This is a genomic window from Bacillus sp. CGMCC 1.60114 (assembly GCF_042676365.1).
GTDB classification, from domain to species: Bacteria; Bacillota; Bacilli; order Bacillales; family Bacillaceae_G; genus Bacillus_A; species Bacillus_A rhizoplanae_A.
In genome coordinates, this window is record NZ_JBHTHG010000117.1 from 112,651 (window position 1) to 170,321 (window position 57,671).

Here is a 57,671-nt window from a genome sequence, read left to right on the forward strand (position 1 = left end):
TAAAACCAGCTAGTGTGTTCACTGGCTGGTTTTATTTATGGATGGAATAGATGATAAAATAGTTTGTAAAAAAGGTTGTTTCCTTTGCAATATAAGAACCTAACTTCATAGTAGATGATATTCCCAAAGTAGTAGAAAAGCTAAGGGCTAAACAATTTATTCCGTTATTCTTGGGCAGTAAGCCCCCCACCTCAAGAGTGAGAGAGAAGCGAAGAAGCTAGGTGGGGGGAACTGCCCGTAAAAGCCCGATTGGTGAGAGCTTTACGGGCAGTGTGGATGAAGAAAATCCCCACTGATGGAAGTTTCACTTTATATTTAGAGAGAAAATTATTAATATAATAGTACATTCAATAATTGCTTCAAAGTATGTAGTAATAGGAGAAAGACAATGAAAATATGGAATGCATTTTGTCTTTTATGCAGTTTTGTTATTGTTTTAAGTGGTTGTGCTCAGCAAGAAAAAGTGAAGCAACCAAAGAAGCAGGCCATCCCAGAAACGAATGAATACGGCGGCATACAATTAACAAAAGTAGGACAAGAGATTAAAGAAAAAAATTGGGGTACTTTAAAATTAGAACAAATCAAATATGTAAATGAAACATTTACAGTTGGAACGATGAAAATCTATGTAGAAAATGTGAGAGTTATTACACTATCAAATATGGAGGCTGAAACAAAAGAGACGCTGAAAATGTATACAAAATTAAGTCCAGAAGAAGTGCAACGTTATTTAGGCAAGACAATGGACCAAGCAGAGGCAGAATGGTATGCATCATTAAGTGGACAAGACATTGGTGATACTGCTAAATATATTGAAATTACATATAAGGTTGAAAATACTGGCGATAAAGAAATGCAGTTCTTTTCTATGAATGATGTAACTGTAAATGAAACACAACAATTTCATGTGCCAACGAAAAACTTCTTATATGCAGAAGATACGCTTGTTGGTACAAAAAGTGTATCGAGAGAGGATTATAGTTCTGGAGAAACAAGAGAAGGATTAATTGGACTTTTACTAAGTGATAATCATGAAAAAGTAAAAACAGTTTCTTTTACAACAGATATACTTGCAACAGGAGATACACATGAGAAAATAGCAGAACCACAAACATTTACCATTTCATTATAATAGTGAAATGGTTTTTCTTCATTGCTAGTAGGACAGGAAATATGTCGTTTTGTAGAGAATTTATACACATATAGCGTTTAGGAGGGAAATGAAAATGAAGAAGGGATGCTACATATGTGGTAATAAAGAAATAGAAAAAGGCACAATGTCACCTTATATAGAAAGTGATGTTGGAAGTTATATTGTGCCGTTTGCAGAAATGACAGCAGAAGTGGAAGTATGTAAGAATTGCGGGGCTGTTATAACGATGAAAAAAGAACATAAAGAGTATAATCAAAGGGGAGAGAAGTAAACGTCATGTATATTGTCAAAGCAAATCTACATGACGCAAAAGAAATTGCACGTGTTCATGTTGATAGTTGGAGAGAAACATATGAAGGCATTATGCCAAAAGAAGTGTTAGATAAAAAATCGTATGAGAAACGAGGAGCGTTGTGGAAACAAATATTACAGAAGTAGCAGTCGCATGTTTATGTTGCAAAAACATGCGACGGGAAAATAGTTGGTTTTGCAGATGGAGGGAAAGAGCGAACGGGTATATATGAGTATGACGGTGAGTTATATGCGATATATATTTTACGGGCATATCAGCGTAACAAACTTGGAAAAAGATTGATAAAAGCAGTGGCAACAGATTTATATAAGAACGGATGTCGTTCTATGCTTGTTTGGGTAGTAGCAAACAATCCGTCTAAATATTTTTATGAAGCATTACAAGCTTCTTTTTTAGATGAGAAAGATATTGAAGAATTAAGCGTAAAAGAAATTGCATACGGTTGGAGAGATATACAAACTCTTTTCATATAATACGAATTTCCGGCAACGGCCTGCTCGTTTTATCACTTCGTGAATATAATGAAGTGAATAGAGTGAAAGGAGAGACAATCCGTGAGAGTGTTCACGGTTTTGGTCGGGTTTATTATAGCCGTTTGCCTGCAAATAGGATTATTATATATGTTACAACGAATTGAGCAACTATCACTTATTCGTCTTCTATATGAAACTGTATATGTAGGGATACTATTTGGAGTAGGAATGGGTATTGCACATTACTTCTATAAACATAAAATCTATATACTTATAGTCGTATTCATCTTTTTATATGGATGTGTATACTATAACTATAATGACAATGTTCAAACCATTTTACAGCTGCATATTGTATCAATTCAACAGGCATTACTGTTATTATTTTGTATTGTGTTTGGAATCATTGTTTATAGAATGTTGTTTTATAAAGAAAATCCAGAGGAAAAGGTCAGATGAAATGTTTCATTTGACCTTTTTAAGATTGTTTTTTATCTTTTGTAAAGTAGGTTTTTACATTCTGTAATTGAACTTGTTTAGGGATACGAAACTCTTGTTTTTGTTCTTCAAATTGTTTTTTTGTATAGGGACCAAATCGGCGGTTATTTTTTAAATCGATAATCCAATAATTTTCTGTTGTTTGATTAGTAACAGAAGCATCAGGATTATTAGGGTCATCTATTTTTTCTGTCTGCTTTGCTAAAATATAGGTGTCGTTCCAGGCGATTTCTACAATTTCTGGTGGAATATATTGAGAGGCATACAAGGCGTCTGTTTTAGGGAAAAGTTCTAGTGCATTACCGGAAACATTAATGAGCTCATATTCATCCCCAACGCTGTAATGGGAGGGATTAAAATTTGTTGTACAACTAGTTAAAAATATGAGAGAGCAAACGATGATAAATCGTTTCAATATGAGCTCCTCCTTTTGAAATGTGATTGATACATATTTTACAGGAAAAGAGAATAAAACACCAATTTATGAGTTGTTTACAACTGTTTTTAGACATGATACGATGGAACAGTTAAAAGGATAGAAAAAAAGGAGTCGACACAACATGAAGCTGAAAATACATCAACCAGCGATTGTTATGAACCGCTTAGGGGCTGCAATTATCGATATGTTTTTCATTTCTGTTTTGTATGGTGCCATTGTTGCAATTACAACAGGAAACTATAAAGCGATTTTAAATCGTTTTAATGTGAGTTCAGGAGACATCCGTTATGACCTTGGGCTTGTATTTTTATTAATGGCGCTTTATTTTGTTGTTCTACCATTTATTTGGAATGGATATACACCAGGGAAAAAAATTACACGTACAAAACTTGTATCGCTTACAAGTGAAAAGTTAACGTTAGGGATATTAATAACGAGGTTTATTGTATTGTTAGTACCGAATATTTTATTGCTCGGAATCCCAGAGATATTTAATGTATATATGATGTTGTTTAGAAGTGATAATAGTGGTTTTCATGATCTTATAGTAAAAACTAAGGTTATGAGTGTTGTGTAGAGAAAGGGAGCAGCTGCTTCTCTTTTTTTTTATTTGAAAAAATTGTTTGTATAATCTGATACAGGGGAAATGTTTCAATATTACAGAGATATTATTAATATCTCATATAAAAAACTAGTCATACTAGCATTAGAGATTTTGTCAGCATAATGGAGGATACGATGGAATTCGATTAAATAGGAACTGAATGAATAAAAATTAACAGGATTTATAAAAATATTTTCATTAAGTATAAATTTTTACAAAATTCGATATTTTTAATTGGTATAATAGAATTTATATAGGACAGGCATCTCCTATATAGTACCCTCCATATTGATGGCGCGTCATGGAAAGACGCGCTCTTTTTATGATTAATAGATTGAAAATTAAGATAATAGTATTACTTACAATAAAGAGTTTATCCCGCTATTTTTGGGCAGTAAGACCCCACCTCAAGATTGAGGGAAAAGTGAAGAGGGTATGTGGGAATAACTGCTGGCATGTGCCCAATTGGACAGGCTTTCCATCTTTGGTGGGCCACTGATGGAAGTTTCACTTTATTTTTTATATAGGGAGGAAGCGAAATGATAGGAGATAGTTTATTGTTTTGGGGAATTCTTATTTTTGTTGGTTTAGTTTTTGACCAGTATAATAGTAAGAAAAAAAAGAAGGCTCGAAAGTAAACGATTACATTATATATCTATCTTTTCCTGCTTGCGGATGCTTCAAAAAAAGGAGTATACTGTATGACGTTGAGACTAACCAGAAGGGGAAATGACGATGAAGCTAGCAGGAAAGGTTGCCGTTGTAACAGGCGGAGGCATCGGCATTGGTCGTAACACAGCTCTTTTGTTGGCAGGGCAAGGTGCAAAGGTAATTGTGACAGATATTGATGAGGAAAATGGACAAGCAACAGTGGAGGAAATTGTGGATTTAGGTGGCGAGGCACTTTTTGTTACTCACGATATGAGTAAGCAAAGTGATTGGCAACATGTTTTAGAAGTTGCAGTTGAAGCCTATAACAGAATTGATATGTTGTTTAATAATGCAGGATTATATAAAATAGATCCGATTTTTTCTCATGAAAAAGAGAACGATTCCAATGCACTTTGCATAAATGACGTCTGGATAGAAATAAAACAGCTGAGGTCATCTTTTATGAAACAGCAAGAAGAAGTGAGATTGAGTGATCTTCCTATTTTTGGTGTTATCAGTACAAAGGAACAGTCACTTCATACAGTAGAATCTTTAGTATAATAAGTTGAAAACCGTCCCCAATTTATATGTGGACGGTTTTTTTTTATCATATTTGGCGAGAAGACCCCCACCTCAAGCTCGAAGCAGATAGGTGGGGGTAGTTCAATTAGCGAATACGTTTTTCTGTTTTTACATCAAAGAAGTGCGCTTTGTTCATATCAAAAGCAAGGTTAATCTGATCACCATGTGTAAAAGTATGTCTTGCATCAACTCGAGCTGCAAAATCTTGATTTCCAAGTTTCATATATAAAATAGATTCTGCACCTAATAGTTCAGCAACATCGATTTGGGTTGTAAATGTTGTACCTTCGGAAGCTTCTAAAAATAAAAGTTCATCATGAATATCTTCTGGGCGAATGCCTAAAATAATTTCTTGGTTAATGTAACCATGTTCATCCAGTAGTTTCATTTTTCCTTCTGGCACTTTAATTTTTACTTTATTGTCTATTACAAAATGATTTTCTATTAACTGGCCACGGAAAAAGTTCATCGCAGGAGAGCCAATAAATCCGCCAACGAAAACATTTTCTGGTGTTTCATATACTTCTTTTGGTGTTCCGATTTGTTGTATTTTTCCATCTTTCATAACGACAAGGCGCGATGCCATCGTCATAGCTTCTGTTTGATCATGTGTTACATAAATGGTTGTTGTTCCAAGTTTTTGATGAAGCTTAGAAATCTCAGAGCGCATCGATACACGTAATTTTGCATCGAGGTTAGATAAAGGTTCGTCCATTAAGAAGACTTTTGCATCACGGACAATGGCACGTCCTAAAGCGACACGTTGTCGTTGTCCACCAGATAATGCTTTTGGTTTTCGATTTAAATATTCTTCGAGCCCTAAAATACGGGCTGCGTCTTTCACTCGGAGATCAATTTCGTCTTTTGGTATTTTGCGAAGTTTTAAGCCGAATGCCATATTATCGTAAACGCTCATATGTGGATAAAGAGCATAGTTTTGAAAGACCATTGCAATGTCACGATCTTTTGGAGGAACATCATTCATTACCTTGCCATCAATTGAGAATTCTCCTTTGGAAATATCCTCCAAACCAGCGACCATTCGTAATGTTGTTGATTTTCCACATCCAGATGGACCAACAAATACAATAAATTCTTTATCTTGTATGTGTAAATTGAAGTCTGTGACTGCTGTTACATTGTTATCATATATTTTATAAATGTTTTCTAATTTTAGTTCTGCCATGACTTTTCCCCCTAGCAAAAAAGTGTGCAAACGTTTTCTTTGGTTTTATTATAAATGAATGCATAAAAAAAAGAAATAAAAAATTAAAACGTTTTCATAAATTTAAGGAAGTGTATACATAAATGATGTGTTTGTAATATTAAAAGAGCTCTAACTTTATTTTTTAAATAACACAAAAAAATGTAAGCATTGTTTTCATTTTATTTAAAATCTGTTATCATTCACTAATGAAAACGTTTGCGCCTGTTTTGCGATTAAATAATGAAATGGGGTAGCATGATGGAGAAACAGTGGTGGAAAGAAAGTGTTGTATATCAAATTTATCCGCGTAGCTTTATGGATAGTAATGGTGATGGAGTTGGTGATCTTCGCGGAATTATTTCAAAGCTTGATTATTTACAAGAACTAGGGATAGATGTAATTTGGTTATCACCAGTTTATGAATCTCCAAACGATGATAATGGTTATGATATTAGTAATTACCGTAAGATTATGCATGAGTTTGGGACGATGAACGATTGGGATGAATTGTTAGATGAAATGCATAAACGTAATATGAAATTAATGATGGACTTAGTTGTTAATCATACTTCAGATGAACATAATTGGTTTGTTGAATCTCGGAAGTCAAAGGATAATCCATATCGAGATTACTATATTTGGCGTAAAGGAAAAAACGGAAAAGAGCCAAATAACTGGGGAGCTGCTTTTAGTGGGTCTGCTTGGCAGTATGATGAAACAACAGATGAATATTACTTACATTTATTTTCAAAAAAGCAACCAGATTTAAATTGGGATAATGGACATGTACGAAAAGAGATTTATGAGATGATGAAATTTTGGCTGGAAAAAGGGATTGACGGCTTTCGTATGGATGTCATTAACTTTATTTCAAAAGTAGAGGGATTACCAGCTGTGAATACAGAAGCAGAGGGATATGTATCGGGTCATCAATATTTTATGAATGGACCTAATATTCATACGTATTTACATGAAATGAATCAAGAAGTGTTATCTCAATATGATATTATGACAGTTGGTGAAATGCCCGGTGTAACAACGGAAGAGGCGAAACTTTACACTGCTGAAGATCGTCAGGAATTACAAATGGTATTTCAGTTTGAACATATGGATTTAGATTCTGGAGAAAATGGTAAATGGGATGTAAAGCCATGTCCGCTTGTTACATTAAAGGAGAATTTAACAAAGTGGCAAAAAGCATTAGAACATACAGGATGGAATAGTTTGTATTGGAACAATCATGATCAGCCGCGTGTTGTCTCTCGCTTTGGTAATGATAAAACGTATCGTATTCCGTCAGCGAAAATGTTAGCGACGGTACTTCATATGATGAAGGGAACTCCTTATATTTATCAAGGTGAAGAAATTGGAATGACAAATGTCCAATTTGCTTCAATTGATGAGTACCGTGATATTGAAACGCTGAATATGTATCGTGAAAAAGTAATTGAACGTGGTGAAAATCATGAAATAGTGATGCAATCTATTTATACTAAAGGACGCGATAATGCTCGGACACCGATGCAATGGGAAGACAGTGAACATGCTGGATTTACAGCAGGGAAGCCGTGGATTCAAGTAAATCCTAATTATAAAGAAATTAATGCGAAGCAGGCATTACATGATCCAAATTCTATTTTTCATTATTATAAGAAATTGATTGAACTTCGTAAAAAGTACGAAATAATTGTGTATGGTACATATGATTTAATTCTAGAAGACCATCCATCTATTTTTGCTTATGTAAGAACATGGAAAGGTGAGAAATTACTTGTCATTGCAAACTTTACTGAGGATTCATGTGTATTTGAATTACCGGAAGAGATAGCATACAGGAATGTAGAGTTATTGATACACAATTATGATGTGCAGAATGAATCAATTGAAAATATTATTTTACAGCCTTATGAAACGCGGGTGTATAAATTGAAATGAGAAATATGTAAGTAGACAATAGAGAGGCCTTGAGACGGGTCTCTCTATTGTCTTGTTTAAAATGGAGAGGAATATGCTGGTACATACAAATGATACATTGGATTATAAATTACGTTCTACAAGATTTTTTATTTTCCAATACAGTAAAACTCCCATCAGTGGGGTTTTTCCTCATCCGCCATTGATGGAAAGCCTCGCCAATCGGGTGCATGCCAGAAGTTATCCTCCACCTATCTTCTTCGCCTTTCTCTCAATTTTGAGGTGGTGGGTGTCTGCTGCCCAAGAATAGCGGGATAAAAAGTTGTAGAACGTGATAGAATCGTTAGAATGATTGCTGCGTCTTAAATAAAGTAAAAACCTTGTTTTCTATACAAGGCTTTTATGCTTTACCATGTTAAAATGGAAAATCCATATGGCGGAAGTGTAACCAGTAATGAATTTGTTTCAGCGGAAAACTCTTCTTTTGTGTACAGATTTACAATTTTTTTACCACCAATATTAAAAGGTATCGGAGCTGTAATTTCATTATTGGTTGGATTTAAAACAAATAATATTGTTTCTTTTCCGTACGTTTTTATATAAGAAATATAATTGTGTTTGTTATTGGCTTCAATCCACTGAAATGAACCGTGTCCACCAAAGGCCTTATATTGTTTTCGAAGTGAAATTAATGTTTGTATATGCTGAAATAATTCTTTATCTTGTTTATCTTCATCCCAGATCATACATTTTCGGCAACCTGGGTCTATCCCCCCATCCATTCCAATTTCATCACCGTAATAAATACATGGCGAACCGATGAAAGAGAGTTGGAATACATAGAGTAATTTTACTTTTTCTTTACTGCCTTTACAGGTTGCTAAAATTCGTGGTGTATCGTGGCTGTCTAATAGATGAAAAGCAGCTTCGTTTACATTCATAGAATATGAATGGAGAGATTCGGTAATTTGGTACATAAATTCATTTGCCCGAATGGTCTCATTTGCAAAATAAGACAGAAGAGCATTTGTAACAGGATAACTCATAACGGCATCAAATTGATCGCCTTGTAGCCATGGAAGGGCGTCATGCCAAATTTCGCCTAAAATGTAGACATCAGGATTGATCGCCTTTACTTCACTGCGGAATTCACGCCAAAAGCTATGATCGACTTCATTAGCAACATCAAGTCGCCACCCGTCAATGTGAAACTCTCGCACCCAATAACGTCCTACTTCTAGTAAGTATTCTTTTACAGCTGGATGAGAGGTATTTAGTTTTGGCATATACGGTGTAAAAGCAAATGTATCATAATTAGCCAAAGGTTCTGTTACAATTGGAAATTCATGAATGTGAAACCAGTCTTTGTAGGAAGAGTTTTCTCCTTTTTCAAGAACATCTTGGAATTTATCAAAAAAGTATCCACTATGATTAAAAACGGCATCTAGCATAATTTTTATACCGCGTTGATGACATGCTTCCACAAGCTTCAGAAATGTTTCTTTCGTTCCAAATTGAGGATCGATTTCCATATAGTCAATCGTGTCATATTTATGATTAGAATGTGCCGTAAAGATTGGAGTGAAGTAAATGCCGGAAATACCAAGTTCTACAAGGTAATCAAGGTGATTCATAATGCCGGCGAAATCCCCGCCAAAAAAGTTTGTTGCAGTTGGATCTGTACTGCCCCAAGGAAGAGTGTTTTCTGGACTACATGTACAATCTCCATTAGCGAATCGTTCTGGAAAAATTTGGTACCATACTGTATCTTTCACCCATGGGGGAGCCGTAAAAACATCCTTTTCATGTATAAATGGAAAGCAAAAGTAATAGCCGACGTCGTCAGTTGGTGCTTCAGAGAAAAAGCCTCTTTCTGTATAAACGATAGCTTCAGTACTGCTTTTCAGTTCGAATCCGTATCGTAAGCGCTTAAATTTTGGTTCAATTGATACAAACCAATAATCAAATAAATCCGTCGAGCCACTCTTTTTCATTGGCATTTTTTTTGATACCCATTTTCCCTCTTGCCATTCATATGGATCACCATGAATGAAGGATGCTACATCTACGTCATTTTTTTTCGTACGTAGCCGAATATGAATTGTTTTTTCATTGTAAGCGTATGCGTAATTATCTTTTGGTCTATGGTATATTGCTTCTTTCAACATATAAAAATCCCCCTTTACTAGTTCTTTAAATAAGGATATATTGCAAACGATTGCTTTTTATATAATTTTAATATTGCTTATAAGGGTAGTACGCATTCCATATAAAGTCAATGAATATAAAGAATAACTGCATAAATTTTTTGAAAAATAATTATTTGCAAAACATATAAAAGTATGTATAATAATAGACAAATAGCGCAAACGTTTTCATAGATTGGGAAGTTGTTTGTGCTTCTATTAAACTATTAGTTGCAAACGTTTTCATTAGTTAGAGTACTATATACATAATTTGGGGAGGTATTAAGGGATGAAGAAAAAAGCGTTATCTTTATTAACAGTTTCAGCTTTGGCAATCGGTATGTTATCGGCATGCGGACCGAAAGATTCAGGGAAAAAGGAAGCGAGCAAGGAGAAAAAAGATTATGATCTTCTTGTTTGGGAAGATCAGAAAAAAGGTGTTGGCTTAGACCCAGCCGTAAAAAGTTTTGAAAAGAAATATAATGTAAAAGTAAAAGTTGTCGAGATTCAGATGACAGAACAAGTAAAAAAACTTCGTCTTGATGGTCCAGCTGGTACAGGGCCAGACGTTGTAACATTACCGCATGATCAAATTGGGGATGCAGCAACAGAGGGATTACTTTCTGAGATAAAAGTGGATGATTCTGTTAAAAATAGATTTACTGATTTGTCACTAAAAGCGCAAACATATGATGGGAAATTATATGGTTTACCGAAAGCGATTGAAACACCTGTATTCATTTACAATAAAAAATTAATGCCAAAAGCACCAGAAACGATGGATGAACTATTTAATTTCTCAAAAGGATTTACGAAGGACGGGAAATATGGATTTTTAGCATTAGGAGATAACTTCTATTTTGCGAATGCATTTATGGCTGGTATGGGCGGTTATGTATTTGGTGAGAAAGACGGACAACCAAATGTAACTGATATTGGATTAAATAATAGCGGTGCAGTACAAGGTGCAGAATATATTCAAAAATGGTATAAAGAAAAACTATTTCCAGAAGGAATTATCGGTGAGTCTGGCGGACCAGCTGCAGACGGATTATTTAATGAAGGAAAAGCTGCTTCTATTATGAATGGTCCATGGGCATTCCAGGCGATGGAAAAAGCAGGAATTGATTATGGTGTAGCTCCAATGCCAAAATTACCAAATGGTCAGCCGATGAAAACATTTGTTGGTGTAAAAGGATGGCATGTAACAAGCTTCTCAAAAAATAAAGATCTAGCAACAAAATTCACTGATTGGGTGACAAATGAAGAAAATGCAAAGATTCGTTTTGAAAAAACAAAAGAAATTCCACCAGTGAAATCAGTTATGGAAGACCCAATTATTAAAAATAACGAAGCTGCAAAAGCAGTAGTGGCACAAGCAGAAAATGGTATTCCAATGCCGAATATTCCAGAAATGCAAGAAGTTTGGAAACCAGCTGGTGATGCGCTGCAATTAATTGTAACAGGTAAACAAGAACCAAAAGCGGCACTTGATGAGGCTGTGAAACAAATTAAAGGAAACATTGAAGCAAATCATAGTAAGAAAAAATAATATAGAATTCGTGCCTTTTGTAGACAAGAGGCACGAATTCTCCTCCTTCCAAGGGGAAGAAAAAAGGGGGAAGAACTATGCAAACATCCTTTGAAACAACACATGCGGTAAACGGTTCAAAACATCGAAAAACAGCTGCAGCATTGTCCATCATTCCAGGTATTGGTCAACTGTACAATAAACAATATGTAAAAGGTATTATTTTTCTTGTATTAACTTGCTCATTTTTTGTAGCATTTTCTGATTTATTAAATATAGGATTGTGGGGAATTGTAACGCTTGGTACAGAAGTTCCTCGGGATCACTCTATCTTTCTACTAGTAAAAGGTATTTTAGCACTTATCGTTATTGTATTTGGATTAGGTGTATATGCCTTTAATTTATATGATGCGTATCAAAATGGGAAAAAGCGTGATGTAGGAATACCGCTAAACTCCGTGAAAGAGCAATATCATCATTTATTGGATCAAGGTTTTCCATATTTGATGGTTTCACCAGGTTTTCTCCTATTAGTTTTTGTTGTTGTACTTCCGATTGTTTTCGTTATATTAATTGGATTTACAAACTATGATTTATATCATTCTCCTCCTGCAAAACTTGTAGATTGGGTTGGGTTTAAAAATTTTGTTGATATTTTTACAATGCCAATGTGGCGAGATACGTTTGTAAGTGTATTTTCTTGGACTGTGATTTGGACCTTTATTGCAACGACATTACAAGTTGCACTTGGTATTTTCTTGGCAATTTTAGTAAATCAACCAAGTATTAAAGGAAAAGCAGTAATTCGTACAATTTTCATTTTACCTTGGGCTGTTCCAGCATTTGTATCTATTCTTGTATTTGCTGGCATGTTTAATGAATCATTTGGAGCAATTAATAATCAAGTGTTAGCTCTATTTGGAATCAAAAACATTGCTTGGATGACAGATCCATTTTGGTCGAAAATCGCTTTAATTTTTATTCAAACATGGCTCGGATTTCCCTTTATTTTTGCGATGACGACAGGTATACTGCAATCGATTCCAGGTGAATTGTATGAAGCTGCTACGGTAGATGGTGCGACAGCTTGGCAACAATTTCGTAAAATTACATTGCCGCTCGTTTTATATGCGACAGCTCCTATTCTAATTACGCAATATACATTCAACTTTAATAATTTCAGTATTATTTATCTGTTTAATGGTGGTGGTCCAGCTGTAGCGGGACAAAATGCAGGTGGAACGGATATTTTAATTTCCTGGATTTATAAGTTAACGATGACATCAGCTCAATATGGAAAAGCAGCAGCACTAACGATGATTTTATCGGTAATCGTTATTTCGGTTGCTTTATGGCAATTTAAAAGAACAAAATCATTCCAAGAAGAGGATATGATGTAAATGAATATCAAACGACAGAAGATGTTACGGCTTTCATTAAGCTATTTCGTAATTTTCATAATGTGTGTTATTATTTTTTATCCATTATTATGGATTATAGGTTCTTCGTTTAATCCAGGGGATAGTTTATCGGGATCAAGTATCATTCCTAAAAATGCAACGTTGGATCATTATAGAAAACTATTGGATCTTTCGCAAAGTAACTATGTACTTTGGTATAAAAATACGTTGAAGGTTAGTGTTTTGACAATGATTTTCTCTGTATTGTCAATTAGTTTTACAGCATATGCGTTTTCGAGATATCGTTTTGTCGGAAGAAAGAATGGGTTACTAACGTTTTTAGTTCTTCAAATGATTCCAAACTTTTCAGCATTAATTGCATTGTATATATTAGCACAGTTAACAGGGTTAATTGATACACATTTGGCATTGATTTTAATTTATGTTGGCGGTGCAATTCCGATGAATACTTGGCTTATGAAAGGGTACTTTGATACAATTCCAAAAGAATTAGACGAGTCAGCCCGTATGGACGGAGCAGGACATTTTCGGATTTTTTGGCAAATTATTATGCCTTTAGCAAAGCCGATTATTGCGGTTGTAGCGTTGTTTACCTTTATTGGTCCATTTACTGATTTTATTTTAGCAAGTGTTATTTTGCGTACACCTGAAAATTATACGTTAGCCGTTGGATTATACGAAATGGTAGCGAAAAAATTCGGTAATGAGTTTACAACATTTGCAGCAGGATCGGTATTAATTGCAATACCAATTTCAATTTTATTTTTATCATTGCAAAAATACTTTATTTCTGGTTTAACGGCTGGGGGAACGAAGGGATAAATGGGGCATTATGTTCCATTTATCTTTTTTAATAGGAATATTGGTTTAGATGACATAAGAACAGGGTAATTTTAAAAAAAATAGTATATAGTATAGGAAAATAAGGCTCTATCCCTTACAATACATGAAGAGGGAAAATATAGATATAGCTTTACATTAATAGAAGTTTTTATGAATGGAATAAGGTGTAACGTCCATCAGTGGGGGTTACTGTCCGCCAATAGCAGGATAAAAATAGAGATAACTTGTATAAATTATGTAGATAAAAAAGAAAGGAGGAACAAATTTATGACAGTTACAATTAAAGATGTGGCAAAAAAAGCAAATGTTGCTCCTTCTACGGTTTCACGTGTTATTGCTGATAATCCGAGCATTAGTGAGAAAACAAAACGACGCGTTCGTAAAGTAATGGCTGAATTAGGATATCACCCGAATTTAAATGCGAGAAGTCTTGCAAATCAAACAACAAAAACGATTGGACTTGTTATGCCAAGCTCTGCGAGTAAAGCGTTTCAAAATCCATTTTTTCCAGAAGTTATTCGAGGGATTAGCTCATTTGCACATGGAGAAGAATATTCATTATATATGTCAACTGGAGAAACGGAAGAAGAGATTTTTAATGGTGTTGTGAAAATGGTGCAGGGAAGGCAAATCGGTGGCATTATTCTTTTATATTCCCGTATGAACGACCGTATTTTAGAATATTTACATGGACAAAATTTTCCGTTTGTTCTCATTGGTAAACCGTATGAACGAAAAGAAGAGATTACATATATCGATAATGATAACTATGCAGCTGCACGGGAAGTAACGGAATATTTAATTTCACTTGGACATAAACGAATTGCTTTTATTGGTGGTGATTCAGATTTACTTGTTACGAAAGACCGCCTCGCTGGAATGGCAGATGCATTAAAATTAGCTGATATTTCTTTGCCAGCTGAGTATGTTTTAAATCTTGGTTTTTTACGAGAAAGTGGTCAAAAAGCGGTAGAAGAACTTATGACACTTGATGCACAGCCAACAGCTATTATTGCAACGGATGATTTGATCGGATTAGGTGTATTAAGTGCTTTATCAGAAAAGGGAATTTCTGTGCCGAAAGATATTTCTATTGTTAGCTTTAATAACGTATTATTATCTGAAATAGCAACTCCACCATTAACAACAGTTGATGTAAATATTTATCAATTAGGTTACGAAGCAGCAAGATATTTAGTTGATAAAGTCGAACATTGTGAGACTTCGCCGAAGTGTATTATTATTCCACATAAATTGGTGAAACGCCAAACGTGTAATGAAATATTGAAATAGAATCTAAGATAGTATTGTATAGATAAGATTAATGTAAACAAATTATAAAATGAAATATTTTTAAAGGTAGTCTTCTCTCCTAGAGCTAAGTTGTATGGTAAACATACAATAGTATATAGGAGGTGAAGAAGATGGATAAATCAATGAAGTATTTCTTTGCGGTTATTGTTGGTTGGTTATGGACAGTACTTGCTGGAGTAATGGACCAATCATTAACAACAGGTTTTCATTATTTCTCTATTTATGCATTAGATGGACTAATCAATTTCATTCAATATATAGTGACACTAGTTGGCTGGATAACTGTTGGATTATTTGGTTTCTTTATCATAAGAGATGGTTGGAAAGAGAAAAAAAGATAGTATAAATGCAAAAAAACTAAGGGGAAAGGGTATTCCTCTTAGTTTTTTTGTTGTATAAACATTTCTAAACGGTCACAGCCTTCTTTCAACATTTCCATACTATAAGCATAAGAAATACGAATGTATCCTTCACCGTACTCAGAGAATGCTGAACCTGGAACAACTGCGAGTTTAGCTTCTTTCACAAGTTCTATTGCGAAATCAAAAGAAGAGGAAGTTAAATTACCGACATAAGGGAATAGGTAAAATGCTCCTGTTGGCTTTTCAACAGTTAATCCCATTTGTACAAGACGGTTGTATACATAATCACGACGCTTTTTGTATTGATGACGCATCATACGGGGAGCATCCTTTGCTGCTGTTAATGCTTCAATTGCTGCATATTGAGCAATTGAGGTTGCACATGTAACGTTGTATTGATGGACTTTTAAAATTTGATTTGCTAAGAAGTTTGGTGCAAATAAAAAACCAATGCGCCATCCTGTCATAGAATGAGATTTTGATAAACCGTTAATGACAATCGTTTTATTTCGCATTTCTGGAAAATTTGCAATGGATATGTGTTTATCCTCGTATACAAGTTCACTGTAAATTTCATCGGAAAGAACAAAGATATTTTTATCTTTTAATACTGTAACAATCTCTTCTAATTCTTCTTTTGATAACGTTACACCAGTTGGATTTGATGGATATGGTAATACAATACAACGGGTTTTGTTTGTGATTGCTTTTTCGAGCGCTTTTGCTGTTAAGCGGAATCCTGTGTCACGGACGTCTACAAAAACAGGTTTTGCACCGCATAGACGAATAATAGGTTCATAACCTGGATAGACAGGCGCTGGTAAGATTACTTCAGTTCCTTCTTCCAAAATTGTACGAAAGGCGATATCAATTGCTTCACTTGCTCCAATAGTTACAATTGTTTCATCTTCCGGAGAATATATTAAATCATAGCGTTCTTTTAAAAAATCACAAGCAGCTTGGCGAAGTTGTAATAAACCTGCATTATGTGTATAACTTGTAAAGTTCTCTGTAATAGCACGTTTAGCAGCTTCTTTCACTAAAGAAGGAGTTGGGAAATCGGGTTGCCCAATTGTTAGTGAAATTAGATCATCATAATTTTGAATCATGTTAGAAAATTGGCGGATTCCAGAAATTTGAATATCCTTTACACGAGGATTAATAAACTGTTCCATGTTGTCTCCCTTTCTTCCGTTGCAAAATTTCTTTTTATTGTATCATATTTATCATATAATCGCTTTGAAAAGCTACAAACAAAAAAGATCGCTAAAGCGATCTTTTGTTTAATAACCGTATTCCCAATCGATTTCGTCCTCACTCCAAAGAACGGAAGAAACTTTTCCTAGATGTATTACTGAGTTGTTTATAGAGCATGCACAATTGTTTGTACCTGTTTGCTCTTGTAATTCTTTATACACCGATTTCTCAACATTTTCTAGTACAACAAGATTTTCCTCGTTTAAGACGAGCGCAGTTCCTGTCATTTTATTTTCCTCCAATCGATTTCTTAACCTGTATTTATTGTATCTTGTGCAAGGACAATTTGATACATAGTTTACAATCATTTTGAAAAGTTGTAACATTTGTGAATTAATTTCCACAAATTGTTTACAATAATATTGAGAATAGTCTAAAAAATAAAACAAATTTGTCAATAAAATGGTATAATCATATCAAAATGAATATAGGGGATGAGGGGATGGGACTTATCCGTGATTTAATGATTCAAGTTGCTATCATCATTTTGCCGTTATTTTTGTATGAAGCAATTCGTTTAAATCGCTATCAAAGCATGCTTCAAAAGCCCAATCGCTACTTTATTGTATTATTATCAACAACTACGCTTATCCTTTCAATGACATATCCAATTTGTGTTGGAGGAACCTGCAATTATGATTTTCATCAAATTCCAATAATTAGTGCATTTTTGTATGGTGGTTCAGTTGGTATGTTTCCAGCTGTAATGGCTATTTTATACGATGGATTTCTGAATGGTTTAAGCTGGTTTCGGTTATTAGAAATTATTTGTATCTCTGTTATCCCTTTTTTATTGTCTAAAAAATGGAGTGCGTTTCCGAAAAATAAAAAAATTGTTTTATCTTTTATGTTGGCATCTTTTTATACACTCATTTCTTTGGGGTTTGAAATATTTGGGTTGTTGTTAGGGAAGGGCTTTACGCCAATGATGCCTTATTTGTATAGCGAATACATATTTGCCTCTTTTATTATGATTATGACGATGACATTCCAAGTGTATTTAACGGAATATTTATATGAAAATGCAATGTTACGAACAGAAATGCAAAAGTCTGAGAAATTAAATATTGTCAGCGAGTTAGCAGCAAGCGTGGCCCATGAAGTGCGGAATCCACTTACAGTTGTGCGTGGATTTATTCAATTGTTGGAAAGTACAGAAGATGTTAAGAATAAAGAATACATGCGTCTCGTTTTAGCCGAATTAGACCGAGCAGAACAAATTATTTCAGACTATTTAAATTTAGCCCGGCCGCAAATCGATAAGAAAGAATATATTTGTTTATCAGCACAGCTTATTGAAATGACGACGTTAATGTCTTCCTTTGCTGCAATGCGAGGTGTGTATCTACAAGTTGAAATTGCAGAAAAATTATATACGGTAGGTGACAAAACGAAATTAAAACAAGCGATTATGAATGTTGTAAAAAATGGCATTGAAGCAATTCAAGAAAATAAAGGGTATTTGAAAGTGACTGCAGTGCAAAAAGATGAATCTATTGTTATTCGTGTCAAAGATAGCGGTGTTGGGATGACAAAAGAGCAGCTAACGAGACTTGGACAGCCATACTATTCATTGAAAGAAAAGGGAACAGGACTTGGATTAATGGTTACATTTAGTATCTTACAAGCTCATAATGGTACGATTGTATATAAAAGTGAAATAGGAAAAGGAACGGAAGCGATTATTACATTACCGGTTGCGATGCAAAACATAGTACATAAAGAGTAAAAGTTACCGAGGTACGGTAACTTTTATTTATTCATTTCTCCTGTTTTTTCAGATTTAAATCGAATAAATAAATTTTTAAATGATTTAAATAAACTTTGTTCTTGTGAAGCAGCAACTAATCGTTTTGTTTCTTGAATTTCTCGAATGACTTGCATAAGCTGAGCATCACGATTGCTTTCTTTATTATATACTTGATTCATAAGTTTGTTCATTTTTTCTTCTTGCTTGGATTCGCGTTTATACATATGATTCATGAGTAAATCCATTTTTTCTTTTTGTAGCGCATCAGTTTCTGCTGCGTGATCTACAAGATCTTGTAACATTTCCTCTTGTTTGGATTCTTTTATATATACTTGATGCATTAATTCGTTTAGCTTTTCATCTTTTAACCGATTCTGCGTAATAAGGGTAGAATTTTGATGAATAATTGCTTCGTTTAATTGAGCGAGCATATCTAATTTGTGCATAAATTCTTCAAATTTTTGGTTTTGTTCCTTTAATTGCAGGTCTGTATTTTCTTCTGCAATAGTAGGAGGGGAAGCTGATGGAGATTCTTCTTCTTTTAGTATAAATGCAATCGTTTCCATAATATCTTCTTCCAATGTAGCGGCTCGTTCGTGAATCAGCTTTAGTAGTCGTAAATCATCCATTTTATATGTGCGAGATTCAGCAGTTTTATCAATAAGATAGCCATGTTGTTCTAAAAGTTGGCTATATTTACGAACCATATTTTTGGGGATTCCCGTTTTGTTTGTGACATCTTTCGTTTTATATGCTCCGTTCATGACATTTCCTCCCTAAAAAGTATCATGTATACCAATTCCATTTTTGGTTTTGTACTTCCTTTGAAAAAAAATGTCGGAAGGTTGAAAGTTTTCTACATGTTTAGTGGAAAGTTGCACAAAATGGCATGTTATTGATGGAAAAGAAGATAGGAATATAGAATAATGTCTGAAAACATAAGAATATGAAGTTTGTTATAATGAAAGGATGAGAGGAAGAAAATGGAGGATGTAAGCTAGATGAAACAAGTAAAAGGTATTTTGATTACAATCATTGCAATTCTGTCCCTATTAATTGGAGGATACAAAGTTCTGATAATGCCAGCATCAAAGAACAAGAAAGAAGTAGCGTACGACCAAATTCTTGAGTTTCCGAAAGAACGATATCCGGAAACAGGAAAACATATTGCAAACGCAATACAGGAAGGGCATTCTAATATTTGTACAATTGATCGAAATGGTGCCGCAGATAGAAGGAAACAATCGCTAGCTCCATACCCACCAAAGAAAGGTTATGATCGTGATGAATGGCCAATGGCGATGTGTAAAGAAGGTGGAAAAGGAGCACATATTGAATATATTAGTCCCACAGATAATCGAGGTGCTGGTTCATGGGTTGGTAATAAGTTAGACCAATACCCTGATGGCACGCGGGTGAAATTTGTTGTGAAATAATATATTGCTTCGCATCACTTAATAGAAAAAGGAGTGAAAAGAGTGGAGTTAACAATTTCTTATGCACAATTGATAGTAATGAATCAGGATAGGACATCCCCTTATGTAGATTGGACGGATACAGATTTTGAAAGAGGTTATGCTGAGGCTGAAGGAACGATTATATTTGAAGCCTTATCTGATTATACATGTGAAGTAATGGTATTTACTCAGAAATTTGTAGAAAAAGAAGAAGCAATAAGAACAGTATCAGTTCCGTTTACAGTGTTACAAGAAGGAGTGTTTATAAGTAGTGTGCTAGCAAGTCGACTTCATTTTCTTGTTCCGTCAGGAGAGTATATAGTGACTATGCAAGCAATTCTCTTAGAAGAGCCTTCAGCAGATGCTTTGTATAAGGTACGATATGAATTGTTTTTTGAAGAGAATTAGTCACTACATTAGTGTAGTAGTTTTTCACGAACAATAGCATATTTAAGCCCTTCTTCATTTTGTTAAGTAAAGTGAAACTCACATCAGTGGGAGGGCTTACTGCCCCAAAATAGCGCGATAAAATTAGAAAACTACTGTCATGTAGACAGTAGTTTTCTAATTTTATCGTGCATTTGCTTGTAAAAGCTGTCGAGCTTTTACAGCTGCCTTTACCATATGTTCTAATGCAGGAATAACTTCTTCTGTTTTTCTTGTTTTTAAGCCGCAATCTGGATTAATCCAGAAATACTTTGGATCGCACACCTTTAATGATTGTTCTGCAATTGTATACATTTCATCTATACTTGGAATACGTGGACTATGAATGTCATATACACCAAGTCCAATCCCCTTTTCATACGGATGTTCTTTTAATGTATCAATAAACTCCCCGTGGCTTCTTGATGTTTCAATAGAGATAACATCTGCATCAAGTTGACGGATTGCTTCAACAATATCTTCAAAGTTACAATAACACATATGCGTATGAACTTGTGTTTCGTTTTCCACTGAAGAAGTAGAAAGGCGGAATGCTTGAACAGCCCATGCTAAATATGTGTCCCAATCTTTCTCTTTTAACGGCAGTCCTTCACGCAGTGCAGGTTCATCAACTTGAATAACACGAATACCCGATGATTCAAGTAATTTAATTTCATGCCGAAGTGCCAGTGCAATTTGGTAAGCAACTTCTTTTCTTGGAATATCGTTACGAACGAAAGACCAATTTAAAATTGTCACAGGACCAGTTAGCATGCCTTTGACAACTTTATTGGTACAGCTTTGTGCAAATACTGTTTCTTTGACTGTCATACCATTAATAAACGCAACGTCACCATAAATAACAGGAGGTTTCACACAGCGAGAACCGTACGATTGTACCCAGCCATTTTTCGTAAAGGAGAAACCAGCAAGTTTTTCACCGAAATATTCTACCATATCTGTTCGCTCAAATTCGCCATGAACGAGAACATCAAGACCAATTTCTTCTTGATATTGAATCCATTTTTTTGTTTCTTCTTCAATGAATCGTTCATACTGTTCATTTGAGATGTCACCGCTACGCCATTGTTTTCTAGTTTGACGAACTTCTTCTGTTTGCGGAAAGCTACCAATTGTTGTTGTTGGAAGTAACGGTAAATTCAGCGCTTTTTGCTGTAAGTTGTAGCGATCTTTAAATGAAAGAGGACGAGAAAAGTCTTCTTCTTGTAATGTTGATAGTGTAGATTGTACATCTTTACGATTACGAGCTGCTGAAGTCTGAATTGCTTCGTGAGCATTTCGATATGTTTGTAATTCATCAGAAATATTTTCTATTCCATGAACGAGAGCTTTTTGTAAAATAGTAAGCTCTTCTAATTTTTGATTTGCAAAAGCAAGCACATCGTATAATTCGTTTACAAGGTGTGTTTCAATCGTCTTGTCAACAGGGGTATGAAGTAAACTACAAGACGGTTGTACAATCCATTCTTTTGGTTGTATAGCTTTTTGCAATGTATTGAAAAGAGAAAGGATTTCATCTAGGTTTGCTCTCCAAATGTTACGACCATCTATACAGCCAACACCTAATACTTTATCAGATGGGAATCCATGTTGTAGTAGGGCGCGCAAATTACCTTCTTTACCGTGTACAAAATCAAGTCCAATACCAGTAACCGGGAATGAAATAATCTCTTCATAGTTTTCTTCTATACTATCAAAATACGTTTGCAGCATAATAGATATATTTGGAACAGCTTTACGAATCGTTTCATATAATTCTTTCGCTATACCCATTTCTTGTTTTGATAGGGATGTAAAGATAGGTTCATCAATTTGAACCCAGCGTACGCCAGCATCCTGTAATTCTTGTAACAATTGAATGTATGGCTGTATTAATTTTTGTAAAATGTTTGAGAAGTTTTCTTTTTTGTAACCCTTTGCTAAGCTTAAAAACGTATACGGTCCTAATATAACTGGTTTACCATCAACGCCTAGTTCTTGTTTTGCTTCTTCATATAAACGAAGTGGACGATTGTCTTTAAGAGAAATATGTAAGCCTTCCTCATATTCTGGAACGATATAATGATAATTTGTATTAAACCATTTCGTCATTTCACAAGCAACGTGATCTTTTGAACCGCGTGCCATACCAAAGTATACGTCAAGCTCTGATGTATACTTTGAAAAACGAGATGGAATAAATCCAAACATACATGCTGTATCAAGGACATGATCATAATATGTAAAATCACCAATTGGGATGAGATCGATTCCTTTTTCTTGTTGTACTTGTACATGTTGAAGGCGAATCTCTTTCATTTGTTTCATAAATTGTTGTTCATCCACTTTGTTTGCCCAAAAAGCTTCTAAAGATTTTTTCCATTCGCGATGTAATCCAATTCGCGGATACCCTAAGTTACTTGTTTGAATTGCCATTTTGATTTCCTCCCCTAAATATAAGTAAGCATTTCCGTTTACTCGGAAATGCCTTTAACGAAAAGTAGACATAGAAGCAGAAAATGCTCCTCTTTCGTTAAAAACACCTCCTCATCATCCGTGAGTCTATCAGTGCCGTTAAAATAGGCAGGTCTCCTGGCTCATGCATCAGCGATTTCTATCACCTTCCCGTTTTCACAGTGGTATATCGAAAGAAATCTTTGCACTTACAGTGGCGGGACCGCGTTGGATTTTCACCAACCTTCCCTTTTAAACACGAAATGAACCTTTTCGTGTACCTATCTCCTTTTGGAAAGGAATGTAACTAGCGGATATGATATTGAAACAAATTCTAACATAATATTTTAAATTTTGTCTACTATTTTGAAATATGAATATTATAAATTTTTTGAAAAAACATTTAATTGCATTAACATGAAAAATTTTCTAAATGCCACCACCAATGTGATGATGGGTATGTATGAGAGATATTATAGTAATAAGACTGTATACGTTTATATATATCGTGAGCATGATGAAAGAGTAAGCGGTCATAGGAGAGTAGTTCTAGTTGTTCATTTGGATGTAATGTATGAGATTGAAAAGCAATTTCACTGCGAAGAATTAGTATGTATAAGATTTGTTTTTGTAAATAAGAATGGTAGTATACAGAGAATCCATATTGTTTAATTAAATTATCCTTCATTAGATGCCACCTCCTTTATATGTTCGTATTGTAATGAAAAAGGGAAGAGGTTACAAAAAAGAAAAAAGGAAAAAAACGCTTAAGAAAATCCATTTTTATGAATACAAAAAACAGTCACTCTTTGGTGACTGTTTCGATGTTTAATTATCTAATTCTGTATTGATTTCTGAAAGTTTTCCTTCTAGTGCGTCTTTATACAGTTGTTTTAGCCAACGAAATTCAACAGAAGCATGATCAATAACATTTTCCAAAATATAAAGCTGTGCACGAGGAATGCCAGTCTTATTATTTATATATATGCTTTGCATCGTTGTTATAAATGTCTGTGTTTCTTCAATTTTCTTTTTAAGAATTGGAACCATGCGTTGATTGTCACTGAAATGACTAAAGGAAAGACCGGCGTAGATTGGTTTATATATATGATTTTTTGCTTGAATTTGTTCGAGTACAAGAGTATGAAAGAGTTCTTTTCCTTTTTCTGTAATATGGTAAATTGTTTTATCAGGACGATTTGAATCACGTACGATATGTGTAACAGCGATAGCTTCCTGTTTTTCTAGCTGCTCGAAGGCGTAATATAACGATCCTTTTGCATATTTTATATAACAATCCATTTGTCTTTCTTTCATAATGTGTTGCACTTCGTAAGGATGTTTCTCTCCTTCAAGAAGTAAACCAAGAATGACTAATTTCATGCTCATCTTGCTTCAACTCCAATAACATCAAACTACTAAATTTAATATAACCTCCTCTCTATTCAGAAGAGGAGGCTCATATTAACTAACTTGTTTTTGTTTCTTATTTGTTGGTACAATCAGTCGCTCTTTTCCCATTAATAAGATGCATATAATACTAAGTACGGCAGGAATAAGCGCCCATAAAAATGTGTCAGCGATAGAGGTTGCTAGTGCATGTTTAATACCATCTAAAATTTGTGGTGGTATTTTCTCAGCCGCATTTGGAGATAATAAGAAACTTGTATCGCCGCCTTTTGGAGCCATCTTTGCTAGTTCTGGCGGGAAAACAGATTTTAGTTTATCTGTAAATACATGATTTTGAATCGTACCAAAAATTGTCACACCAAGTGTCATACCAAGTGAACGGAAGAAAGAGTTTGTTGATGTAGCAGAACCTCGTTCTCTCATACTTAAATTATGAATAGAAGCCATACTTAAGACAGAGAAAGAAAACCCGACGCCAAATCCAGCTAAAATCATAAAGACTGTAACCATTGTACGTGACGTATCGACTGTTAATGTACTTAATAAATACATACCAAGAATAAAGAAAATACCAGAAATCATCATAATGTTACGGTAACTTGTACGAGTTGATAACTGTCCACCTATTTGGCTTCCAATAACAGACCCGACCATCATCGGTGTTAAAATTAATCCAGCATTTGCTGCGGATCCACCAAGAACACCTTGGATGAAAATGGGAATGTACATTGTACAAATAATAAATGTTGCACCGTATAAGAAGGCAACGCCTTGACTTGCTGCAAATAAACGTTTTTTGAATAAATGGAAAGAAATAATAGGTTCTTCCACTTTTCGTTCAATAAAGAAAAAGATAATAAGCATAATAGCAAACGTAGCAAATAAGCTCACAATTACGCTTGAATCCCAAGCATACTGTTTACCTCCGAGTTCTAAAGCAAACATGAGACAAACAATACCAATAATTAAAGTAACAGCACCTGCCCAATCAATTTTCTGTTTACTATATTGTAAAGATTCTTTATAGTATTTTGTAATTAAAAGGAGCGAGATAATCCCTAATGGAATATTAATATAAAATACCCAGTGCCAGTTAATATAGTCAGTAATATAAGCACCTAACAGCGGTCCAAACACACTGGACGTTCCAAAAACAGCTCCAAATAGTCCTGTCATTTTACCTCGTTTTTCTGCTGGGAAAATATCGTACATAATTGTAAATGCAATTGGCATAAGAGCACCGCCGCCAATTCCTTGAATTGCACGGTATACACTTAATTGTTCAATGCTAGATGCAGTGCCGCAAAGTATTGATCCAGTTAGAAAGAGAAGCAATCCTCCTATGTAAAAACGTTTACGTCCGTACATATCTGATAGTTTTCCGAAGATAGGCATTCCGGCCATCGTAGCTACCATATAGGCAGAAGTGACCCATACAAATTTATCAAAGCCGCCTAAATCACCTACAATAGTAGGCATTGCAGTAGCAACAATTGTGTTATCCATTGCTGCTAGTAGTATTCCCAGTAACAATCCTGTTACAACGAACTTTGTATTACTTGCTTGCTTTTGAGTTATTTGTTCCTCCAAGCATAACCCTCCTTTATATATCAACAATAAATTATATTATAGTCAAATTTGACTAAATGACAAATAATTTTTTTCGGCAAAATTATTTTGTCGTACATAAGTATCTTTTAGTCAAAGAACATAAAGATATTTCCTTCTTAAATAATATATATACAAATTATTTAAGAAGGAAATATGTAAAAAACATGCTATTGGTTACTTATTTATAAAAAGTGTAGAAACGAATGAATGTAAAATATTTTAAATGAAACATATTATTGAAAATGATTCATAATATAGGAAGTGACAAAAGGGAATGGTACTTACTATAAGAATTAAATGTGTCTGTGTATCGTTATATGATATAAAATGAATTGAAGAATATTGGAATGATATATATAATGAAAATTTTATCAGCAGGAAAGATCTTTTATATGCCACTTATGGTTAGTATAAGATAAAAGAACACATAAGACCTTATCAGTAAAGCTGTACATAATGTACAGCTTTTTTAGAATGATTTTTTCTTTCGCTTATCGAATACTATATAAAGTACAGGATATAAAAAGACCAAGTTTTTGTCGAAGGCTGCGAAGTAAAGGTAGAAAGTGTGAAAATTATATATTTAATATTAGAGTGGGGTGAGTTTGTATGGTGAAATATTGGGGGGAGTTAGAAAATCGAGATAAGTTTTCTTTTTGTATACAACCTTCTTTATGGTCAGGAAGCAATGATAAGGATTTAGCTTATAAGCAATATACTCCTCAAATAGAAGTAACGCTTACGGTGTGTGATATGAAACAACAGTCTTCGTTTTCAGATACTATTTATTATGAACTGAAAGATATAATTGCGATTCAAATTAAAGTGGATAATAAAGGTGAAGAGGCTGTTTCTCGTATATGCGTAAGTCATATGATTAGAGATCAATTATCGTATATACCAAATACATTAACGTCCAACAATGGGGAAAACGAAATTCTTTTTCAACTAGTTCGTTGGCGCATTGATAAACTATCGCCCAAAGAAAAAGCATGTTTAATATTGAAAGTAAAAGCTGAGCGAAACAATATATCATCTTCTTTACCTCTTCGTGCTACGTATACATTTCAACATAACCAACAAGCATATGGACCATTTCAAACAAAACAGGCCTTGCTGATAAAACAATAAAAAGAAATTATGGAATAGAAGACTACCAAAAAAGAATTTATATAAAGTAATTGAATATTACTTTATATGAGCACAGATAAAAAAAGAAGGAAATTATCCATATACAATAGATAACTTCCTTCTTTTTTGTTGAAATAAACTTTTTAAATATTATCTCGTATTAATGGGCAGTAAGACCCTACTGACGGAAGTTTCATTTTATTAGTGAAGGTTATGCTTTTTAAGAAGCTCTTTTTGTTCAATTCCTTTTTTTCCTAAATAGTTATTTTTGTATCCGAAGTATAAGATAAACAAAAAAGAGGCAACATTGACAATTGCATCGATTTGTTCATTTGAAATGAAACTTAAGCCAAATGATTCAAATAGTAATTTTAGTGATAAGAGAAAGCCAGTAAGAAAACGGAGAATATCTGATATATTCCCTGATTTCATAATAAATCTCTCCTTCTATTATATGTTTTATATAATATTTATATGAAAATAGAAGAAAAGGAATACAAGCTAATCGGAAAACCGGACATACATTTTTTATTTAATAAAAAAGCATCAGTTATATAGAAACATCTAATAGAAGAAAGGGATAATATATGAAATATAAAGGGGAAATTAGTGGTTTATCCCGCATTAACGGGCAGTAAGACCCCCACCTCAAGATTCAAAGAGAAACGAGGAAGATAGGTGGCGGATAACTGCCTGTAAAAGCCCGATTGGGCGAGCTTTCCATCGGTGGGAGAACTAAAGATTAGTATTTTAGAACCAAGACTAGAGAAAATGGTTCTAAAAGTAGAACAAATATGGGTGCAGACAGTTTAAAAAAGTGATGTTATAACATGCTGGGAAGAAAATAAATATGTCATTATTGCAGCAGATAAAGGGCACGAATAACCAATGTTAATGAATTGAATAACTAAAAAATGTAACAAAAATGATGCAAGATGATATTGTACACATCACATTTATATTTGGTGGGACAACATATCCATTAGAGGGAGAATCATTGGAAGTGCTATTAGAACTAGCACTTCCAATGATTCTATCAAAATAGAGATATGTAACTAGTGAAATTACAACATTATTATTTCGAAACATTTTTTTCATTTTTGTTACAATATATTGTGTATTTTGTAACAAATCCCTTTAAAAATATGGTTAATCATCATATAATTAACGATGGATGTGTCAGTACATTTTGCACAATGATTTCTCGTTAAAAGTGTAGAGCAAGAAAAATCTCTACACTTTTCCTTTTGAGGACAATTGGAAAATAACCGGAAAATATTGCATCGATTCCTTTGTACTGTGTAAAATGAAACAAGTAGAGATAGAAAGATAGAAAGGGAATGATAGAATGGTAGACGTTAGGAACCACCGCTCTACAGTAATTAAGCGGTTGGTTATTGTTGTTATCGCAATTTGTGTTGTAGCAGCAGGATTTTTTATGTTTCAATCAATTACTTCCCCTGCAAAAGCGGTTGCAAATCAAGAAAATTCCATTCAGTTTGCAAGTGAACAACCAAAAGTAGATATGAAAAAAGTAGCGCCCGAAAAATATAACGGTCAAGTGCGTAAAGTAGTATATTTAACATTTGATGATGGACCAAGTGAATTTCAAAATGAAATTTTAGATATTTTAAAGAAAAATGATATAAAAGGAACATTCTTTATGATTGGTGGAAATATTCCAGCCTATAAAGAGAGTGTGAAGCGCTTAGTAAAAGAGGGACATTATCCGGGTGTTCATAGTATGACGCATAATTATACAAAGTTGTATAAAGAAGGTAAATTTGTTGAGGAAATGAAACAGGCACAAGATATTATGAAAGAGGTAACAGGTATTCGCCCAAACCTTGTTCGCTGTCCATATGGAAGTATGCCAGGGCTTACTCAAGCATTGCGTGATCAAATGACACTTGCTGGCATGAAAGAATGGGATTGGACTGTTGATTCTTTAGACTGGAAATTACCAGGAAATCCAAATGGAGTAATCCAAAATGTTGTTTCACACGTTAATAAAGAACAAGAGGTTGTATTAATGCATGAGAAAAAGCAAACAGTGCAAGCTTTACAAACAATCATTGATGATCTTCGTAAAAAGGGGTATGAATTCGAAGTATACAATGAAGCAGATCATTTTCCGTTAAATTTCTGGCATGATAATCGCATATAAAATAGGAGGAATTGAAGTTGAAATATAAAAAGATAGCACTAGTAGCAGTTATATCAATGAGTTTACTTGCAGGTTGCTTCGGACCTAAACCAGAGGAAGAGCTATACACAGCTTTTGAGAATGCTGCAAAACAAGAAAAAACAATGTTTGAAGATGCGAAAACATTGGAAACATTAGAAAAGCAAGGACAAGAATTATACAACCAGATTGTAAAGGACGGAAAAGATAACAATCAAGTGGTAAAAGAGAAATTAGATCAAGCTATAAAAATCGATGCAGATCGTGAAAAAGTATTAGATAAAGAGAAAGACACGTTGGATAAAGCGCAAGAGAAAATAAAAGATGTTGATAAAAGTATAAAGAAACTGGAAGATAAAAAACTGCAAGAACAAGCAAAGAAAGTACAAGATGCGTATAAAGGCCGTTATGATGCTTTTAATAAGATGTATGATAGTTATAAGAAATCATTAAAATTAGAAAAAGAATTGTATACGATGTTACAAGGAAAAGATGAAAAATTAAAAACGATTAGTGAGAAAGTAAAAGCTGTAAATCAATCTTATCAGGATATCGAGTCTCCAAAAAATAAATTTAATGAATATACAAAGCAATATAATCAAGAAAAACTGTCCTTTTATAAGCAAGCAAATATTAAAATAAAAGAAGACAAAAAATAAAGAAGCTTTGGCCATTTCGGCCAAAGCTTCTTTATTTTTGTGTGTAAGTACGGCGATACCAAGGAATGGATTCGTTTAATTTTTTTTCTTGTTGGAATGCTTCTTCCCCAATATACTGCTGGAGCATTTTTTTAGCAGATGTTAAGGATAAATGTGCTTTTGGATTTCGATATGCACAATCACGGCTACCGAGATGTGGAAGGTTGCGAAAATCATCTTTCGTAGGAGGAATATGGAAGTAATAATTACCTGCTCGAACAAGAACGTCAGATTGTTGCTGGCTAAAGCGTGGGTTTTGGGAAAAGTGTAAACCTTCTTTTGTAGCTTGTTTTTCTGAAATTAAGCGTTCTAAAGCCGTCTTTTTTAACCAATATAAATATTTCGGATTTGTAGCTGATTTAGCATGTCGGTTGACACTGAAAATTGCTTCAGCCAGTTGATGGACCGAATATGGTTTGTAGGAATGAGACTGGGATTGTGAAGATTTCATCTTGGCACTCCTTTCCTGTCTACAGTATCATAATTTAATAAAAGCTAGCAATTCTTCTATATAGAAAGCTATTATATGTATTGTCAATATTAAAGCATTGTTGTGAAAAAAAACAACTATTTTGTATAATAGTTATATCTTTCTTTGAAGTAAGTTAATACTTTATTTCATATAGAAGAAAATATATAGAAGAACCTCTTATTCATGAATTTAAGTGCTTTTGCGCTATGTTGAACATGTTTTTATAACTTTAAATAATGATATAATGATGCAAAGAAAAGGATGACGAGAGTGTTGAAACAACAATATGGGATTATTGATATTGGATCAAATACGATGAGATTAGTTATTTATGAAAAACAAAATGGCGGCTTTTACAAAGAAATTGAAAATACGAAAGTAGTTGCTCGCTTACGCAACTATTTAGTAGATGGTGTCCTAACTGAAGAAGGAATCCATGTATTGTTACATACTTTGCTACAATTTCAAGAAAGCACGCGGTTTCACCAGTTACATAAAGTATTGTGCGTAGCGACTGCAACAGTTCGGCAAGCTAAAAATCAAATGGAAATTAAACGTCTTGTTGAAGAGCACACTGATTTTCAGATTCGGGTATTGTCTGAGTATGAAGAAGCACGTTATGGATATATGGCGGTTATGAACTCCACCTCTTTCACAGAAGGAATTACTGTTGATATTGGAGGCGGAAGTACAGAAGTTACATATTTTCAAAATAGAGAAATTATCGAATATTATAGTTTTCCATTTGGGGCGTTGTCATTAAAGCAACAATTCATTCGTCATGATACACCAACTTCAGAAGAACTTGAGGAATTAAGAAATTATTTATGGTATGAGTTTCAATCGCTTCCATGGCTCAAAGGTAAGAAATTACCGTTAATTGCAATTGGAGGTAGTGCACGAAATATGGTGAACATTCACCAGAATCTAATTTCTTATCCGATTTCCGGATTACATTTATATAAGATGAAGCCAACTGATATTGAACATGTGCACGAACATTTATTAAGGCTTTCGTTTACAGAACTGCAAAAGTTAGAGGGACTTGCTAAAGATCGAGCTGATACGATTATTTCAGCAGTAGAAGTGTTTAGGATGTTGACAACTATTATAGAAGCACCATCTTTTGTGTTGAGTAGAAAAGGGCTACGAGAAGGTGTTTTTTATGAAGAATTAACAAATTCGCTTGGGATTACTTATTATCCAAATGTCGTGGAAGAAAGTTTACACTTACTTTCTCATGAATATGAGATGGATATGAGCGTTGTGATGCAACTTATGAAAAATGCCATGACTATTTGCAAAGAATTAGAAAAAAAAGAGGTTATCTCCTTTACGCAAGAAGATTGGACTCTGCTTCATAGAGCAGCAAAAGTATTTAATATTGGAAAATATATTGATAAAGAGTCAAGCAGCCAGCATACATTTTATTTATTAGCAAATAAAACGATAGATGGCATGATGCATAAAGAACGAATTAAATTAGCATTAATTGCTTCTTATAAATCGAAATTGTTGTTTAAACAATGTATCGAACCATTTACAGATTGGTTTGAAAAAGACGAACAAAGAAAAATACGATTATTAGGGTCTATTTTACAATTTTCTGCAGCATTAAATGTGACAAATCGTAATCTTGTCGAATCCATTCATATTGTAAAAAACGAAGACGGTCTTGCTTTTTATATTTGCTGTAAGCAATCAGCATTATCTGAAAAAGTACAGGCGGAAAAACAGAAAAAACAGCTGGAAAAAGCTTTAAAAGCAAACATTGAACTATATTTTCACGAAAAATGTTAAGTTGTATGACCTTCTTTACAAAAAATTTACACTTTTTCCAATGGATATTTGCTAAAATGAATATAATAAAATTATATTGATAAAGCTTTAGAGGGAAGTGTGATGGGGAGATGGAAACGGTGAAGGGTAATCTTATAAACTTGAATGATACGGCTTATTATAACAATCGTGAATTAAGTTGGCTTGCCTTTAATGAGCGAGTATTACAAGAAGCGCAAGGTGACTGTAATCCATTATTAGAGAGATTAAAGTTTATCAGTATTTTCAGCTCAAATTTAGATGAGTTTTTCATGGTACGCGTTGCAGGATTGAAAGATCAAGTAAGAGCTGGATTTAATCAACCAGAAAATAAAGCTGGATTAACACCGAAACAACAGTTGAAAAAGATTTCAACTAAGGCACATGAATTAATGAAAGTACAGTATGATACTTATCAAAATATTGTACTTCCTGCGTTGAAGGAAGAAGGAATAGAATTATTGTCTTTTCACGATTTAACGAAAGAACAACGAGAATTTATTGAAGAATATTTTGATGAGCAGATTTTTCCGGTGTTAACACCTGTGGCAATTGATGCGTACCGACCGTTTCCTATGTTATTGAATAAAAGCTTAAATTTAGCTGCTATTTTATATGATGAAAGACAAACAGTAGAAGAAAATCGGACCAAGCTTGGCATCGTTCAAGTTCCATCATTATTAGAACGCTTTATTTTTTTACCAAATGAAGACAATAAGCAAAAATTTATTTCTTTAGAAGATGTGATTAGTAACTTTACTCATAAATTATTTACAGGATATATCGTATCTTCTGTTACTCGTTTTCGCATTACACGTAATGCGGATTTGACTATTCATGAAGAAGGTGCACGTGATTTATTAAAAGTAATAGAGAAAGAATTAAAAAAACGAAAATGGGGCGCAGCGGTTCGTTTAGAGGTAGGAACAGATAACTTAGATAAAAGAGTATTATCTTTATTATACGAAGCGTTAGAAGTAGAAGATGAAGATGTATATATGATTGATGGCCCACTTGATTTAACATGCTTATTTGCGCTTTATAAGAAGTTAGCATCTACATATGACAATTTAATCTATCCAGCACTTATTCCACAGCCACCTCAAGATTTAGGTGATGAAGAAGATGTGTTTGAAAAAGCTCTAGAACAAGATATCCTATTGCATCATCCATTTGAATCATTTCAACCTGTCATTGATTTTGTTGCAGATGCAGCAGAAGATCCGGATGTGTTAGCAATTAAACAAACGCTGTATCGTGTAAGTGGAGATTCCCCCGTTATTAAGGCGTTAAAAACAGCGGCAGAAAATGGGAAGCAAGTGACAGTACTTGTAGAATTAAAGGCTCGTTTTGATGAAGAAAATAACGTTCACTGGGCAAAAGAATTAGAAAAAGCAGGTTGTCATGTTATTTATGGTGTTAGTCATTTGAAAACACATAGTAAGATTACGCTTGTTGTAAGACGAAAAAATGGGAAGATTGAACGTTTTGTTCATTTAGGAACAGGTAATTATAATGATGCAACAGCGAAATTATATACTGATTTTGGATACATTACATCACGTAAAGATTTCGGTATTGATGCGACAAACTTTTTTAATTATTTAAGTGGGTATACAATGAAACCTCATTTTCATCAATTATCCGTTGCTCCATTTGATATTCGTCAGCAATTTATTGAACTCATGGATGAGGAGATTCGTTATCATAAACAATATGGAAATGGTTATATTATTGCAAAAATGAATTCGTTAACAGATAAGCCGCTTATTCAAAAGCTGTATGAAGCATCACAAGCTGGCGTGAAAGTTGACCTCATTGTAAGAGGGACTTGTTGTTTACGTCCAAAAATTTTAGGGATAAGTGAAAATATTCGTGTCATTAGTGTAGTAGGCCGTTATTTAGAACATAGCCGTATTTACTATTTTCACCATAATGGAGAAGAAAAGTTATTTTTGTCGTCAGCGGACTGGATGACTCGCAATATGGAAAAACGTGTTGAAATTTCATTCCCAATTTTAGAGTTCGATATGAAAGCGCGAATTAAAGATATTTTACAACTCATTTTAGATGATAATGTAAAAGCGCGTGAACAAAATGAGTATGGAGAATATTACTATGTAGCAAATGATGGTGCGCAAGAAATGGAAAGTCAAATGAAACTCTTTCAAATGGCATATACACACACAGAGGAAGAATAAAGTGAAACTTCCATCAGTGGATGTTTCATTCTCTATTGATTAAAAGTTTTCACCAATTGGGCGCATATTAGCAATTAACTCTTACCTAGCTTCTCGGATTTCTTAAAATCTTGAGGTGGAGTTTACTGCCTCAAAATCGTTGGATAGAAGATAAGTATATTCATTTTCTGATGTTTTACAATTATTTATATAATATAATATAATATAATATAGAGAAAAGGCCTCGATATGAGGCCTTTTTCAATAGTTGATTCTATTTACATTAGTAATAATACGGTGTTGGAAAAGGATAGCCGAAGCAAGGATATGGTGGATAACATGGTCTAGGGCCAAATGCCAATGCTCCGCCAATTAAACCTCCTGCAAGACCAGCTAAAAAGGGGAATCCGATAAATGGTAGAAATCGTGAGTCTCCGACTGGACCAACTGGTGCTGAGCGGAACGGAATGGGCTGGTATAGTGGATACATGTTTAAACCTCCTTCATTAAACTCATTGTTATCATATGGAAAAGATGATGTGGATGAGCGAGTACAAGAGAGAATGGTGCAGAAAATAGGCGAAATAAATTTGTATATTATGTCGATTGTAATGTAAAGATTGTAATTTCTGGTTTTGCTAAAAAACGAAATGGTACACGGGTTGTTCCAAGACCTCGATTAACATACAATAACAAATCATAGTTTTGCTTAATATGATAAAAACCTTCAATATAATGTTTCGCAAATGTAGGAGTAATAATGGCGCCAAAGAAAGGGAGTTGTACTTGTCCGCCGTGACTATGTCCAGAAAGTAGTAAATTGACGGGGAAATTTGCAATATGAGGTGCGACATCAGGTTCATGTACAAGAGCAATCGTGTATAGATTATTTTGTGCTTGTTGCAAGGTTCCGTGTATGTCCGGATTTCCAAGCATGATATCATCAATACCAAAAATGGAAATTTCACTTCCATCTAATAGGCGAATGCGTTTTTCGACATTTTGTAATATTACAAAGCCAGATTGTGTCATGATGTGATCATAGTATTCTGTCCCGTACCCACCATGATCGTGATTACCAAAAATTGCAAACTTACCAAGCGGAGCAATAATATTTTGTAAAATTGATGCAACAAGTGGAGTATCTCCGTATGTTTGATAATTATCAATTAAATCTCCAGTAAAAAACACGATGTCAGGATTTTGTTCATTTATTTTTGCTACTATTTTAGAAAGTTGTTGAAGCGAGTAATAGTATCCTAAATGTAAATCACTAAATTGAACCATTTTAACACCGTTAAATCCACGTGGGATGAGTGGAGAATGAATCGTATGGTACGTACAAGAGAGAAGGCGCGGTTCTATATATTTTGCATAATAGTAACCCGTTCCAGTCGTTAAACAAGTATATAATAGTGTGCGAATACCTTTTTTGATAAAATTTCTTCTTGTTATATGATTCATGTTTATATGAGCGAGATTATCGGAAATGATTGTAGTAGAAAGCTGTGATTTGTTAGAATGAGTCGCTACTTATCTTCTCCCCTTTCGTTGTTAACGTAGTATGTTTCATTAAAAGATATCAGAAAAATTTAAATTTATAAAGAATTCTGGTGAATAAAGTGATAAAATGAATGTGTATTCATTTTTGGGAGGGGATATTGTGAAAGAAAAAGTAGTTGTAATTACAGGTGGTTCAAGTGGAATGGGGAAAGGAATGGCAGCTCGTTTCGCGAAAGAAGGAACGCGTGTGGTTATTACAGGACGTACAATAGAAAAATTAGAGGAAGCAAAGAAAGAAATCGAACAATTTGAAGGACAAGTATTACCTGTACAAATGGATGTGCGTAATACTGAGGATATAAAAAGAATGATCGAAAAAATTGATGAAGAATTTGGGCGCATCGATGTACTTGTAAATAATGCAGCGGGAAATTTTCTTTGTCCAGCTGAAGATTTATCGCCAAATGGTTGGAATGCTGTTATTAATATCGTGTTAAATGGTACATTTTATTGTAGTCAAGCAATTGGGAAGTATTGGATTGAAAAAGGGATAAAAGGAACAATTATTAATATGGTTGCAACTTACGCATGGGATGCAGGTCCTGGTGTTATTCATTCTGCGTCAGCTAAAGCAGGTGTATTAGCAATGACAAGAACGCTTGCTGTTGAGTGGGGACGTAAATATGGAATTCGTGTTAATGCAATTGCTCCAGGGCCAATTGAACGTACAGGTGGGGCCGATAAGCTATGGATATCTGAAGAAGCAGCAAAACGAACACTACAAAGTGTGCCGCTCGGAAGACTTGGAACACCAGAAGAAATTGCTGGTCTTGCTTTTTATTTATGCTCTGAAGAAGCTGCGTACATAAATGGAGCATGTATTACAATGGATGGTGGCCAACATTTACATCAATATCCGTTTTAAGGGATGGGGAATTTGTGACAAATTTGTGACATATAAAAAGAGGGCCTTTACAAGGAACTTGTTTATGAGGTATATTTAAGACCTCTTTTTTCTTCATAGTAGAATTGCTAATTCCCCTTAGCATTTTACCCCTCTAATCCCTTCAGGAGAACTGAAGGGATTTTTTTATTATTTTTTCTGCATAACGTGTTATAATTTTTTGAAAAGTAAAAGGGGGGAGTACTATGATAGATGCATTAGAAGTGATGAGTAATTTGGATCAAGTCCTTCCTTACTATCAAGCTATTTTTAGTGCAGATGAACATACTGTAATTGGATATGAAGTAGTAGGACGCATACAAACTGAAGAAGGGATTCACAGTCTTGCTTCATTCTTTCATGATGATTCGATTCCAGATGAATTTCAACTTGAAGTAGATAATATCATTTTAGGAAAAGTATTGGATCGGTATTTGGAAACAGATCAATCATTTTTATTATTTTTGCATCGTAATGCAAATATACTGATGAGTGATGAAAGTGAAAGCTTACTACATTTATTATTAACGTATGAAAAGAAGGGGTTACGTTTAAATCGTATCGTATTAGAAATAACAGAACATGATTTTAAAGACGATATTGAACAATTTAATCATTTACTTATGTATTACCGTACATATGGTATTCAAATTGCAATTAATAAAGTAGGGACAGGAACGGGTAATCTTGAAAAAATTAGTGTGCTAACTCCTGATATTTTAAAAGTAGATTTAACAAATTTACGTCAAACAGCACTATTACAATCGTATCAGGATATCTTATATTCATTATCACTCTTAGCGAGACGTATTGGTGCAACATTATTGTATGAAGATATTGATGCGTTCTATCAATTACAATACGCTTGGAAAAATGGAGGAAGATATTATCAAGGGGATTATTTACAAGGGTTTTTACCGGATTTTGTTAATAAAGATATTTTGAAAGAGCGCCTTGGTAATGAGTGTCATCAATTTATTCAGCATGAAAAACGAAAATTACAAAAGGTTTATAAACTGGCTGAAACACTTCGAGAATATGTTGGAAATGTATTAGCAAAACAGAGAAAAATAGAAGATTTTAATAAATGGTTAGTGAATTTTAGTCAACAAGTGACGCATTGTAGCTTTCGTATTTATATTTGTAATGAAGACGGCTTTCAACAGTCAGGAAACGTCATGAAAAAAGACGGAGAATGGGTGCTAATGCCAGAATATTATATGAAGAATTGGAGCTGGCGTCCATATTTTTTAGAAAACATTATGAAACTGCGCTTTGAACAAAAAGGAAGATTGTCTGATTTATATGGAGATCTTGAAACGGGTGAATTGGTTCGAACGTTCTCGTTTCCTATTGATGATGAGCATTATTTATTTATTGATTTGTCTTATGAATTTTTATATGAAGAAGATGTTTTATTATAATGCACGAAATATTTCGTGCATTTTTTTTGTTTGTTTTTATCATAAATTGGTAATAGTGACAACTATGATAAGAATGATGTCTATCGTTGTAAAGATTTTACGAACGAAAGGCACTCCTTCAATGTATAAATCATTGCTACAATGAATACTAGAAGGACAAGCTCTTTTTACAAGGAGGGTGCGAGAATGAAAAAGTATGGGATTTGGATTGTGCTATTTCTTTTTGTTGCATTTGTAATTGGACAAGGTGTAACAACTGTTCTTGGAAAAGAAGAAACAAAAATTGATCAAAATGAAATATTTGAAACGATTCGAAAGGGATATGAAGCACAATTTTCTATTCGTGGTAAGCGACTATCAATGGATAAAATGATTGATACATTATCCCCTTATTTCACAGATAATTTCCTTCAAGTTTTTACGGATGAAAATGGTCAGGATGTAAAACGAAGTGCTCAATATTTATTGCCTACAAAAGAAGCGCCATTTACTTTTTCATCAAAAACAAAAATTGTATACAATCAAGAGCATGATTTGTTATATGTGTATGAACATAATATTACAAATGATCAATATCAAATTATCACACTGCAAAAAGATGGTGATAAATGGAAATTGGCGGGGTATCACGAAAATAAACAGCTTTTATCTGAGATTAGACAATCCGAAAAAGAATAAAGTGAAACTTTCATTGATACGAGCTTACTGTCCGCGAGTAGGGTGAGAAAAGGCGACTCATACGGTCGCCTTTTTATTGTTCTAGTTCTAAAAGTTGTTGTAATTTTTCAATTTGAAAGCCGGCTACAACTTCGCCATCTACAACAACGGTAGGGGTAGAATAAGAATCATAATCATATAGAAGGCGATTACGAGCGGCAGCATCTTTTTTGACATCATATTCTGTAAATGTAATATGATTATGTTTTAAAAATTCTTTTATAATTTGACATGGTGGGCAATCTGGTTGTGTATATACATCTACTTTCTTCATGTAAATCCTCCTCTTTCATTCATCTCAATTATAGTCTTGTATGTAAAAAACTTCAATGAAGTGAAGTTTTCATTGACACGAATGTACTTTCTGTTGAGGGCTAGATCAATTCTCTCTTGTTTATCTTCTCTACTTTCACAGAACATAAAGATAAAGTTTTTTATACTATAAAGTGCGGAAGAAAGGGCATAGATATATGTATTTCGGCTTTTTGTATGTTTTTTCGACAAATTTTAGTTGAGTTTCTTGCTCATAACCATTATCCTAGGGTGTGGGACATTTTTTCAGTTATGACGGATAGAATGAGTATTGCTGCAAAACCTATTCGTAGGAAGATTAGAGAAAGGGGAGATTTCATGTCTCTGCTCCAAGGAATTTTAACTCGTCTTGTTAGTCTAAAAGAACAAGCTGAAAGCGGCGAAGTAGCACAACGCTATTTTGAAGTGAACGGTGAACGCAAATGTAGCGTGAAATATTTTGATAAAAGTGATATGTACGAGCTAGAAGTGTATCAACAAGGAGAAAAACCACAAGTATATCAATTCGATAATATTGACATGGTTGCAATCGAGATTTACGATATTCTTTCTTGATACATAAAAAGAAGGTGCCTAAGAAGAAAAAGGCACCTTCTTTTTTTATGTAAGCTGAATAATATTCGTTCCTTGTTCCTACACTGATAACACATTCTATAAAATGAAGTTTTCTACCAGTAGGGGGGTTATCCTATTACTGATGGAAAGCTTGCAATAATAGGACTCTTATGGGCAGTTATCTCTCACCTATATTTTTGTTTCCTTACAATCTTAAGATAGGAGTGTTACTGTCCAAAAATAGCGGGATAAAGAGGTGAGAAAATTGGAAAAAATGCCTGTTGTTGTATGTCCAAAATGTCATAGACAATCAGAAATTACACATGTGTTAACAGCGCAATCTAATCAAAATGTTATTTTCAAATGTCCATTTTGTACATATTTGATCCGGAATATCGAAACGAGTAAAGGATAAGTAAGACATATTTTGTTATTCTGTCCCATACAATGAGAATACGAAAGTCTGTCTATGAGAAGGGACGTGACTGTATGGACGGAGAATATCAATTTTACAATTTATCAGAGCGACATATGGACTTTGAAACCGTATTCTCACGAATTTGTCATTTTATTCAAAGTGCACCGCGTAATATGTATCGATTGTCAATTGGAACAGATTCACAAGTGCATCAAAATAATACTCGTTTTATTACAGCAATTCATTTGCACCGCGTTGGAAAAGGAGCGTGGGGTTGTTTATACCATCAGACAATCCGGAGAAAGCCCCTGAGTTTGCGAGAAAAAATCTATTTAGAAACACAGTTTAGTCAAGAGATTGCCTGTTTATTTACGCCAGAGCGAATACAACAGTTATGGGAACTTCTATATCCGTACCGCGGAGAAGGTGCTGAATTTGTTATGGAAATTCATTTAGATATCGGGAAAGACGGTTTGACGAGAGAGTTTATTTTAGATATGACAAATAAAATTACAGCGATGGGGTTAACGCCTAAAATTAAGCCAGATGCATATACGGCGTCTAGCTATGCAAATCGGTACACGAAATAATTTTCGTGCTGAATTTTCAATCTATTAAATAGGGGAAATATTTTATATAATAAAGAATAAGGACAGTTGAATAAGGGGAGGAGAAAATGAGTAGAGAAATTGATTTAACAAAAGAGGAACAAAACTTATTGCTAGATGTTTTGTTTCGACAAAATTATGCGAGTGAAATACTTGCCGTTGAACTTTCTGATATCGAAACTGGACGAAAAAAAACAGATATATCTCATTACAAACAAATCACAAACTTATTTGCTCGTCTGAAAAATGAAGGATATTAAGGCTGCCAGAATGGTAGTCTTTTCTTTTGTTTCTATGGTAAAATGAACTGTGGTTATTTATTTTATATGAGAAACAAAAGGACAAATAATAATATGTAAACGTTGTCATAAACTGAAAATAGAAGTGAGAAAATAGAGAAATACTTGAACGAGTTGGTTTTTTACGATTAGTTTACAATTGCTACTTGTTAGAATGGGATAAAGTGGGGGATAATAATATGATTAGTATTCCGAAAGAAGAGTTTCAGCAAGTTTTTGTAAAAGACTTAATGATTTCATCTGAAAAAGTAGCGCATGTTCAAATTGGAAATAATCTTGAGCATGCTTTGCTTGTCTTGGTGAAATCTGGTTATTCTGCTATTCCAGTACTAGATCCGATGTACAAATTACATGGTTTAGTAAGTACGGCAATGATTTTAGATGGTATTTTAGGGCTAGAACGTATTGAATTTGAAAAGTTAGAGGATATGAAAGTAGAAAGTGTGATGAAAGGTGATATTCCACGCCTGAAGTTGCAGGATTCATTTGCAAAAGCATTAGAGATTACAATTGATCATCCGTTTGTATGTGTTGAAAATGAAGAAGGATGTTTTGAAGGAATTTTGACGCGGCGTGCAATCTTAAAGTTACTAAATAAGACAGTAAGAAGATTTAATCGATAACGTTGAAAAGGCGACTTCAAGCGAAAGAAGAAGTCGCTTTTATCGTTCAGTTGTAACGAAGGAAGGAGAAAACATTGCAAATTGATGATTTTCAAATGATGGTTATCTTAGCACAAGAGTTAAATATGCGAAAAGCTGCTGAGCGCTTATTTGTATCACAACCAGCGCTTAGTCAAAGGCTTCAATCGATGGAAAAACAATGGGGGATGAAATTTTTTATACGCTCGCAAAAAGGATTAACGATTACACCAGAAGGTGAAAAAGTAGCAAATTATGCTAAAGATATGTTACAGAGAGAAGAAGCAATTAAGAGCGAATTAGCAACATTTCAGACGGAAACATATGGTACGTTAAGGATTGCTGTGGCTTCTGTTATTGGGCAATACTGGCTACCGCCAGTTTTAAAGATGTTTGTACAAAGATACCCGTTTGTGAAGATTTCTCTTTTTACAGGCTGGAGTAGTGAGGTGCAAAATCATTTTTACGAAGGTGATGTTCATGTTGCAATTTTGCGAGGGTCGCAAGAATATAAAGGATATAAACAGCAATTATTTGAAGATGAATTGTATTTAGTTGATACAGAGATTAAGGATATTTCCATGTTAAGAGACACTAATAAACCGTTTATTCAATTTAAAAGTGATTCGACATATTATGGGCAAATACAGAATTGGTGGTATGGTTTATTTTCTAATCCACCTAAACGTACGATTGTAGTCGATCAAATTGAAACGTGTAAGCAACTTGTTTTAAACGGTATTGGTTATGCCCTTTTACCATCTACTGTTTTAAAAGAAGTAAAGGAAAAGACATATAGAACTCCAGTACAACTGACGAGAGAAACATGGTTGTTAACAAGTGAATCTGCCAGACAGTTAAAACAAGTACAGGCATTTTTAGATGTTATTGAAGAAATTCAAGCAGGAAAATAAGATTATTATCTTGCGAGGAGTCTTTTCGTTTGGTAGAGTAACATTATAAATGGATTTAGGAGGCAACAAGCATGAAAATGATGGATGCAAACGAGATTATTTCGTTTATTCAAAAAAGCGAGAAGAAAACTCCTGTAAAGGTATACATAAAAGGGGATTTAAAAGAAATTACATTCCCAGAAACAGTACAAGCATTTGTAAATAAAAAATCAGGTGTATTATTTGGAGAATGGTCAGAAATTAAGGCGATTCTTGATGAAAATAGCAAGCATGTTGCAGATTATGTTGTAGAAAATGATCGTCGTAACTCTGCAATTCCAATGCTTGACTTAAAAGGTATTAAAGCGCGTATTGAACCAGGTGCAATTATTCGTGAGCATGTTGAAATTGGTGATAATGCAGTTATTATGATGAATGCAACAATCAACATTGGTGCTGTGATCGGTGAAGGTTCAATGATCGATATGAATGCAGTGCTTGGTGGACGTGCAACAGTAGGTAAAAACTGTCACGTTGGAGCTGGAGCTGTACTCGCAGGCGTTATCGAGCCACCTTCTGCAAAACCGGTTATCGTTGAAGATGATGTTGTAATTGGTGCAAATGTAGTGGTTCTAGAAGGTGTTACAGTAGGTAAAGGTGCAGTTGTTGCAGCGGGTGCAGTTGTAACAGAAGATGTACCGCCATACACAGTTGTTGCAGGAACACCAGCACGTGTTATTAAAGAAATTGACGAAAAAACAAAATCGAAAACAGAAATTAAACAAGAACTTCGTCAACTGAATCCAGAAAAATAAAAAAGAAAGCGTAAGGGCTTGCAGGCTCTTACGCTTTTTATCGATGGTGGTGAAAAGATGATGATAAATAAATTTATACAAATGCGCAGGGATTTGCATCAAATTCCAGAGCTTGGTTTTCAAGAGTGGAAAACACAACAATATATTTTAAATTATATAAATACACTTCCAAGTGAATATATGGAAGTGAAAACGTGGAAAACAGGTGTCATTGTAAAAGTACATGGTCGAAATCCGCTAAAAACAATTGGTTACCGTGCTGATATTGATGGGCTTCCGATTGCGGAGGAGACAGGATATGATTTTTCTTCATTACATGAAGGCATGATGCACGCATGTGGGCATGATATTCATACAACCATCGGCCTCGGCTTATTAACAGCATTTGTGACAGAGCGAATTGACGATCATCTTGTTTTTATTTTTCAACCAGCTGAAGAAGGGCCGGGCGGTGCTCTTCCGCTATTACAAAGTGAAGAATTTCAAGCATGGAAACCAGATATGATTCTTGGGCTCCACATTGCACCTGAATATCCAGTTGGTTCAATTGCAACAAAAGAAGGGTTACTGTTTGCAAATACATCTGAATTATACGTTGATTTAAAAGGAAAGGGTGGACATGCAGCATATCCGCATACAGCTAATGATATGATTGTTACGGCAAGCCACCTTGTTACACAGTTGCAATCTGTTATTAGTCGAAATGTGAATCCGCTAGATAGTGCAGTTATTACAATTGGAAAGATTACTGGTGGAACAGTACAAAATATTATTGCGGAAAAGGCTCGTTTAGAAGGGACGATTCGTACATTATCTGTTGAATCCATGAAACGAGTAAAGGGACGTATTGAAGCAATCGTTGCAGGAATTGAAACGTCCTTTCAATGTACAGCGCACATTGATTATGGAGCGATGTATCATCAGGTATATAATGATGAACCGTTAACGCAGGAATTTATGAAATATACGGCCGAACATACAGATATGAATGTTATCACCTGCACAGAAGCGATGACAGGAGAAGATTTTGGATACATGCTTCGCGATATTCCAGGTTTTATGTTTTGGCTTGGAGTAGAATCTGAATATGGTCTACATCATGCGAAATTACAGCCAAATGAGTCGGCAATTGAAAGAGCGATTACTTTTTTAACAACATATGTAAAATGGAAAGGGAACAGAGCATAATGCTTGTTCCCTTTTCGTATGAGAAAATTTTTATAATCTAACGTGCATTTTTTTTGTAATTCTAGCACAATACTTTATAATGGTAGGTGGAGGGAAAAAGTTAATAGTTAGTTATTTTGTAATAATTATTAAATGATATTGACTAAAAACTAGTTCCTCTTATATAATACAAGAGTAGACAATATATGACTCAAAAAATTAATGGAGGTTGATACATATGGCAGAACGTATGGTAGCAAAACAGGCTCCACGCTTTGAGATGGACGCTGTTATGCCAAACAAAGAATTTGGTAAAGTAAGCCTTGAAGAGGTTATGAAACAAGATAAATGGACAGTGCTTTTCTTCTATCCAATGGACTTTACTTTCGTATGTCCAACAGAAATCATCGCACTTTCTGAGCGTTATGATGAGTTTGAAGACTTAGATGCAGAAGTAATTGGTGTATCAACTGATACAATCCATACTCATTTAGCATGGATTAACACTGATCGTACGAAAAACGGTTTAGGTGAATTGAAATACCCATTAGCTGCTGATACAAATCATGTAGTATCTCGTGACTATGGCGTATTACTTGAAGAAGAAGGTATCGCACTTCGCGGTCTATTCATCATTAGCCCAGAAGGCGAATTAATGTACCAAGTTGTACATCATAATAACATTGGACGTGAAGTTGACGAAGTAATCCGCGTTCTTCAAGCTCTTCAAACTGGTGGACTTTGCCCAGCAAACTGGAAACCAGGTCAAGCAACTTTAAACGTTTAATTTTTTGACTGAGTGAAAAAAGGTCTAACAAATCGTTGTTAGGCCTTTCTCTACATACATAAGGAGGAAATGTAATGAAATTACGTGAACCAATGCCTTCCTTAGAAGGAGCGACAGCTGTACTAAATGGAGAAGTAGTAAGGGAAGAACTAATTGGCGATAAACCAACATTGATCCATTTCTGGTCTGTTAGTTGTCACTTATGCAAAGAAGCGATGCCGAGCATTAACGAATTCCGTGATGATTATAAAGATAAATTAAATGTAATTGCTGTGCATATGCCGCGTTCAGAAGAAGATTTAGATCTTGAAAAAGTGAAAGAAGTGGCAGAGGAGCATGGTATCGTGCAGCCGATTTTAGTAGACAATAAGCATGCGATTACAGATTCCTTTGAAAATCAATATGTGCCAGCATATTATGTGTTTGATAAAAATGGTGTGTTGCGTCATTTCCAAGCTGGTGGTAGTGGCATGCAAATGCTAACAAAACGAGTAAATCGTGTTCTTGATGAAGCTGAAAAAACAGCTGAATAATGGAAAACCTCCCTCGTGATAGGGAGGTTTTTAGTTTACATATCGCATGCAAAATGTGTAAAATCAATGTGTTACATTGAGAAAAAGGTAGGGGATAGCGTGCAAATCGGAAGTACTATACTATGTTTCTTTTTATATACATATGTAATTATAGCTGCAATATATTTTGGCATTAGTTTTTATACATATTGTTTAGCAAAAAAAGAAAACTATGCGAACACATATGAGTGGGTGAGAGTGTATTTATCACCTGTTGCAGAAATTATGAATGCCTTTGTACTATTCTTATTTGTTGGATTAATTGCTTTTTCAACGAGCTTAGTTGGAAATAAAACGACTTTATTTATCCTTGGTGCCATTATTTTTATGTTATTAGGAATTCGAATTGGTAATATGGTATTTTGGAACAAAGGTCTAGTTGAAGGGTATACTGGCATATGTATTCCAGGTTTGATAGCTGCAATTGTTACAAATATAGAAAATGAGTATTATCAACTTCATTTTTGGTTAATTATTGTTCTGACAATTGTATCACTCTTATATATAAGTGCGACTTTTTTAACGTATTGCGCGTATAAACGAGAAGACAGGCAAGCGGTATTACTCTTTCGAAAGTGGGCTTTATTTTGGAGTGTTCCAACTATGCTTGTCATAGGAGCAATTGCTATTATTGTGAACGGATATGAACTAGTAGGGTGGCAAAAGATGATTGAAACATGGTGGATATTTATAGTTTCTTTTGTTGGTTTTTTAGGTGCTACTCATTATTTATTTCATCAGCAACACTATCAATTTGCATTGTTATTTGCTTTTATACAGTTACTATTTGCCTTTTTTGGACAAGAAACTTTAGTGTTTGTATTTCGAACGTTTAGTTCGTTTGGAAATATTTTTATTTTTGGTATGTTAATATGTATGCTTGTGTTTTATTTACAACAATTTTTCTATATTCAAAAACAAAAATGAAGATGGGAAGAAAAAAATTATTAACATGTATCCCACATTAACGCTCCATCTCAGATTTAGGAAAAACCGAAGAAGATAGGCGGGGCGTAACTGCTGGCATGTGCCCGATTGGACGGGCTTTCTATCAGAGGTGGATGAAGAAAACCCCCTCTGATGGAAGTTTCACATTATAAAGTATGCTACAATGATAGTTGATCCTAATCAAACTGCAGTAGTCGTTTTTGAAGGGGTAAAGAATTGATAAGAGAATAATTGCTTATAAGAGCTTGATTCGTTCAATTAATCATGAATGGAAACAAATAAAATTTTTACTCAAGGAAATTTCAATTTATTCTGCATTAACAGGTAGTAAGCCAAACCACCTTGAAATTCAGGGAGAAGCGACGAAGGTAGACTGGGGATGAAAAAACCGCTGATGGAAGTTTCACTTTATATGATTCGATATTATTGGAGGAATTTGTGTGAGTACGAAGGAAAAAGAATTTGCTGTTATTGGTCTCGGTCGATTTGGCGGCAGTATTTGCCGAGAATTAGCGCAACTTGGAATGGAAGTTATGGCGATTGATATGGATGAAGATCGTGTAAATGAATTTGCAAATATTGCATCCCATGCTGTAATTGCTGATTCTACAGATGAAATGGTATTAAAAAGTTTAGGAATCCGTAATTTTGATCATGTTGTGGTAGCTATTGGTGATAATCTTAATGCAAGTATTTTAACAACTCTTATTTTAAAAGAATTAGGCGTAAAAAATATTACTGTGAAAGCACAAAACGATTACCATGAAAAAGTTTTAACTAAAATTGGAGCTGACCATATTGTTCATCCTGAGCGTGATATGGGGAAACGAATTGCGAATAATATTGCCTCTAGTAGTGTCTTAGACTATTTAGAACTCTCAGATGAACATAGCATCGTTGAGATTATTGCGAATGAAAAGATTGATGACCATTCGTTAATTGAATTAGATATCCGTGCGAAGTTTGGATTAAACATTGTGGCAATTAAACGTGGAAAGGAAGTTCTCGTTTCACCGCGTGCGACAGAAAATATTCGAATCGGAGATATTTTGATAGTTATTGGTCATGATAATGATGTGGACCGCTTTGAAATGTTTTTAACGAAATAATAAAAAGGACAATGCCAATATAGGTGCATTGTCCTTTTTATTTAAATTTCCATAATGATTGGTAAGATCATTGGACGACGTTTCGTTTTTTCGTATAAGAATGGAGCTAACGTATCCGTAATTTCATTTTTGATTTCAGACCATTGTGTCGTTTTACGTTCCATTACTTTTTCTAAATGATTTGTAATTAATGTCTGTGCATCGTTAATTAAATCACTGCTTTCACGCATATAAACGAATCCACGAGAAATAATATCTGGTCCAGCAGCCACTTTAAATTCTTTCATATCGATGCTAACAACAACGATAACAAGTCCTTCTTCTGAAAGAATACGGCGGTCGCGAAGTACGATGTTACCAATATCACCAATGCCGTTTCCATCGATATAAACAGAGCCAGAAGGAATTTTTCCTGCGATTGTTGCTTCATCTTCACGAAGCGCAAGTACATCACCGTTATCAATTATGAAACAATTTTCTTCGGGAATACCACAATCATTCGCTAATTTTGCATGCATACGTTGCATACGGTATTCACCATGAATTGGCATGAAATATTTTGGTTTAATGAGACGTAGCATTAATTTCTGTTCTTCTTGTCCACCGTGTCCACTTGTATGAATGTCAGTCAGTGGTCCGTGAATTACATCAGCACCTGCACGATACAACATGTTGATTGTACGGCTTACACTTACCGTGTTTCCAGGAATCGGAGAGGACGAAAATACGACAGTATCACCAGGAATAATTTGAATTTGACGGTGTGTACCATTGGCAATGCGAGATAATGCAGCCATTGGTTCACCTTGACTTCCTGTGCATAAAATCACAACTTGGTTTGCTGGTATGCGATTTAGCTGTGATGGTTCAATAATTGTATCTTTCGGGCAGCGAATGTAGCCAAGATTTTGTCCAATTTCCATTGCTGCTTCCATACTTCGACCAAAAACAGCAATTTTTCGGTTGTTTGCTACTGCAGCTTCTACAACTTGTTGTAGTCGGTGAATATTAGAAGCAAACGTTGCGAATATAATACGGCCTTCTACTTTACGGAAAATATCTTGAATGCTGTCACCTACGCGGCGTTCAGACATTGTAAAGTGAGGGACTTCACTATTTGTACTATCAGATAGTAAGCAAAGGACACCCTCTTTTCCGATTTCAGCCATTTTTGTTAAGTTTGCTGGTTCACCAACTGGCGTGAAGTCAAATTTAAAGTCTCCTGTATGAACAACCTGTCCTTGTGGTGTTTTCACGACGATACCGTACGAATCTGGAATGCTATGCGTCGTGCGGAAGAAGGAAACGGATGTCTTTTTGAATTTAATGATATCGTCTTCTTTAATCTCATGCAGTTGTGCTTTTCGCAGTAATCCGTGCTCTTCTAATTTATTTTTAATCAGTCCGAGCGCCAATTTTCCACCGTAAATTGGAATATTTACTTGACGCAATAAATAAGGGATCCCGCCGATATGATCTTCGTGACCATGTGTAATAAAGAGTCCTTTAATTTTTTCTTCGTTACGTACCAAATACGTGTAGTCAGGTATAACATAATCAATCCCGAGAAGTTCGTCTTCTGGGAATTTAATCCCAGCGTCAATAATAATAATTTCATCTTGAAACTGAACAGCATATGTATTTTTGCCGATTTCACCGAGTCCGCCAAGTGCGAAAACAGCAGCTTGATCATTTTTTAAGAATTTCATAAATTAGACGTTCTCCGCTAACTTGAAATCTGCATATTGCTTTTCATATTCAAGATGAGCACCAGTAACAGACTGGATAAACTCGATATTATATGCGAACTTGTGTAACTTTGTGCGAACTTCTCTTTCAGACTCGGCTTCTAGATAAAGTACCTTAGTATTTTCACGTACAGGTACCTCTAGCATTTTTTCTTGATAAAATACTTTAAAAATCATTAAAACAATCTCTCCTTGTTTATGTTTTAGGCTATCTTTTACCTATTATAAAGCAAAAGGTTATGATTTTCATGTTTTTTCGAATAAGAATGAAGAAAAAGGCCCGAAATGGGCACGATTTAAGCAATTGTTTTTTTTCGAAGTAAATCGTTCCAATATACTTTTAACTTTTTCTTCAGTTTCCTTAGCACGATTGTCCCATCCTTTCCTCGTTCAAAACATGCGTGTAATCTTATTCTAACGTGCAATAAGAAGTAAGTTTTAGAAAATGAACTATTTTTAAGAAGATATTTCGTTCAAATTATAGTATGAGATAGAATAGAAAAGAAAATTCATGTGTCGAACTGCAGTGCCGTTTTTATTTCAGTATATGCATAGTTAGGTAAGATGGTTAGATAGTGAGCGCCTTCTTGATAGATGTCTTATATGTTATACTTTTTTAGTATTTGAGAAGATATTTAAACCATGAAGTGAGATGCTTGAATTAATGAAGTAGAAAGGATTATATAAATGAGCGATAAAATTGTCTTTTTTGATATTGATGGAACATTGCTAGATCATAACAAAGAAATACCACAATCTACAAAAGAAGCTGTGCGTCGTCTTCAAGAAAATGGGGTGCATGTAGCAATTGCAACAGGACGTGCGCCGTTTATGTTTGAAGATATTCGTAAAGAGCTAAATATTCATAATTATGTAAGTTTCAATGGACAATATGTTGTATTTGAAGATGAAGTTGTATATAAAAACCCATTACATCCAGATGCATTACGTACCTTCACAAATTTTGCAGAAGAGGCAGGCTATCCTCTTGTTTATTTGGATCATAAAGATATGAAGGCAACAGTGGCATCACATAATTATGTAACAGAAAGCTTCGCTAGTCTTCGAATGAGTCATCCCGTGTTTGAACCTAGTTTTTATGAAAAGCGTGATATCTATCAAACGCTTTTATTTTGCAGAGCAGGAGAAGAAGAAAAGTTTATCAGTGACTATCCGCAGTTTCATTTTATTCGCTGGCATGCTTATTCCATGGACATTATTCCAATGGGGGGATCGAAAGCGAAAGGAATTGAAAAATTTATTGAAAAGCTTGGATTCACTCGAGAACAAGTTTATGCATTTGGGGACGGGTTAAATGATTTAGAAATGATTGAAACTGTAGGGACAGGAATTGCTATGGGAAATGGGCATGAAGATTTGAAGAAACTTGCGAATTATGTAACGAAAGATGTTGCAGAAGATGGTATCCTCCATGGATTGCAGTGGGCAGAATTATTATAAAGGATTCGTATGAAAACCATTTCGTATAAAAAATAGTCTGTTTTCATTAACTATAGTGAAAACAGACTATTTTTTTATCCTACTATTGGTGAGCGACAAAGACCCTCACTGACGGAAGTTTTAGTTTATCTTTCTAAAGGTGTTGCATTTTCTGGATTTATAAATGGATTGTCTTTATTAATATGGTCATAAAACATAACGCCGTTTAAATGATCAATTTCATGTTGGAAGACAATTGCTGGTAACCCTTTTAAACGTAGTTTCACTTCTTCACCGTCTATTGCTGTTCCTTTTACAGTAATGCGGGTGTAACGAGGCACATAGCCAGGAACTTCGCGATCCACTGACAGACAACCTTCGCCACCTGATAAGTACGTACGTTCTACAGAATGACTGATAATTTTCGGGTTAAACAAAGCGTAGCTATATAATGTTCCATCTCTATCCGTTACATGGACAGCAATCATTCTTTTAGAAACACCAATCTGAGGAGCTGCTAAACCAATTCCAGGGCGTAAATTATATTTTTCAACCATTTCGGGATTTTGACTGTTAATAACAAATTCAATCATTTTTCGTAATATATGTACTTCTTCTTCGTTTGCTGGTAGAACTACCTCTTCAGCCACTGTTCGTAAAATAGGATTTCCTTCACGAATCACATCATTCATTGTAAGCATATGCAATCTCTCCTTTTCATCTTTAGTCTACCAAAGGTCGTGGAAAAAGTCATGACAAAGAACAAGGTAGTCAAACCGCCTTGTTCTTTTATAATTGTTTCATTTTACATTAACAGATGCAAGAAGCACCGACGATAATTAAAAGAATAAACAATACAACGATTATAGCAAATCCGTGTCCAAATCCGCCGCAACCACCATAGCCATACGAAGGATATGCGCAAGTTGTTGTTGCTGCTGGGTAACAAAAAGTGTATCCGTACATGGTGTGACCTCCTTTACCGTTTCCGCGAATGCTGCGGTTAGTATAATGTATGGAAGAAAGAAGAAAAATGTTATAGTTATTTGCCTAAAAAGGTAGTAGATGTTGCATATTTTTATGAGTATGAGACAAAAGATAAGAGTGAAATAAATCGTTTACATATTATTCTATGACCAAAATATGTGTGAAAAGGGAATAATATAACAGAGGAGGCTCACTCACTAATACAGATAGTATTTTGAAAATGTGTATTTGTTAAGAAAACCTCGTTGATTTTCGAAAAAAATTTCGAAATCAAAGTGATTGACAGGGTGATTAGAATAGTTGTAAACTAAAAAACGTGATCAAGATTGTATTAATTAGTTTAAATAAAAACATTAGTACAGATTGTTAGGTGCACAAATTATTCAATAACTGACGAATGGTGCGTCAGTTTTCAAGCTTATGCTTTTATTTTAGCAAGGTGCTAGTGAAAGCGTTTAAGAATATGGTTCAAGAGAGGAAGAGGTGAACGGAATGGGTACTAAAACAAAAAAGGCCCTATTTAATGTTGATGAGCAAATGAAAGCTATTGCAGCTCAATTTGAAACATTACAAATCTTAAATGAAAAAGGCGAAGTTGTGAATGAAGCAGCTATGCCAAAATTAACTGATGATCAATTAAAAGAATTAATGCGTCGTATGGTGTATACTCGCGTATTAGACCAACGTTCTATTTCTTTAAACCGTCAAGGTCGCTTAGGTTTCTATGCGCCAACAGCTGGACAAGAAGCTTCTCAATTAGCAAGTCATTTTGCTCTTGAAAAAGAAGATTTCATCTTACCAGGGTACCGTGATGTTCCACAATTAGTATGGCACGGTTTACCGTTATACCAAGCATTTTTATTCTCTCGTGGACACTTCATGGGTAACCAAATGCCTGCAGATGTAAACGCACTTGCTCCACAAATTATTATCGGTGCGCAAATCATCCAAACTGCTGGTGTTGCGTTAGGTATGAAATTACGTGGTAAAAAATCTGTTGCAATTACTTACACTGGTGACGGCGGAGCGTCTCAAGGTGACTTCTATGAAGGTATGAACTTTGCGGGTGCATTTAAAGCTCCAGCAATCTTCGTTGTTCAAAACAACCGTTATGCAATCTCTACTCCAGTAGAAAAACAATCTGCGGCAAAAACTGTAGCACAAAAAGCAGTTGCAGCTGGTATTTACGGAATTCAAGTAGACGGTATGGACCCATTAGCTGTATACGCAGCAACTGCTTTTGCTCGTGAGCGTGCAGTAAACGGTGAAGGCCCTACTTTAATCGAGACTTTAACATTCCGTTACGGTCCACATACAATGGCTGGTGATGACCCAACTCGTTACCGTACAAAAGATATCGAAAACGAATGGGAACAAAAAGATCCAATCGTACGTTTCCGTGCATTCTTAGAGAACAAAGGCATTTGGTCTCAAGAAGAAGAAGAAACAGTAATCGAACAAGCTAAAGAAGACATTAAAGAAGCAATTGCTAAGGCTGACCAAGCTCCAAAACAAAAAGTAACTGATTTAATGGAAATCATGTACGAAACAATGCCTTACAACTTAGCTGAACAATATGAAATTTACAAAGAAAAGGAGTCGAAGTAAGCCATGGCTCAAATGACAATGATTCAAGCAATCACTGATGCTTTACGCGTTGAAATGAAAAATGACCCTAACGTACTTGTATTTGGTGAAGACGTTGGTGTAAACGGCGGTGTATTCCGTGCTACTGAAGGTCTACAAGCTGAATTTGGTGAAGACCGTGTAATGGATACTCCACTTGCAGAGTCTGGTATCGGTGGACTTGCAGTTGGACTTGCACTTGAAGGCTTCCGTCCAGTTCCAGAAATTCAATTCTTCGGTTTCGTTTTCGAAGTAATGGATTCAATTTCTGGTCAAATGGCTCGTATGCGTTACCGTTCTGGTGGACGTTGGACTGCTCCAATTACAGTTCGTTCTCCATTTGGTGGCGGTGTTCATACGCCAGAATTACACGCTGATAGCTTAGAAGGATTAGTGGCGCAACAACCAGGTTTAAAAGTTGTAATTCCATCTACTCCATATGATGCGAAAGGTCTTTTAATCTCTGCAATTCGTGATAACGATCCAGTTATTTACTTAGAGCATATGAAGTTATACCGTTCTTTCCGTCAAGAAGTACCAGAAGGCGAATACACAATTGAACTTGGTAAAGCTGATGTAAAACGTGAAGGTACAGATGTATCTGTTATTACATACGGTGCTATGGTACATGCTGCATTAAAAGCTGCTGAAGAACTAGAAAAAGAAGGTATCTCTTTAGAGGTTGTTGACTTACGTACAGTTCAACCATTAGATATCGAAACAATTATTGCTTCTGTTGAAAAAACAGGCCGCGTTGTTGTAGTTCAAGAAGCTCAAAAACAAGCTGGTATTGCAGCTAACGTTGTAGCAGAAATCAATGACCGTGCAATCTTAAACTTAGAAGCTCCAGTTGTACGTGTTGCAGCTGCTGATACAGTATTCCCATTCTCTCAAGCAGAGAGTGTATGGTTACCAAACCATAAAGATATTGTTGAAGCTGTTAACAAAGTAATGAACTTCTAATTTTAATTTTACTTTTATGTGCAAAAGAAGTCAGCACATGCTGATTTCTTTTGCATTATCCAATAATAATGATATGAATCAGGGGGCTGAATTCCGTGGCATTTGAATTTAAACTACCAGATATCGGTGAAGGTATCCACGAAGGTGAAATCGTAAAATGGTTTATTAAACCAGGCGATGAAGTAAACGAAGATGATGTACTTCTTGAAGTACAAAATGATAAAGCTGTTGTAGAAATTCCTTCTCCAGTTAAAGGTAAAGTACTTGACATTCTTGTAGAAGAAGGTACAGTAGCAGTAGTAGGAGATGTTCTTGTTAAATTTGACGCTCCTGGTTATGAAAACCTTAAGTTTAAAGGTGACGATCATGACGAAGCTCCAAAAGCTGAAGAAGTAAAAGAAGAAGCTCCAGCAGCAGCAGCTACTCCAGCAGCAACTGCAGAAGTAGTTAACGAGCGCGTAATTGCTATGCCATCTATTCGTAAATATGCACGCGAAAAGGGTGTAGACATTCGTCTAGTAGCTGGTACTGGTAAAAACGGTCGTGTTGTAAAAGCTGACATCGATGCATTTGCAAACGGTGGACAAGTAGCAGCAACTGAAGCTCCAGTAGCGGCAGAAGCTCCAGCAGCAGCAGCGAAAGAAGAAGCTCCAAAAGCACAACCAATTCCAGCTGGTGAATATCCAGAAACTCGTGAGAAAATGAGCGGTATCCGTAAAGCAATTGCAAAAGCAATGGTTAACTCTAAACATACAGCTCCTCACGTAACATTAATGGACGAAGTAGATGTAACTGAACTTGTTGCTCATCGCAAGAAATTCAAAGCTGTTGCAGCTGAAAAAGGTATTAAATTAACTTACCTTCCATACGTTGTAAAAGCATTAACATCTGCATTACGTGAATACCCAATGATGAACACTTCTTTAGATGATGCATCTTCAGAAATCGTTCATAAACATTACTTCAACATCGGTATCGCAGCTGATACAGACAAAGGTCTATTAGTACCAGTTGTTAAAGATACAGATCGCAAATCTATCTTTACAATCTCTAACGAGATCAATGAACTTGCTGGTAAAGCCCGTGATGGTCGCTTAGCTCCAGCTGAAATGAAAGGTGCTTCTTGCACAATTACAAACATTGGTTCTGCAGGTGGACAATGGTTCACTCCAGTTATTAACCACCCAGAAGTAGCAATCCTTGGTATCGGTCGTATTGCTGAGAAACCAGTTGTGAAAAACGGTGAAATCGTTGCAGCTCCAGTATTAGCATTATCTTTAAGCTTTGACCATCGCTTAATCGACGGTGCAACTGCTCAGAAAGCATTAAACCAAATTAAACGTCTATTAAACGACCCACAATTATTAGTAATGGAGGCGTAATAAACAATGGTAGTAGGAGATTTCCCAATTGAATTAGATACAGTCGTTGTTGGTGCAGGTCCTGGTGGATATGTTGCAGCAATTCGTGCAGCACAATTAGGACAAAAAGTAGCTATTATTGAAAAAGCTAACCTTGGTGGTGTATGCTTAAACGTTGGATGTATTCCTTCTAAAGCATTAATTAATGCAGGTCATCGTTATGAGAATGCAAAACATTCTGATGACATGGGTATTACTGCAGAAAACGTAACAGTTGACTTCACAAAAGTTCAAGAATGGAAAAACGGCGTAGTTAAGAAATTAACTGGCGGTGTAGAAGGCCTTCTAAAAGGTAACAAAGTTGAAATCATTCGCGGTGAAGCTTACTTCGTAGATGCAAACACATTACGCGTAATGACTGAAGATGCAGCTCAAACGTATACGTTTAAAAATGCTGTTCTTGCAACAGGTTCTACACCAATTGAAATTCCTGGATTCAAATACTCTAAACGTGTTCTTAACTCAACTGGTGCTTTAAGCTTACCTGAAATTCCGAAAAAACTTGTTGTAATCGGCGGCGGTTACATCGGTATGGAATTAGGTACTGCATATGCAAACTTTGGTACAGAAGTTACTGTATTAGAAGCTGGCGATGAAATTTTAGCTGGTTTTGAAAAAGCAATGAGCACAGTTGTAAAACGTGCGCTTCAGAAAAAAGGCAACGTAACAATCCATACAAAAGCTATGGCTAAAGGCGTTGAAGAAACTGAAACTGGCGTAACAGTTAGCTTCGAAGTTAAAGGCGAAGTACAAACTGTAGAAGCAGATTACGTATTAGTAACTGTAGGTCGTCGTCCAAACACTCAAGAAATTGGTCTTGAGCAAGTTGGAGTCAAAATGACTGATCGCGGTCTAATCGAAATCGATGAGCAATGCCGTACAAACGTACCGAATATCTATGCAATTGGTGATATCGTTCCTGGACCACCATTAGCTCACAAAGCTTCTTACGAAGGTAAAGTAGCTGTTGAAGCAATTAGTGGCCATGCAGCAGCAATTGATTACATCGGAATTCCAGCAGTATGCTTCACTGATCCAGAATTAGCATCTGTTGGTTATACTAAGAAGCAAGCAGAAGAAGCTGGAATGGCAGTAGCAGTGTCTAAATTCCCATTCGCTGCTAACGGTCGTGCATTATCTTTAAACAGCACAGACGGTTTCGTACAGCTTGTAACTCGTAAAGAAGATGGTCTTCTTGTAGGTGCACAAGTTGCAGGTGCAGGCGCTTCTGATATTATCTCTGAGCTTGGTTTAGCTATCGAAGCTGGAATGACAGCTGAAGATATCGCTCAAACAATCCACGCTCACCCAACATTAGGTGAAATCACAATGGAAGCAGCTGAAGTTGCTCTTGGAATGCCAATTCACATTGTAAAATAATGTAAGTTAAATAAAAACAACCGACTCCTAGATACAGGAGTCGGTTGTTTTTATT

Annotated in this window: 59 protein-coding genes, 1 pseudogene and 1 riboswitch; of the genes and pseudogenes, 41 read left to right on the plus strand and 19 right to left on the minus strand. The window is 34.9% G+C overall.

All coding sequences use genetic code 11. The features are described from left to right. Positions 1-388: 388 nt before the first annotated feature. The 4 genes and pseudogenes from ACFQZ1_RS19150 to ACFQZ1_RS19165 all read left to right on the plus strand — a co-directional run bounded on the left by ACFQZ1_RS19150 (position 389) and on the right by ACFQZ1_RS19165 (position 2,398). On the plus strand, positions 389-1,132 hold the full coding sequence (locus ACFQZ1_RS19150; RefSeq protein WP_377883783.1) for a hypothetical protein: 744 nt from the start codon (positions 389-391) through the stop codon (positions 1,130-1,132). Between the two features lie 94 nt (positions 1,133-1,226). Then, a complete protein-coding gene (locus tag ACFQZ1_RS19155; protein WP_377883784.1) occupies positions 1,227-1,424 on the plus strand; it encodes a hypothetical protein in 198 nt (65 codons plus the stop codon). Positions 1,425-1,429: 5 nt separating this feature from the next. Further along, a pseudogene (locus tag ACFQZ1_RS19160) lies at positions 1,430-1,939 on the plus strand (N-acetyltransferase family protein). A gap of 81 nt (positions 1,940-2,020) precedes the next feature. Further along, complete coding sequence (locus tag ACFQZ1_RS19165; protein WP_377883785.1) at positions 2,021-2,398, plus strand: hypothetical protein; 378 nt, start codon at positions 2,021-2,023, stop codon at positions 2,396-2,398. A 19-nt stretch (positions 2,399-2,417) separates the two neighbouring features. Here the strand turns inward: ACFQZ1_RS19165 and ACFQZ1_RS19170 are convergent, their stop codons facing one another. After that, on the minus strand, positions 2,418-2,852 hold the full coding sequence (locus tag ACFQZ1_RS19170; protein ID WP_377883786.1) for a DUF3997 domain-containing protein: 435 nt from the start codon (positions 2,850-2,852) through the stop codon (positions 2,418-2,420). Between the two features lie 145 nt (positions 2,853-2,997). On the opposite strand from ACFQZ1_RS19170, the gene ACFQZ1_RS19175 reads away from it, so the two are divergent. The 3 genes from ACFQZ1_RS19175 to ACFQZ1_RS19185 all read left to right on the plus strand — a co-directional run bounded on the left by ACFQZ1_RS19175 (position 2,998) and on the right by ACFQZ1_RS19185 (position 4,692). After that, a complete protein-coding gene (locus tag ACFQZ1_RS19175) occupies positions 2,998-3,453 on the plus strand; it encodes an RDD family protein (RefSeq protein WP_377883787.1) in 456 nt (151 codons plus the stop codon). A gap of 566 nt (positions 3,454-4,019) precedes the next feature. Then, complete coding sequence (locus ACFQZ1_RS19180) at positions 4,020-4,118, plus strand: flagellar motor protein (RefSeq protein ID WP_377883788.1); 99 nt, start codon at positions 4,020-4,022, stop codon at positions 4,116-4,118. A gap of 97 nt (positions 4,119-4,215) precedes the next feature. Beyond that, on the plus strand, positions 4,216-4,692 hold the full coding sequence (locus ACFQZ1_RS19185) for an SDR family NAD(P)-dependent oxidoreductase (protein WP_377883789.1): 477 nt from the start codon (positions 4,216-4,218) through the stop codon (positions 4,690-4,692). 106 nt (positions 4,693-4,798) lie between these two features. On the opposite strand, the gene ACFQZ1_RS19190 is transcribed toward ACFQZ1_RS19185, so the two are convergent. Then, positions 4,799-5,899, minus strand: coding sequence for an ABC transporter ATP-binding protein (locus ACFQZ1_RS19190; RefSeq protein ID WP_377883790.1), 1,101 nt, complete (start codon positions 5,897-5,899; stop codon positions 4,799-4,801). A 279-nt stretch (positions 5,900-6,178) separates the two neighbouring features. Here ACFQZ1_RS19190 and ACFQZ1_RS19195 point away from each other — a divergent pair, with 279 nt between their 5' ends. Continuing rightward, positions 6,179-7,855: a glycoside hydrolase family 13 protein gene (locus ACFQZ1_RS19195; protein ID WP_377883791.1), complete on the plus strand. Its 1,677-nt coding sequence runs from the start codon at positions 6,179-6,181 to the stop codon at positions 7,853-7,855. A gap of 386 nt (positions 7,856-8,241) precedes the next feature. On the opposite strand, the gene ACFQZ1_RS19200 is transcribed toward ACFQZ1_RS19195, so the two are convergent. Next, the gene (locus tag ACFQZ1_RS19200; RefSeq protein ID WP_377883792.1) at positions 8,242-10,002 is read right to left on the minus strand and encodes an alpha-glycosidase; all 1,761 of its coding nucleotides are present in this window, start codon (positions 10,000-10,002) and stop codon (positions 8,242-8,244) included. A 307-nt stretch (positions 10,003-10,309) separates the two neighbouring features. Here ACFQZ1_RS19200 and ACFQZ1_RS19205 point away from each other — a divergent pair, with 307 nt between their 5' ends. The 5 genes from ACFQZ1_RS19205 (at position 10,310) to ACFQZ1_RS19225 (ending at position 15,470) form a co-directional block, all read left to right on the plus strand. Continuing rightward, positions 10,310-11,572, plus strand: coding sequence for a sugar ABC transporter substrate-binding protein (locus ACFQZ1_RS19205; RefSeq protein ID WP_377883793.1), 1,263 nt, complete (start codon positions 10,310-10,312; stop codon positions 11,570-11,572). Between the two features lie 77 nt (positions 11,573-11,649). After that, entirely contained in the window at positions 11,650-12,951 is a 1,302-nt protein-coding gene (locus tag ACFQZ1_RS19210) for an ABC transporter permease subunit (RefSeq protein ID WP_377883794.1), read from the plus strand. Next, a complete protein-coding gene (gene malD / locus ACFQZ1_RS19215; protein WP_377883796.1) occupies positions 12,952-13,794 on the plus strand; it encodes a maltosaccharide ABC transporter permease MalD in 843 nt (280 codons plus the stop codon). It abuts the gene before it with no gap. Positions 13,795-14,082: 288 nt separating this feature from the next. Continuing rightward, a complete protein-coding gene (locus ACFQZ1_RS19220; RefSeq protein WP_377883797.1) occupies positions 14,083-15,108 on the plus strand; it encodes a LacI family DNA-binding transcriptional regulator in 1,026 nt (341 codons plus the stop codon). A 131-nt stretch (positions 15,109-15,239) separates the two neighbouring features. Further along, the gene (locus tag ACFQZ1_RS19225) at positions 15,240-15,470 is read left to right on the plus strand and encodes a hypothetical protein (RefSeq protein WP_377883798.1); all 231 of its coding nucleotides are present in this window, start codon (positions 15,240-15,242) and stop codon (positions 15,468-15,470) included. Between the two features lie 38 nt (positions 15,471-15,508). On the opposite strand, the gene ACFQZ1_RS19230 is transcribed toward ACFQZ1_RS19225, so the two are convergent. Together ACFQZ1_RS19230 and ACFQZ1_RS19235 are read right to left on the minus strand one after the other, a co-directional pair. Continuing rightward, positions 15,509-16,666 (minus strand): aminotransferase A, encoded by a 1,158-nt coding sequence (locus tag ACFQZ1_RS19230; protein ID WP_377883799.1) that lies wholly within the window; start codon positions 16,664-16,666, stop codon positions 15,509-15,511. 108 nt (positions 16,667-16,774) lie between these two features. Beyond that, positions 16,775-16,975 carry a hypothetical protein gene (locus ACFQZ1_RS19235; RefSeq protein WP_154710640.1) on the minus strand — a complete coding sequence of 67 codons (201 nt, stop codon included), beginning with the start codon at positions 16,973-16,975 and terminating at the stop codon, positions 16,775-16,777. A 215-nt stretch (positions 16,976-17,190) separates the two neighbouring features. Between ACFQZ1_RS19235 and ACFQZ1_RS19240 the strand changes: the two genes are divergently transcribed. Beyond that, positions 17,191-18,477, plus strand: a complete 1,287-nt coding sequence (locus tag ACFQZ1_RS19240; protein ID WP_377883800.1) for an ATP-binding protein — start codon at positions 17,191-17,193, stop codon at positions 18,475-18,477. 23 nt (positions 18,478-18,500) lie between these two features. On the opposite strand, the gene ACFQZ1_RS19245 is transcribed toward ACFQZ1_RS19240, so the two are convergent. Further along, entirely contained in the window at positions 18,501-19,262 is a 762-nt protein-coding gene (locus ACFQZ1_RS19245) for a DUF3967 domain-containing protein (protein WP_377883801.1), read from the minus strand. 237 nt (positions 19,263-19,499) lie between these two features. On the opposite strand from ACFQZ1_RS19245, the gene ACFQZ1_RS19250 reads away from it, so the two are divergent. Both ACFQZ1_RS19250 and comJ read left to right on the plus strand, forming a co-directional pair. After that, positions 19,500-19,934, plus strand: coding sequence for a NucA/NucB deoxyribonuclease domain-containing protein (locus ACFQZ1_RS19250; RefSeq protein WP_377883802.1), 435 nt, complete (start codon positions 19,500-19,502; stop codon positions 19,932-19,934). 42 nt (positions 19,935-19,976) lie between these two features. Further along, the gene (comJ, locus tag ACFQZ1_RS19255) at positions 19,977-20,363 is read left to right on the plus strand and encodes a competence protein ComJ (RefSeq protein WP_377883803.1); all 387 of its coding nucleotides are present in this window, start codon (positions 19,977-19,979) and stop codon (positions 20,361-20,363) included. Between the two features lie 162 nt (positions 20,364-20,525). On the opposite strand, the gene metE is transcribed toward comJ, so the two are convergent. From metE to ACFQZ1_RS19275, 4 genes are all read right to left on the minus strand, one after another. Further along, positions 20,526-22,817 carry a 5-methyltetrahydropteroyltriglutamate--homocysteine S-methyltransferase gene (gene metE / locus ACFQZ1_RS19260; protein ID WP_377883804.1) on the minus strand — a complete coding sequence of 764 codons (2,292 nt, stop codon included), beginning with the start codon at positions 22,815-22,817 and terminating at the stop codon, positions 20,526-20,528. 129 nt (positions 22,818-22,946) lie between these two features. Continuing rightward, positions 22,947-23,135: riboswitch (cobalamin riboswitch) on the minus strand. Positions 23,136-23,247: 112 nt separating this feature from the next. Then, entirely contained in the window at positions 23,248-23,523 is a 276-nt protein-coding gene (locus tag ACFQZ1_RS19265) for a hypothetical protein (protein WP_377883805.1), read from the minus strand. A 140-nt stretch (positions 23,524-23,663) separates the two neighbouring features. Continuing rightward, positions 23,664-24,224: a PadR family transcriptional regulator gene (locus ACFQZ1_RS19270; RefSeq protein ID WP_377883807.1), complete on the minus strand. Its 561-nt coding sequence runs from the start codon at positions 24,222-24,224 to the stop codon at positions 23,664-23,666. Positions 24,225-24,299: 75 nt separating this feature from the next. After that, positions 24,300-25,835, minus strand: coding sequence for an MDR family MFS transporter (locus ACFQZ1_RS19275; RefSeq protein WP_377883808.1), 1,536 nt, complete (start codon positions 25,833-25,835; stop codon positions 24,300-24,302). Between the two features lie 630 nt (positions 25,836-26,465). On the opposite strand from ACFQZ1_RS19275, the gene ACFQZ1_RS19280 reads away from it, so the two are divergent. Then, positions 26,466-26,987: a hypothetical protein gene (locus ACFQZ1_RS19280; RefSeq protein WP_377883809.1), complete on the plus strand. Its 522-nt coding sequence runs from the start codon at positions 26,466-26,468 to the stop codon at positions 26,985-26,987. Between the two features lie 201 nt (positions 26,988-27,188). Here ACFQZ1_RS19280 and ACFQZ1_RS19285 read toward each other — a convergent pair whose 3' ends face one another. Next, positions 27,189-27,419 (minus strand): phage holin, encoded by a 231-nt coding sequence (locus tag ACFQZ1_RS19285; RefSeq protein ID WP_377883810.1) that lies wholly within the window; start codon positions 27,417-27,419, stop codon positions 27,189-27,191. A 916-nt stretch (positions 27,420-28,335) separates the two neighbouring features. Between ACFQZ1_RS19285 and ACFQZ1_RS19290 the strand changes: the two genes are divergently transcribed. Beyond that, on the plus strand, positions 28,336-29,154 hold the full coding sequence (locus tag ACFQZ1_RS19290; RefSeq protein WP_377883811.1) for a peptidoglycan-N-acetylglucosamine deacetylase: 819 nt from the start codon (positions 28,336-28,338) through the stop codon (positions 29,152-29,154). 56 nt (positions 29,155-29,210) lie between these two features. Continuing rightward, entirely contained in the window at positions 29,211-29,831 is a 621-nt protein-coding gene (locus tag ACFQZ1_RS19295; RefSeq protein WP_377884151.1) for a YkyA family protein, read from the plus strand. Between the two features lie 31 nt (positions 29,832-29,862). Here ACFQZ1_RS19295 and ACFQZ1_RS19300 read toward each other — a convergent pair whose 3' ends face one another. After that, a complete protein-coding gene (locus tag ACFQZ1_RS19300) occupies positions 29,863-30,321 on the minus strand; it encodes a YkyB family protein (RefSeq protein ID WP_377883812.1) in 459 nt (152 codons plus the stop codon). Between the two features lie 282 nt (positions 30,322-30,603). Here ACFQZ1_RS19300 and ACFQZ1_RS19305 point away from each other — a divergent pair, with 282 nt between their 5' ends. Next, positions 30,604-32,142, plus strand: a complete 1,539-nt coding sequence (locus ACFQZ1_RS19305) for a Ppx/GppA phosphatase family protein (protein WP_377883813.1) — start codon at positions 30,604-30,606, stop codon at positions 32,140-32,142. Positions 32,143-32,252: 110 nt separating this feature from the next. Continuing rightward, complete coding sequence (locus ACFQZ1_RS19310) at positions 32,253-34,361, plus strand: RNA degradosome polyphosphate kinase (RefSeq protein WP_377883814.1); 2,109 nt, start codon at positions 32,253-32,255, stop codon at positions 34,359-34,361. 262 nt (positions 34,362-34,623) lie between these two features. On the opposite strand, the gene ACFQZ1_RS19315 is transcribed toward ACFQZ1_RS19310, so the two are convergent. After that, positions 34,624-34,830, minus strand: coding sequence for a hypothetical protein (locus tag ACFQZ1_RS19315; RefSeq protein ID WP_377883815.1), 207 nt, complete (start codon positions 34,828-34,830; stop codon positions 34,624-34,626). Positions 34,831-34,937: 107 nt separating this feature from the next. Next, the gene (locus tag ACFQZ1_RS19320; RefSeq protein ID WP_377883816.1) at positions 34,938-35,804 is read right to left on the minus strand and encodes a metallophosphoesterase; all 867 of its coding nucleotides are present in this window, start codon (positions 35,802-35,804) and stop codon (positions 34,938-34,940) included. A 199-nt stretch (positions 35,805-36,003) separates the two neighbouring features. Between ACFQZ1_RS19320 and fadH the strand changes: the two genes are divergently transcribed. From fadH to ACFQZ1_RS19335, 3 genes are all read left to right on the plus strand, one after another. Further along, a complete protein-coding gene (gene fadH / locus ACFQZ1_RS19325) occupies positions 36,004-36,768 on the plus strand; it encodes a 2,4-dienoyl-CoA reductase (protein WP_377883817.1) in 765 nt (254 codons plus the stop codon). Between the two features lie 224 nt (positions 36,769-36,992). Then, positions 36,993-38,210, plus strand: coding sequence for an EAL-associated domain-containing protein (locus ACFQZ1_RS19330; RefSeq protein WP_377883818.1), 1,218 nt, complete (start codon positions 36,993-36,995; stop codon positions 38,208-38,210). A gap of 186 nt (positions 38,211-38,396) precedes the next feature. Beyond that, on the plus strand, positions 38,397-38,888 hold the full coding sequence (locus tag ACFQZ1_RS19335; RefSeq protein ID WP_377883819.1) for a DUF3993 domain-containing protein: 492 nt from the start codon (positions 38,397-38,399) through the stop codon (positions 38,886-38,888). Positions 38,889-38,961: 73 nt separating this feature from the next. Here ACFQZ1_RS19335 and ACFQZ1_RS19340 read toward each other — a convergent pair whose 3' ends face one another. Then, positions 38,962-39,201, minus strand: a complete 240-nt coding sequence (locus ACFQZ1_RS19340; RefSeq protein WP_098305711.1) for a glutaredoxin domain-containing protein — start codon at positions 39,199-39,201, stop codon at positions 38,962-38,964. 356 nt (positions 39,202-39,557) lie between these two features. On the opposite strand from ACFQZ1_RS19340, the gene ACFQZ1_RS19345 reads away from it, so the two are divergent. The 12 genes from ACFQZ1_RS19345 to ACFQZ1_RS19400 all read left to right on the plus strand — a co-directional run bounded on the left by ACFQZ1_RS19345 (position 39,558) and on the right by ACFQZ1_RS19400 (position 48,051). After that, positions 39,558-39,794, plus strand: a complete 237-nt coding sequence (locus tag ACFQZ1_RS19345; protein WP_020059327.1) for a YkuJ family protein — start codon at positions 39,558-39,560, stop codon at positions 39,792-39,794. Positions 39,795-40,059: 265 nt separating this feature from the next. Further along, positions 40,060-40,209: a hypothetical protein gene (locus ACFQZ1_RS19350; RefSeq protein ID WP_090914260.1), complete on the plus strand. Its 150-nt coding sequence runs from the start codon at positions 40,060-40,062 to the stop codon at positions 40,207-40,209. A gap of 74 nt (positions 40,210-40,283) precedes the next feature. Beyond that, a complete protein-coding gene (locus ACFQZ1_RS19355; RefSeq protein ID WP_377883820.1) occupies positions 40,284-40,802 on the plus strand; it encodes a ribonuclease H-like YkuK family protein in 519 nt (172 codons plus the stop codon). 86 nt (positions 40,803-40,888) lie between these two features. After that, complete coding sequence (gene abbA / locus ACFQZ1_RS19360; protein WP_154710660.1) at positions 40,889-41,080, plus strand: antirepressor AbbA; 192 nt, start codon at positions 40,889-40,891, stop codon at positions 41,078-41,080. A 218-nt stretch (positions 41,081-41,298) separates the two neighbouring features. Further along, entirely contained in the window at positions 41,299-41,742 is a 444-nt protein-coding gene (cbpB, locus tag ACFQZ1_RS19365) for a cyclic-di-AMP-binding protein CbpB (protein WP_377883821.1), read from the plus strand. Between the two features lie 95 nt (positions 41,743-41,837). Next, entirely contained in the window at positions 41,838-42,674 is an 837-nt protein-coding gene (locus ACFQZ1_RS19370; protein WP_377884152.1) for a transcriptional regulator CcpC, read from the plus strand. A 71-nt stretch (positions 42,675-42,745) separates the two neighbouring features. Then, positions 42,746-43,468: a 2,3,4,5-tetrahydropyridine-2,6-dicarboxylate N-acetyltransferase gene (gene dapD / locus ACFQZ1_RS19375; RefSeq protein ID WP_377883822.1), complete on the plus strand. Its 723-nt coding sequence runs from the start codon at positions 42,746-42,748 to the stop codon at positions 43,466-43,468. A 57-nt stretch (positions 43,469-43,525) separates the two neighbouring features. Continuing rightward, positions 43,526-44,656, plus strand: coding sequence for an N-acetyldiaminopimelate deacetylase (locus ACFQZ1_RS19380; RefSeq protein WP_377883823.1), 1,131 nt, complete (start codon positions 43,526-43,528; stop codon positions 44,654-44,656). Positions 44,657-44,873: 217 nt separating this feature from the next. Continuing rightward, on the plus strand, positions 44,874-45,422 hold the full coding sequence (locus ACFQZ1_RS19385) for a peroxiredoxin (protein WP_098305695.1): 549 nt from the start codon (positions 44,874-44,876) through the stop codon (positions 45,420-45,422). A gap of 74 nt (positions 45,423-45,496) precedes the next feature. After that, positions 45,497-45,955: a TlpA disulfide reductase family protein gene (locus ACFQZ1_RS19390; protein WP_377883824.1), complete on the plus strand. Its 459-nt coding sequence runs from the start codon at positions 45,497-45,499 to the stop codon at positions 45,953-45,955. A gap of 99 nt (positions 45,956-46,054) precedes the next feature. Next, on the plus strand, positions 46,055-46,921 hold the full coding sequence (locus ACFQZ1_RS19395) for a cytochrome C oxidase assembly protein (protein ID WP_377883825.1): 867 nt from the start codon (positions 46,055-46,057) through the stop codon (positions 46,919-46,921). 461 nt (positions 46,922-47,382) lie between these two features. After that, entirely contained in the window at positions 47,383-48,051 is a 669-nt protein-coding gene (locus tag ACFQZ1_RS19400) for a potassium channel family protein (protein ID WP_377883826.1), read from the plus strand. 41 nt (positions 48,052-48,092) lie between these two features. Here the strand turns inward: ACFQZ1_RS19400 and rnjA are convergent, their stop codons facing one another. Together rnjA and ACFQZ1_RS19410 are read right to left on the minus strand one after the other, a co-directional pair. After that, on the minus strand, positions 48,093-49,760 hold the full coding sequence (rnjA, locus tag ACFQZ1_RS19405) for a ribonuclease J1 (RefSeq protein WP_377883827.1): 1,668 nt from the start codon (positions 49,758-49,760) through the stop codon (positions 48,093-48,095). Between the two features lie 3 nt (positions 49,761-49,763). Further along, positions 49,764-49,976: a DNA-dependent RNA polymerase subunit epsilon gene (locus ACFQZ1_RS19410; RefSeq protein ID WP_154710669.1), complete on the minus strand. Its 213-nt coding sequence runs from the start codon at positions 49,974-49,976 to the stop codon at positions 49,764-49,766. A 510-nt stretch (positions 49,977-50,486) separates the two neighbouring features. Between ACFQZ1_RS19410 and ACFQZ1_RS19415 the strand changes: the two genes are divergently transcribed. After that, positions 50,487-51,260 carry a Cof-type HAD-IIB family hydrolase gene (locus tag ACFQZ1_RS19415; protein WP_377883828.1) on the plus strand — a complete coding sequence of 258 codons (774 nt, stop codon included), beginning with the start codon at positions 50,487-50,489 and terminating at the stop codon, positions 51,258-51,260. A gap of 125 nt (positions 51,261-51,385) precedes the next feature. Here the strand turns inward: ACFQZ1_RS19415 and def are convergent, their stop codons facing one another. Both def and ACFQZ1_RS19425 read right to left on the minus strand, forming a co-directional pair. Next, a complete protein-coding gene (gene def / locus ACFQZ1_RS19420; protein WP_377883829.1) occupies positions 51,386-51,940 on the minus strand; it encodes a peptide deformylase in 555 nt (184 codons plus the stop codon). Between the two features lie 109 nt (positions 51,941-52,049). Beyond that, positions 52,050-52,205, minus strand: a complete 156-nt coding sequence (locus ACFQZ1_RS19425; protein WP_377883830.1) for a YjcZ family sporulation protein — start codon at positions 52,203-52,205, stop codon at positions 52,050-52,052. A 513-nt stretch (positions 52,206-52,718) separates the two neighbouring features. Between ACFQZ1_RS19425 and pdhA the strand changes: the two genes are divergently transcribed. The 4 genes from pdhA to lpdA all read left to right on the plus strand — a co-directional run bounded on the left by pdhA (position 52,719) and on the right by lpdA (position 57,616). Then, positions 52,719-53,834, plus strand: a complete 1,116-nt coding sequence (gene pdhA / locus ACFQZ1_RS19430) for a pyruvate dehydrogenase E1 component subunit alpha (protein ID WP_377883831.1) — start codon at positions 52,719-52,721, stop codon at positions 53,832-53,834. 3 nt (positions 53,835-53,837) lie between these two features. Continuing rightward, positions 53,838-54,815 carry a pyruvate dehydrogenase complex E1 component subunit beta gene (pdhB, locus tag ACFQZ1_RS19435; protein ID WP_230573365.1) on the plus strand — a complete coding sequence of 326 codons (978 nt, stop codon included), beginning with the start codon at positions 53,838-53,840 and terminating at the stop codon, positions 54,813-54,815. A 95-nt stretch (positions 54,816-54,910) separates the two neighbouring features. Continuing rightward, positions 54,911-56,197 (plus strand): dihydrolipoamide acetyltransferase family protein, encoded by a 1,287-nt coding sequence (locus ACFQZ1_RS19440; RefSeq protein ID WP_377883832.1) that lies wholly within the window; start codon positions 54,911-54,913, stop codon positions 56,195-56,197. A 6-nt stretch (positions 56,198-56,203) separates the two neighbouring features. After that, the gene (lpdA, locus tag ACFQZ1_RS19445; protein ID WP_377883833.1) at positions 56,204-57,616 is read left to right on the plus strand and encodes a dihydrolipoyl dehydrogenase; all 1,413 of its coding nucleotides are present in this window, start codon (positions 56,204-56,206) and stop codon (positions 57,614-57,616) included. The last annotated feature ends 55 nt before the right edge of the window (positions 57,617-57,671 follow it).

What these genes read in the sequence shown, in the direction of transcription:
- ACFQZ1_RS19150 (WP_377883783.1), top strand. Translation starts at nt 389, where the DNA reads ATGAAAATATGGAATGCATTTTGTCTTTTATGCAGTTTTGTTATTGTT.
- ACFQZ1_RS19155 (WP_377883784.1), top strand. Translation starts at nt 1,227, where the DNA reads ATGAAGAAGGGATGCTACATATGTGGTAATAAAGAAATAGAAAAAGGC.
- ACFQZ1_RS19175 (WP_377883787.1), top strand. Translation starts at nt 2,998, where the DNA reads ATGAAGCTGAAAATACATCAACCAGCGATTGTTATGAACCGCTTAGGG.
- ACFQZ1_RS19180 (WP_377883788.1), top strand. Translation starts at nt 4,020, where the DNA reads ATGATAGGAGATAGTTTATTGTTTTGGGGAATTCTTATTTTTGTTGGT.
- ACFQZ1_RS19185 (WP_377883789.1), top strand. Translation starts at nt 4,216, where the DNA reads ATGAAGCTAGCAGGAAAGGTTGCCGTTGTAACAGGCGGAGGCATCGGC.
- ACFQZ1_RS19190 (WP_377883790.1), bottom strand. Translation starts at nt 5,899, where the DNA reads ATGGCAGAACTAAAATTAGAAAACATTTATAAAATATATGATAACAAT.
- ACFQZ1_RS19195 (WP_377883791.1), top strand. Translation starts at nt 6,179, where the DNA reads ATGGAGAAACAGTGGTGGAAAGAAAGTGTTGTATATCAAATTTATCCG.
- ACFQZ1_RS19200 (WP_377883792.1), bottom strand. Translation starts at nt 10,002, where the DNA reads ATGTTGAAAGAAGCAATATACCATAGACCAAAAGATAATTACGCATAC.
- ACFQZ1_RS19205 (WP_377883793.1), top strand. Translation starts at nt 10,310, where the DNA reads ATGAAGAAAAAAGCGTTATCTTTATTAACAGTTTCAGCTTTGGCAATC.
- ACFQZ1_RS19210 (WP_377883794.1), top strand. Translation starts at nt 11,650, where the DNA reads ATGCAAACATCCTTTGAAACAACACATGCGGTAAACGGTTCAAAACAT.
- malD (WP_377883796.1), top strand. Translation starts at nt 12,952, where the DNA reads ATGAATATCAAACGACAGAAGATGTTACGGCTTTCATTAAGCTATTTC.
- ACFQZ1_RS19220 (WP_377883797.1), top strand. Translation starts at nt 14,083, where the DNA reads ATGACAGTTACAATTAAAGATGTGGCAAAAAAAGCAAATGTTGCTCCT.
- ACFQZ1_RS19225 (WP_377883798.1), top strand. Translation starts at nt 15,240, where the DNA reads ATGGATAAATCAATGAAGTATTTCTTTGCGGTTATTGTTGGTTGGTTA.
- ACFQZ1_RS19230 (WP_377883799.1), bottom strand. Translation starts at nt 16,666, where the DNA reads ATGGAACAGTTTATTAATCCTCGTGTAAAGGATATTCAAATTTCTGGA.
- ACFQZ1_RS19235 (WP_154710640.1), bottom strand. Translation starts at nt 16,975, where the DNA reads ATGACAGGAACTGCGCTCGTCTTAAACGAGGAAAATCTTGTTGTACTA.
- ACFQZ1_RS19240 (WP_377883800.1), top strand. Translation starts at nt 17,191, where the DNA reads ATGGGACTTATCCGTGATTTAATGATTCAAGTTGCTATCATCATTTTG.
- ACFQZ1_RS19245 (WP_377883801.1), bottom strand. Translation starts at nt 19,262, where the DNA reads ATGAACGGAGCATATAAAACGAAAGATGTCACAAACAAAACGGGAATC.
- ACFQZ1_RS19250 (WP_377883802.1), top strand. Translation starts at nt 19,500, where the DNA reads ATGAAACAAGTAAAAGGTATTTTGATTACAATCATTGCAATTCTGTCC.
- metE (WP_377883804.1), bottom strand. Translation starts at nt 22,817, where the DNA reads ATGGCAATTCAAACAAGTAACTTAGGGTATCCGCGAATTGGATTACAT.
- ACFQZ1_RS19265 (WP_377883805.1), bottom strand. Translation starts at nt 23,523, where the DNA reads ATGAAGGATAATTTAATTAAACAATATGGATTCTCTGTATACTACCAT.
- ACFQZ1_RS19270 (WP_377883807.1), bottom strand. Translation starts at nt 24,224, where the DNA reads ATGAGCATGAAATTAGTCATTCTTGGTTTACTTCTTGAAGGAGAGAAA.
- ACFQZ1_RS19280 (WP_377883809.1), top strand. Translation starts at nt 26,466, where the DNA reads ATGGTGAAATATTGGGGGGAGTTAGAAAATCGAGATAAGTTTTCTTTT.
- ACFQZ1_RS19285 (WP_377883810.1), bottom strand. Translation starts at nt 27,419, where the DNA reads ATGAAATCAGGGAATATATCAGATATTCTCCGTTTTCTTACTGGCTTT.
- ACFQZ1_RS19290 (WP_377883811.1), top strand. Translation starts at nt 28,336, where the DNA reads ATGGTAGACGTTAGGAACCACCGCTCTACAGTAATTAAGCGGTTGGTT.
- ACFQZ1_RS19295 (WP_377884151.1), top strand. Translation starts at nt 29,211, where the DNA reads ATGAGTTTACTTGCAGGTTGCTTCGGACCTAAACCAGAGGAAGAGCTA.
- ACFQZ1_RS19300 (WP_377883812.1), bottom strand. Translation starts at nt 30,321, where the DNA reads ATGAAATCTTCACAATCCCAGTCTCATTCCTACAAACCATATTCGGTC.
- ACFQZ1_RS19305 (WP_377883813.1), top strand. Translation starts at nt 30,604, where the DNA reads ATGACGAGAGTGTTGAAACAACAATATGGGATTATTGATATTGGATCA.
- ACFQZ1_RS19310 (WP_377883814.1), top strand. Translation starts at nt 32,253, where the DNA reads ATGGAAACGGTGAAGGGTAATCTTATAAACTTGAATGATACGGCTTAT.
- ACFQZ1_RS19315 (WP_377883815.1), bottom strand. Translation starts at nt 34,830, where the DNA reads ATGTATCCACTATACCAGCCCATTCCGTTCCGCTCAGCACCAGTTGGT.
- ACFQZ1_RS19320 (WP_377883816.1), bottom strand. Translation starts at nt 35,804, where the DNA reads ATGAATCATATAACAAGAAGAAATTTTATCAAAAAAGGTATTCGCACA.
- ACFQZ1_RS19330 (WP_377883818.1), top strand. Translation starts at nt 36,993, where the DNA reads ATGATAGATGCATTAGAAGTGATGAGTAATTTGGATCAAGTCCTTCCT.
- ACFQZ1_RS19335 (WP_377883819.1), top strand. Translation starts at nt 38,397, where the DNA reads ATGAAAAAGTATGGGATTTGGATTGTGCTATTTCTTTTTGTTGCATTT.
- ACFQZ1_RS19340 (WP_098305711.1), bottom strand. Translation starts at nt 39,201, where the DNA reads ATGAAGAAAGTAGATGTATATACACAACCAGATTGCCCACCATGTCAA.
- ACFQZ1_RS19345 (WP_020059327.1), top strand. Translation starts at nt 39,558, where the DNA reads ATGTCTCTGCTCCAAGGAATTTTAACTCGTCTTGTTAGTCTAAAAGAA.
- ACFQZ1_RS19355 (WP_377883820.1), top strand. Translation starts at nt 40,284, where the DNA reads ATGGACGGAGAATATCAATTTTACAATTTATCAGAGCGACATATGGAC.
- abbA (WP_154710660.1), top strand. Translation starts at nt 40,889, where the DNA reads ATGAGTAGAGAAATTGATTTAACAAAAGAGGAACAAAACTTATTGCTA.
- cbpB (WP_377883821.1), top strand. Translation starts at nt 41,299, where the DNA reads ATGATTAGTATTCCGAAAGAAGAGTTTCAGCAAGTTTTTGTAAAAGAC.
- ACFQZ1_RS19370 (WP_377884152.1), top strand. Translation starts at nt 41,838, where the DNA reads ATGATGGTTATCTTAGCACAAGAGTTAAATATGCGAAAAGCTGCTGAG.
- dapD (WP_377883822.1), top strand. Translation starts at nt 42,746, where the DNA reads ATGAAAATGATGGATGCAAACGAGATTATTTCGTTTATTCAAAAAAGC.
- ACFQZ1_RS19380 (WP_377883823.1), top strand. Translation starts at nt 43,526, where the DNA reads ATGATGATAAATAAATTTATACAAATGCGCAGGGATTTGCATCAAATT.
- ACFQZ1_RS19385 (WP_098305695.1), top strand. Translation starts at nt 44,874, where the DNA reads ATGGCAGAACGTATGGTAGCAAAACAGGCTCCACGCTTTGAGATGGAC.
- ACFQZ1_RS19390 (WP_377883824.1), top strand. Translation starts at nt 45,497, where the DNA reads ATGAAATTACGTGAACCAATGCCTTCCTTAGAAGGAGCGACAGCTGTA.
- rnjA (WP_377883827.1), bottom strand. Translation starts at nt 49,760, where the DNA reads ATGAAATTCTTAAAAAATGATCAAGCTGCTGTTTTCGCACTTGGCGGA.
- ACFQZ1_RS19410 (WP_154710669.1), bottom strand. Translation starts at nt 49,976, where the DNA reads ATGATTTTTAAAGTATTTTATCAAGAAAAAATGCTAGAGGTACCTGTA.
- ACFQZ1_RS19415 (WP_377883828.1), top strand. Translation starts at nt 50,487, where the DNA reads ATGAGCGATAAAATTGTCTTTTTTGATATTGATGGAACATTGCTAGAT.
- def (WP_377883829.1), bottom strand. Translation starts at nt 51,940, where the DNA reads ATGCTTACAATGAATGATGTGATTCGTGAAGGAAATCCTATTTTACGA.
- ACFQZ1_RS19425 (WP_377883830.1), bottom strand. Translation starts at nt 52,205, where the DNA reads ATGTACGGATACACTTTTTGTTACCCAGCAGCAACAACAACTTGCGCA.
- pdhA (WP_377883831.1), top strand. Translation starts at nt 52,719, where the DNA reads ATGGGTACTAAAACAAAAAAGGCCCTATTTAATGTTGATGAGCAAATG.
- pdhB (WP_230573365.1), top strand. Translation starts at nt 53,838, where the DNA reads ATGGCTCAAATGACAATGATTCAAGCAATCACTGATGCTTTACGCGTT.
- lpdA (WP_377883833.1), top strand. Translation starts at nt 56,204, where the DNA reads ATGGTAGTAGGAGATTTCCCAATTGAATTAGATACAGTCGTTGTTGGT.